The 57,671-nt window shown below is 64.9% G+C and carries 36 protein-coding genes (1 of these 36 running past the window's edge); 4 read left to right on the top strand and 32 right to left on the bottom strand.

What is annotated here, in order from left to right; all coding sequences use genetic code 11:
* From ABWP89_RS12560 to ABWP89_RS12480, 17 genes are all read right to left on the bottom strand, one after another.
* Window positions 1-442, bottom strand: the 5' portion of a protein-coding gene (locus ABWP89_RS12560) for a hypothetical protein (RefSeq protein WP_353229658.1). It extends 113 nt beyond the left edge of the window; 442 of the gene's 555 nt are visible here — the first part of the coding sequence; the start codon lies at window positions 440-442; its stop codon lies beyond the left edge, outside the window.
* Between the two features lie 18 nt (window positions 443-460).
* The gene (locus tag ABWP89_RS12555) at window positions 461-1,540 is read right to left on the bottom strand and encodes a pesticin C-terminus-like muramidase (protein ID WP_353229657.1); all 1,080 of its coding nucleotides are present in this window, start codon (window positions 1,538-1,540) and stop codon (window positions 461-463) included.
* A gap of 43 nt (window positions 1,541-1,583) precedes the next feature.
* Entirely contained in the window at window positions 1,584-5,060 is a 3,477-nt protein-coding gene (gene tssM, locus ABWP89_RS12550) for a type VI secretion system membrane subunit TssM (protein ID WP_353229656.1), read from the bottom strand.
* Between the two features lie 10 nt (window positions 5,061-5,070).
* Window positions 5,071-6,471 (bottom strand): type IVB secretion system protein IcmH/DotU, encoded by a 1,401-nt coding sequence (gene icmH, locus ABWP89_RS12545; RefSeq protein ID WP_353229655.1) that lies wholly within the window; start codon window positions 6,469-6,471, stop codon window positions 5,071-5,073.
* Complete coding sequence (gene tssK / locus ABWP89_RS12540; protein ID WP_353229653.1) at window positions 6,468-7,811, bottom strand: type VI secretion system baseplate subunit TssK; 1,344 nt, start codon at window positions 7,809-7,811, stop codon at window positions 6,468-6,470. The genes icmH and tssK overlap by 4 nt, the downstream gene beginning before the upstream one ends.
* A 60-nt stretch (window positions 7,812-7,871) precedes the next feature.
* Window positions 7,872-9,536: a type VI secretion system-associated FHA domain protein TagH gene (tagH, locus tag ABWP89_RS12535; protein WP_353229652.1), complete on the bottom strand. Its 1,665-nt coding sequence runs from the start codon at window positions 9,534-9,536 to the stop codon at window positions 7,872-7,874.
* A gap of 3 nt (window positions 9,537-9,539) precedes the next feature.
* The gene (locus ABWP89_RS12530; RefSeq protein WP_353229650.1) at window positions 9,540-10,148 is read right to left on the bottom strand and encodes a DUF6931 family protein; all 609 of its coding nucleotides are present in this window, start codon (window positions 10,146-10,148) and stop codon (window positions 9,540-9,542) included.
* 9 nt (window positions 10,149-10,157) lie between these two features.
* On the bottom strand, window positions 10,158-12,026 hold the full coding sequence (locus ABWP89_RS12525; RefSeq protein WP_353229649.1) for a type VI secretion system Vgr family protein: 1,869 nt from the start codon (window positions 12,024-12,026) through the stop codon (window positions 10,158-10,160).
* A gap of 177 nt (window positions 12,027-12,203) precedes the next feature.
* Window positions 12,204-12,674 carry an Hcp family type VI secretion system effector gene (locus tag ABWP89_RS12520; RefSeq protein ID WP_353229648.1) on the bottom strand — a complete coding sequence of 157 codons (471 nt, stop codon included), beginning with the start codon at window positions 12,672-12,674 and terminating at the stop codon, window positions 12,204-12,206.
* 158 nt (window positions 12,675-12,832) lie between these two features.
* The gene (gene tssH / locus ABWP89_RS12515; protein WP_353229647.1) at window positions 12,833-15,490 is read right to left on the bottom strand and encodes a type VI secretion system ATPase TssH; all 2,658 of its coding nucleotides are present in this window, start codon (window positions 15,488-15,490) and stop codon (window positions 12,833-12,835) included.
* A gap of 258 nt (window positions 15,491-15,748) precedes the next feature.
* Window positions 15,749-16,834 carry a type VI secretion system baseplate subunit TssG gene (gene tssG / locus ABWP89_RS12510; RefSeq protein WP_353229645.1) on the bottom strand — a complete coding sequence of 362 codons (1,086 nt, stop codon included), beginning with the start codon at window positions 16,832-16,834 and terminating at the stop codon, window positions 15,749-15,751.
* Entirely contained in the window at window positions 16,834-18,648 is a 1,815-nt protein-coding gene (gene tssF / locus ABWP89_RS12505; RefSeq protein ID WP_353229644.1) for a type VI secretion system baseplate subunit TssF, read from the bottom strand. The genes tssG and tssF overlap by 1 nt, the downstream gene beginning before the upstream one ends.
* A 4-nt stretch (window positions 18,649-18,652) precedes the next feature.
* On the bottom strand, window positions 18,653-19,120 hold the full coding sequence (gene tssE, locus ABWP89_RS12500) for a type VI secretion system baseplate subunit TssE (RefSeq protein ID WP_353229642.1): 468 nt from the start codon (window positions 19,118-19,120) through the stop codon (window positions 18,653-18,655).
* A 4-nt stretch (window positions 19,121-19,124) separates the two neighbouring features.
* Window positions 19,125-20,744, bottom strand: a complete 1,620-nt coding sequence (gene tssC, locus ABWP89_RS12495; protein WP_353229640.1) for a type VI secretion system contractile sheath large subunit — start codon at window positions 20,742-20,744, stop codon at window positions 19,125-19,127.
* A gap of 23 nt (window positions 20,745-20,767) precedes the next feature.
* A complete protein-coding gene (gene tssC / locus ABWP89_RS12490; protein ID WP_353229638.1) occupies window positions 20,768-22,267 on the bottom strand; it encodes a type VI secretion system contractile sheath large subunit in 1,500 nt (499 codons plus the stop codon).
* A 4-nt stretch (window positions 22,268-22,271) separates the two neighbouring features.
* On the bottom strand, window positions 22,272-22,787 hold the full coding sequence (gene tssB, locus ABWP89_RS12485; RefSeq protein ID WP_353229636.1) for a type VI secretion system contractile sheath small subunit: 516 nt from the start codon (window positions 22,785-22,787) through the stop codon (window positions 22,272-22,274).
* 80 nt (window positions 22,788-22,867) lie between these two features.
* Window positions 22,868-23,995: a type VI secretion system protein TssA gene (locus ABWP89_RS12480; RefSeq protein ID WP_353229635.1), complete on the bottom strand. Its 1,128-nt coding sequence runs from the start codon at window positions 23,993-23,995 to the stop codon at window positions 22,868-22,870.
* A gap of 276 nt (window positions 23,996-24,271) precedes the next feature.
* Here ABWP89_RS12480 and ABWP89_RS12475 point away from each other — a divergent pair, with 276 nt between their 5' ends.
* Window positions 24,272-24,562: a PAAR domain-containing protein gene (locus tag ABWP89_RS12475; RefSeq protein WP_353229634.1), complete on the top strand. Its 291-nt coding sequence runs from the start codon at window positions 24,272-24,274 to the stop codon at window positions 24,560-24,562.
* Window positions 24,563-24,582: 20 nt separating this feature from the next.
* Here ABWP89_RS12475 and ABWP89_RS12470 read toward each other — a convergent pair whose 3' ends face one another.
* Together ABWP89_RS12470 and ABWP89_RS12465 are read right to left on the bottom strand one after the other, a co-directional pair.
* Complete coding sequence (locus ABWP89_RS12470) at window positions 24,583-25,263, bottom strand: OmpA family protein (RefSeq protein WP_353229633.1); 681 nt, start codon at window positions 25,261-25,263, stop codon at window positions 24,583-24,585.
* A gap of 325 nt (window positions 25,264-25,588) precedes the next feature.
* Window positions 25,589-27,001 carry a methyltransferase domain-containing protein gene (locus ABWP89_RS12465; RefSeq protein WP_353229631.1) on the bottom strand — a complete coding sequence of 471 codons (1,413 nt, stop codon included), beginning with the start codon at window positions 26,999-27,001 and terminating at the stop codon, window positions 25,589-25,591.
* 168 nt (window positions 27,002-27,169) lie between these two features.
* On the opposite strand from ABWP89_RS12465, the gene ABWP89_RS12460 reads away from it, so the two are divergent.
* Window positions 27,170-28,051 (top strand): type VI secretion system-associated FHA domain protein, encoded by an 882-nt coding sequence (locus ABWP89_RS12460; RefSeq protein WP_353229629.1) that lies wholly within the window; start codon window positions 27,170-27,172, stop codon window positions 28,049-28,051.
* A gap of 8 nt (window positions 28,052-28,059) precedes the next feature.
* On the opposite strand, the gene ABWP89_RS12455 is transcribed toward ABWP89_RS12460, so the two are convergent.
* A complete protein-coding gene (locus ABWP89_RS12455) occupies window positions 28,060-30,135 on the bottom strand; it encodes a serine/threonine-protein kinase (protein WP_353229627.1) in 2,076 nt (691 codons plus the stop codon).
* Window positions 30,132-30,977: a PP2C family protein-serine/threonine phosphatase gene (locus tag ABWP89_RS12450; protein ID WP_353229668.1), complete on the bottom strand. Its 846-nt coding sequence runs from the start codon at window positions 30,975-30,977 to the stop codon at window positions 30,132-30,134. The genes ABWP89_RS12455 and ABWP89_RS12450 overlap by 4 nt, the downstream gene beginning before the upstream one ends.
* A gap of 107 nt (window positions 30,978-31,084) precedes the next feature.
* On the opposite strand from ABWP89_RS12450, the gene ABWP89_RS12445 reads away from it, so the two are divergent.
* Window positions 31,085-32,449 (top strand): M23 family metallopeptidase, encoded by a 1,365-nt coding sequence (locus tag ABWP89_RS12445; RefSeq protein WP_353229626.1) that lies wholly within the window; start codon window positions 31,085-31,087, stop codon window positions 32,447-32,449.
* Between the two features lie 256 nt (window positions 32,450-32,705).
* Window positions 32,706-33,203 carry a hypothetical protein gene (locus tag ABWP89_RS12440; protein WP_353229625.1) on the top strand — a complete coding sequence of 166 codons (498 nt, stop codon included), beginning with the start codon at window positions 32,706-32,708 and terminating at the stop codon, window positions 33,201-33,203.
* 26 nt (window positions 33,204-33,229) lie between these two features.
* Here the strand turns inward: ABWP89_RS12440 and ABWP89_RS12435 are convergent, their stop codons facing one another.
* The 11 genes from ABWP89_RS12435 to ABWP89_RS12385 form a co-directional block, all read right to left on the bottom strand.
* Complete coding sequence (locus ABWP89_RS12435; RefSeq protein WP_353229624.1) at window positions 33,230-34,090, bottom strand: CPBP family intramembrane glutamic endopeptidase; 861 nt, start codon at window positions 34,088-34,090, stop codon at window positions 33,230-33,232.
* A 26-nt stretch (window positions 34,091-34,116) separates the two neighbouring features.
* Window positions 34,117-37,230 (bottom strand): CHAT domain-containing protein, encoded by a 3,114-nt coding sequence (locus ABWP89_RS12430; RefSeq protein ID WP_353229623.1) that lies wholly within the window; start codon window positions 37,228-37,230, stop codon window positions 34,117-34,119.
* A complete protein-coding gene (locus tag ABWP89_RS12425; protein ID WP_353229621.1) occupies window positions 37,230-46,859 on the bottom strand; it encodes a filamentous hemagglutinin N-terminal domain-containing protein in 9,630 nt (3,209 codons plus the stop codon). Before ABWP89_RS12425 ends, ABWP89_RS12430 begins: the two co-directional genes overlap by 1 nt.
* A gap of 20 nt (window positions 46,860-46,879) precedes the next feature.
* Window positions 46,880-48,667: a ShlB/FhaC/HecB family hemolysin secretion/activation protein gene (locus tag ABWP89_RS12420; protein WP_353229620.1), complete on the bottom strand. Its 1,788-nt coding sequence runs from the start codon at window positions 48,665-48,667 to the stop codon at window positions 46,880-46,882.
* Window positions 48,668-48,956: 289 nt separating this feature from the next.
* On the bottom strand, window positions 48,957-50,564 hold the full coding sequence (locus tag ABWP89_RS12415; RefSeq protein ID WP_353229619.1) for a trimethylamine N-oxide permease: 1,608 nt from the start codon (window positions 50,562-50,564) through the stop codon (window positions 48,957-48,959).
* A gap of 34 nt (window positions 50,565-50,598) precedes the next feature.
* On the bottom strand, window positions 50,599-52,761 hold the full coding sequence (locus tag ABWP89_RS12410) for a trimethylamine N-oxide demethylase (protein ID WP_353229618.1): 2,163 nt from the start codon (window positions 52,759-52,761) through the stop codon (window positions 50,599-50,601).
* Window positions 52,762-52,787: 26 nt separating this feature from the next.
* Window positions 52,788-54,143 carry a trimethylamine monooxygenase gene (locus ABWP89_RS12405; protein WP_353229616.1) on the bottom strand — a complete coding sequence of 452 codons (1,356 nt, stop codon included), beginning with the start codon at window positions 54,141-54,143 and terminating at the stop codon, window positions 52,788-52,790.
* A gap of 137 nt (window positions 54,144-54,280) precedes the next feature.
* A complete protein-coding gene (locus tag ABWP89_RS12400; RefSeq protein WP_353229614.1) occupies window positions 54,281-54,952 on the bottom strand; it encodes a helix-turn-helix domain-containing protein in 672 nt (223 codons plus the stop codon).
* Between the two features lies 1 nt (window position 54,953).
* Window positions 54,954-56,015: a heme-dependent oxidative N-demethylase family protein gene (locus ABWP89_RS12395; RefSeq protein WP_353229613.1), complete on the bottom strand. Its 1,062-nt coding sequence runs from the start codon at window positions 56,013-56,015 to the stop codon at window positions 54,954-54,956.
* 10 nt (window positions 56,016-56,025) lie between these two features.
* A complete protein-coding gene (locus tag ABWP89_RS12390) occupies window positions 56,026-56,976 on the bottom strand; it encodes a PDR/VanB family oxidoreductase (RefSeq protein WP_353229611.1) in 951 nt (316 codons plus the stop codon).
* Window positions 56,973-57,578, bottom strand: a complete 606-nt coding sequence (locus ABWP89_RS12385; RefSeq protein ID WP_353229609.1) for a dimethylamine monooxygenase subunit DmmA family protein — start codon at window positions 57,576-57,578, stop codon at window positions 56,973-56,975. The genes ABWP89_RS12390 and ABWP89_RS12385 overlap by 4 nt, the downstream gene beginning before the upstream one ends.
* Window positions 57,579-57,671: the final 93 nt, after the last annotated feature.

The following is a 57,671-nucleotide window of genomic DNA, read 5'->3' as shown; positions in this document are numbered from 1 at the left end:
AGCCGGCGCGGTCGTTGAGATAGACGAGGTAATAGGGCCAGTCCGTCGCTACCCCCAATCGCGCCGGCAGATCCTGACGGCCCGGCCCATCGCCCAGCTTTTGCCGTTCAAACCGCACGTCGCTGCATTTGCCATTGGCAAAGCAAATCGCACCGCCGGCTACTGAAAGGCTGCTGCCGGCACGCGGCAGTGGTGGCAATGTGTCCGGCGCACGAAAATCACCGATTGCGGTGATTGCCCCGACCGTCCAGCGCCCCTCAAGTCCGGTGCTGCGTCTGGCCGTCGGCTTCGTGCGATGGTGGCGGTGGGGCCCAAGGTCGGTCCGCGTTGCGGTACGGACCTGACCGTCACCGGCGTGCGCAGCCGTGGCCAGGGTCGCCGACACGGGAACGGCCAGCCCCAACGCGATCATCATCCCGATGCCCAACCGCACGCGCGTCATCCTGTTCCATCCTGCCGGTTATTTCGGCTTGGCATCGTCCACCGTCGGCGGCATTTTCGTTTTCAGAAAATCCGCTTCCTTGCCCACGCGCAATTTGTACCAGTCTTCCTGAACGTCGTACGACCGCAGCGCGTCCACCGCGTCCTGCCATTTACCGGTGGTTGCCGCGGTGTAGAATTTTTTGGCCACCAGCGTATCGGGCATGCCGGTACCCTGGTGAAACGTGCGGGAAAACAGCACGGTCTGCCACGGCGCGGGCAGAGCGGCAAAGGCCGGAACCGCCTTTGCCCGCCGCGCATTCCACGATGCAATGGCCGATGTCAGGTGCTGGCCATGGATGATCAGATCGATGCCATCGGCCTCATCCTTGGTGATCACCGGGACCGGCCCGATCTCCGCCACGCGGGCCAGCACCTCGGCGCGGGTTTTGCCCTTGAACCGCACGTCGGCATAGGGGAGCAAGCGGTCGACCACCGATTGCGCAAACCCCAGCGTGGACATTTCATCCTCTGACTTTTGCCCGATGTCGAACCCGGTAGCGATGGTCATGCCGCTTTTGCCGGCCACTTTGCCGCTGGCCTTGATGATCGGCACATAGCCGTGCAGGTATTGCCCGCCTTCCCATTGCCCCAGATAGGCAAAATCAACCGCAGTGCCATTCTGGCCATTCAGCTTGCGATAGACCGCCGGGTCGGTTTTCTGCGCCGACCATTGCGGGACCGTGGCATTCATAACCCACAGCCGCTGGTCAAACAGCATCTGCCCGACATCGGCGATGGCCTGGGCATCGCCTGACCGGCCTGCGGGCAAGGGCGTGCTGCGGTCCATATCGCGCAACAGCGCGGTGGCATTGCGCCCCACGGTGATCCGCCGCAAAAACGCGGTGGCACTGTCCAGCGTGTTGAATTTTTCGGTCTTGTCCTGCCACGCGGGCGCCAGCACTGTGGTGAGGAAAACCCATTGCCGCTTGCCTTCGCGGATCGACGGTTGCAGGTGCAACCATCGACGTATCGCCTCGTATTCGACATTCTCCGGATCATCGAGGGCATCCATCGATGTCCGCACCTGAGTCAGCGTATCATCGAGCGTTACCGCCATGCCTGCTCTCCCGCGCTGCCGGAGGACGGATCAGGCGGCGCGATCAATGCACCGTCCCCGGCTTGGCCGCACCTGCCGGCATCGCGGTGGGGCAGCTGACCTTTACAAACGGGTCGAGCACGAACGGATTGGCGCCGGTAAAGGTGCGGATGCGAAAATCAAACCGCGCACCGCCCTGGATCAGGCTGCCTTCGCCGATCACCGGGCTGGCGCCGGCGTGGATCGCGGCGACTTTGGCCAGGCGAAAAATGCTCCACGCGCCGGGCCAGGTGCGCGTTTGCGGCGCGGCGCCGGCGGTGGCGGACGTGAATTTCACCGATGCGCCACCCGCGCCGGGCCAGTTGAAGGTGGAGGGGATCGGCGATTTGCCATCGTAGTTCAAGGATTGGCCATCAACCTCCAGACTGACCGAGGCGGCACCCGTCAGCGCCACCGGTTCGATCTGATAGGTCAGCCGTGCGGCATTGGGATCGCTGGCAAAAAACGTGTGCGTGATCGAATCCGCCGCCTGCAATGCGCGCACGCTGGCCTCGGTCAGGCCGACATCGCCCGCGTTCGATTTGGGCTGCCACACCGGACCGGCGCGGTCGATATAGCTGCCCACTTCATCCGTGACGAACTTGGCAAACCGGCCTTGCGGAGAAAAAAAAACCGTGAAGTCCGCAACCGACAGATCGGCCGCCGCCCCCGGTTGCACCGGATAGGCGCGCACCAGCGTCTGCGCGCAGGCATCGCCGAAATTGGCGCTGAGCGCGGCGCCCATCGCCGCCAGCCGTTGCCCGCCCAGTGCCACGCTGGCGTCGCTGGCCACACCCTTTGCCCACAGGCTGGCGGGCGCCGGCAGACTGCCACCGGTCTGGTCCAGTTGCAGGATCAGCGCCTTGGTCTCGGTGCTTTGTTGCGATGCAGCGTCGCCACCACCACCGGGCATCACCGCGATCAGGTTCAGCTTGTCCGCCAGTTGCGCCATCGATTGCAGCAGCGCGTCAATCGGCGCGCCATCGCCATTGCCCACGAACGTGCGCAATCCTGCAAACGCGCTGATCGCTTCTGCGCGGCCGGCAGGGCCCGCCGCCGGTGCACCGGCACCCGCCGCGCCCGCCAGCGTCGCGGCATTGGACAGCGATGTCGGCATCGAAATCATCCCGCTGGCGGCCGAGGCGACCGCGCCCGGCGCGGCGCTGCTGGTCATGTCGGTCGCCTTGGCAATCGCTTTCAACAGCGGCTTGATCGCCGACAGCGGCCCCGATGCATCGCGCAACCGTTGCACGTTTTCGCCCAGCGAATGCACCTCTTTCAGCTGGATCGATGACAGATAGGCCTGCCAGCGATTGAGGAATTCGGCGAAGTACAACCGTTCCAGATCACCCTTCAGCGACAGCATTTCGGATGGCGACAGTTGCGCGGCTCCGCTGTCGCCAACCACCCATTTTTCTTCCTGCAACAGCTCCGGCCCTTTGGCCAACGTAGGCACGAACTGTTTGTCATAACCGGCACGGGTGAACAGCGCCGGGATACCCGCGCCCGGCGCAAACGCACCGGTGGCGGCAAACACCATTTCCGGCGCGGGGCCGGAATTGTCGCGCGCCGCCCACAACCCTTGCGCCTCTGCCATCACATGGGATTTGATCCGGCCATAGACGCGCACCGCCGCCGGCTGGCTGCGCAGCACGGTACGGGCGGCATCCACCCGCCCGGTGTCGATGGTGATCGGTTTGAAATTGCCCGCAAACAGTGCCGAGGTGTGCTGCGCCAGTTGGCCGGCCTGCACATCGGCACCAGGGCCGCCACGCGCGGCCCAGGCCGGTTGCACCCAGGCCACCACCTGTTCGCCCGATTGCGGCCCGCGCCCGCCCAGGATCAGATAGGATTTAAGATCATCGTACAGCGATGCCGGTGCCGCGGTGTCGGACGTCAACCGCTGTTCGGCCAGACTGGCCAGCAGCGGCGTCAGCCGTTTTTGCAGGTCGCGGCCATAAATGCCCTTCAGATCGCCGGTCAACCGGCCACCCTGGCCCAGCCCCAGCCCGAAATCACTGGCCTTGTCCATGGTCGCCACCGATTTGCCCAGCACGTCGAGCAAGGCCATGTCGCGATCGACGCCTTCACCCTGCCCGGACGCCTGCGCGTATTCGGATGCGGTCTGGTACACGCTGTCGATCAGCGCGGAATTGCGGAAATAGCCCCAGGTCCACACCCCGGTAGCCAGCACCAATGCCGCCGCCGCCGCCACGCACGCGACGATATAGCGTTGGCGCGCGGCCTTTTCGGCGACCGGGTTGCGCCCGGCCATGCCCTGTTCGGGAATGATCAGATCGGCAAAGAACCGCCGCAGAAAATAGCTGCGACCCTGGCCCACGGCATGCGCCGATGCACTGGCCGCCGCGCCGACATCCAGCAGGATGCGATCGACCGGATTGCCGGTCTGGATGGCCGACGCGAGATAGACCCCGCGCAGGCGTGCGGGTTGATCAAACCGGCTTTTCTGCGCCAGCGCTGCCATCAACGTGGCGATCGGTTCGCGCAAAGACACCAACTGCCCGGGGAACGCCGCGATCCGCCCGCGCAGATGCATCTGCGGTTCGTTCTGCATGCGATCGACCACGCGCGCGGCGATGCTGGTGACCAGATCGTCGAACCCGGTCAGCACCGCGTCGTTGTCAATCTGCACGCCGGGCGCGGTCGAACCGAACACCTGGTCGGATTCGGCATCGGTGCTGCGCGCGAAATATTCGCGAAAACCGGCCAGCAGATCGACCTTGGTCACCAGCAGATAGACCGGCAGTTCCTGGCCCAGCGTACCGCCGACCTCGGCCAGCCGCGCGCGGATGTTTTCGGTATGCCCGGCCATTTTGCGCGCATCGGCAAAATCGGGCGCAGGGATGGCGACGATGATACCGTTCAGCGGTTGCAGCGGGCGGTGTTTGCGCAGCAGTTCCAGAAACGCCTTCCACCCTTCGGCGTCGGCGCTGGCGTTGTCATCCTGCGTGACATAGCGCCCGGCGGTATCGATCAGCACCGCTTCGTCGGTGAACCACCAGTCGCAATTGGGGGTTTTCGGTTGCCCACGCAGCGCGCGGTATTCACCCGCCACCGCGGTCGGGAAATTCAGCCCGCAATTGAGCAGCGCGGTGGTCTTGCCCGCCCCAGACGGGCCGATAATCACATACCACGGCAATTGATAGGCATAGGCGCCGCGCGCACCCAGCTTGGTCGCCTTCAGCATGGTCAGCGCTTCGGTCAGCTTGCCCGACATTTCGTCGCGTTCGGCCGCCACCGCATCCGGCTTCAGCGCATCGAGCATCGCATCGTTGCGCGCCTTTTCACGCCGGCGCGACCACAGCCACCAGCCCAGCAGCACCAGTGGCGGCAGCAGCGCGAAAAACAGCGTGACCGGCCACCAGCCGAGCGGGCGCCAGCCGGCAATCGCGATCAGCGGCCCGACAAACCAGATCACCAGCGCCAGCGCGATCACACCCAGCACGCGCCAGAACCACGGATTTTTGAACAGAGCTTTCACCGTGGGCCCCCTATTGCCAGGCAATGTCGTTGGCGACGCGCAATTCGACACGCCGGTTTTCGCGGCGGCCATCCTCGCTGCCGTTGTCGCCGATCGGACGGGTCGAACCAAACCCGGCCGGTACCAGCCGGTTGCGATCGGTCAGCCCCGCGCCGCCCAGCGTATCGGCCACCGATTTGGCACGCGCCTCTGACAGTTGCTGGTTCGATGGAAAGGCCAGCGACCGGATCGGCTGGTTGTCGGTATGGCCTTCGACATGGATCGGGCCTTTGGTGAGGTTGCCCGCCTCTGCCAGCCGGCCAAAGGTATCGCTCCACGATCCCGACACATCCGCCTGCGCCGATGCGAACAGGCCCTGATTGTGCAGGCGCAGCACGATTTCATTGCCTTCGCGCAGCACTTCCAGCCGGCCGCTGTCGATGTCGGGTTTCAGGATATCGCGAATGCGCGCAAACGTCGGCGTCGCGCTTTGCGGCGGGGGTGCCGGCGCCGCCACCACCTGGTGCCCGACGGCCTGGTCCAGCGCCTCGATCGCGGCATCGGACCGGCTGGTCAGGCGGAACAGCAGCGCCGCAAACAGGATCAGCCCGATCAGCGCGATGCCTGCCAATACCGCCCACAGCGGCACTTGCGGGGCATAGCGCGTGGCGCCGATGGTCTGCCCGCGCCAGTGCGGCGACAGATCTGCCGGTTGCGCGGCGCGCTGGCGCTGGATCAGCGCGGCCAGCCCGGCACGGCGGTTGTGCAACAGCGATTGCCCGCGCGGATCGAGCGCGGCGCGGCCTTCGAACCCCAGCGACAGGCACTGGTACAGCAATTCGACCAGCCTGGGCTCACGTTGGGGATCGCGCTCCATCTGTTCGGCAAAGTGGAACATGCGGTCGCCACCCTGCGTATCGTTGTGATAGGCGACCAGCAGGCTTTGCCGCGACCACGGGCTGCTGGCGCCCCACGGCGTCGACATCACCGCATCATCCAGAAACGCGCAGAGAATGTAATGCGCCAGCTGCACCGATTTGGGTTCCAGCCCCAGCGCGCGGGCGCGGCGGGCAAAGCCTTCCAGTTCCTGCACCGCCAGCCGCCGCAACGGTTCCAGCGCCGGGCCGACCGCCAGCGTGCGGATATGGCTGGACAGGTGGATCAGCCGGCTGGCCGCCGCCACCAGCGGTTCGGGGCCGTGCAGCGCCGGTTCGGCACCGGCAAAGTTGATTTCCATCGGCGCCGCGCCGGCCGGTTCGGCCTGCTGCGTGCGCGGCATCGGCGGGACATAGCCGCCCTGCTGCGGCGGAGGTGCAGCAGCGGGATAGCCGGGCGCGGGTGGCGGTGGTGCCGCAGGGGTTGCCGGTGGGCGTGGGGCACCGCCCCCGCCACCTGGCCGGAACACGGTGGCTTCGTCGTTGTCGTCGCTCATGCCTGTGCACCCCGAATAGCCCAAAGCTCCAGTTCCAGCCCGGGAATGTCGCCGGCCACGTGCAGCGCAACCGCGCCCGATGTGCGCACGGTCTGCCACTGGTCATGGCGGGTGTTGATGGTAAAATACACGGTATTGGCGCGGAACGGGATCTGCCGCGGTTCCGACGGCATCGGAAAAACCTCTGCCCCCGGCAGCTGGCGCATCACCAGGTCGCGGATATGTTCGACCGATCCGATCTTGATGCGGCGCGGCAGATTGGCGCGCAGCTGTTCGGTATCCGCGCCCGACCGCGCCGCCAGCACGAATTGCGCGGTGGTGAACAGCGACCGGTCCTGAATCTGGCCGACCGAAATGCCATAGGCGCGCGGCACCAGCGGGATCGGCACTGCGGTCTGTTCAAACACTTTGCTCAGCGATCGGCGCAGATCGGCCATCACCGCATCAAAACACACCCGCTGTTCGCGGTGGGCATAGACCGGCATTGGCTGCGGACGGTTTGACGTGGCGGTGAACGTCGACAGTTCGCCCGCCAGGCTGCACAACATGCCATACAGATCGGCCGGGTGCACCGTCGGCATCGCGATCAGATGGCGGATCAGCGCTTCGGACCGGTTGATCGTCATCAGCATCAGGAAATCGGTGATATCGGCCACCGCTTTGCCCCCGGGCGTGCCCAGCCGCCCGGCGATCGCTTCACCGCGCTGGTGCAGCATGCCTTCCAGTTCGGTCAGGAAACCGGACAGGATCGGGCTGGCCGCGGCCGCCACCGCGCACGGAATGAACGCGGGATCGAGCGAAACCGAATCATCGGCGCGCTGTTCCAGCACCCGCGCGACCGGCAGGCTGAGATAGCCATCCAGCCCGTCGGCCGTGGTGCGCAGGGACAATTGCAGCCGCCCGACATTGATCGGCATGCGCGTCGCCGAACCATAGACGGTATCGACCGCTTCGAATTCATCGGCACGGAACCGCGTTTCGGTCCGCGCGGTGGGGTCCAGCGTGACATCGGCAACGCCGGCGCGGTTTTGCGGGATGCACAGATGCACCACGGCATCGCGGGTGTTGCGCGTTACTTCCAGCGGCAGCGGCGCGGCCGCCTCTTCGGGAATGCGGAACGGCGTGCCATCTTCAAACACCCCGGCGGCGCGGGCGATCACCAGTTTGCCGGTCTGCAAGGGCCCCGGCGCAATCTGCAATTCGGCCAGGCCATAGCTGTGCGCCACCAACGGGCGCACCCGGCCTTCCAGTTGCGCGCCGACAAAGCGCTCAAACTGCTGGAAGTGCTGCGGCCGCAGGAACATCCCTTCGGACCAGACTGGCTTGTTCTCCCAGGTCAACTTCGCCTTGCCCCCTCTATTGGCAATTACCGTATTCGTTTGCGGCGCGCGCCCGTTCGGTCAGCGCACCGATTTCATGAAGGTCTCATATCCTTCGCGAAAGGCAACGCTCATCACGCCATTGGCATTGCCGGTCGCATCGCGGCGCAGCGCTTCAAACACCGTCATGTACACCGCCCAGCGATCGGGTTCGCGCCGCCCGAGCAGGCCGCGCTTCTGATTTTCGACTTTCCCCGCGAACCGTTCGATTTCAGCGGGCGCGAGCCGGTCAAACACCACCAGCAGCGCGTTTTGCACCCCTGCCAGCATCGCCAGCTGGTGCTTTTTCAGGTCTTCGAGCGAGGTGCGCAGCGATTCTTCCATGTCCATGAACCCGGGCAGCGGTTTGCCCAGCAGCACTTTGGCCACTTCGATCGCCGGCAGATGTTTCAACGGGTTGTTGCGGCCAATGCTCAGCTGGGTGCGCTCCACCCGGAATTCGTCTTTAAACGCGGCGCGGTCCTGCAGGATGTCGCACATTCCCAGCACCATCTGGCGGTACATCTGCCCCAGTTTGAACAGCGCATCGGGCGCCAGCGGCAGATCCTGCGGATTAAGGCCCGCGCCTTCGTAAAACTGTGCCCAGTCGACTGCGGCGGTGCCGGCGACGAGCGATGCGGCGGCCGGCAGCGGCTGCGGCGGTGACGGTGACGGTGACAGCATTGGCGGCTGATAAGGCGCGGATTGCACCGGTTCAGGCTGCACCGGATAAGGGATGGGCGCCGCCGGGGTGTCGCCAAACATGGGTCCGGTATCGGCGAACGGATCAAACGCTCCGCCAAACCCGCCATCCGTGCCGCCGCCGCCAAACAGATCGTGGTCGGCCAATGGTGGAAACGGATCGCCGGCGGGTGGCACAGGCGCGCGGGGCGCTTCGTAGTGCGGTGCGGGCGGCGGTGGCGGTGGCGGTGGCGCAAAATTGCCCCCCCCGGGGGCGCCCAGATCGCTCAACCAGTCTTCGGGAATGCCCATATCGGCCGATGGGGCGGGCGGTGCGGCCATGATCGGGCGCGAAAACGCCTCTCCCATCCCGTCGGCGAACCCGAAATTGGCGGGATGTTGCGGCATGTCCTGACTATGCGCAGGCGCATCGAAAAACGCGTTGCCGCCGCTTAAAAAATCATGGACCAGCCCATCATCAGCGCCGCCGCCACCGCCAAAGATGTCCTGGCCGCCGCCGCCCATCATGCCGCCGGCACCAGTGCCAGCGCCCATACCGGCGCCAGCACCCATGCCGCCACCGGCCGGCTGCCAGAACGGGTCGGGCGCGCCGGCACCCCACACATCGCTCAACGCGGCCGCACCGGCATCGGGGATATCGGGCACGGCGGGGCCGGCCACGCTCAACCCGGCGCTCGCGCCCTCGGCAGCGGTCACCACGGTAATGACAAACGCGTGCACGATCAGCCGGTCACGTACACGGATCGGCACCGGCTGGTTGGGCACGATCCGTGCCGCCGGATCGTTGAGCGCCACCCCGTTGGTGCTGCTGTCGGTCACGAACAGGTCAAAGCCGACCGCGCTGATCGTGCAATGCGTGCGCGAAATCAGCCCGTCATCGTTGGGCAACACGATGTCACAGGTCTTCGCACTGCGCCCGATGCTGATGGAACCGCCGTCAAACTGGCGACGGTCAAAATAGACGCCGGGCGGGTCGGTCAGCCGGGAAATCAGCAATGCCCACACTGGTCAGGCCCCGGCCAGTTGCTGGCGCAGCGCGGCCAGCGCATTGGTGCCGGTATCACCATGCATCAGCGCGGCGCCGATTTCCAGCCAGTCGGCAAACCCCACCCGACCGGTCAGCGACGGTTCGATCTGCAGCAGGATCAGCGCGGTGCGCGTGGCCAGCCCGGGCAGAAACGGTTGCGGCGGCACTTGCGCCTGCCCGCGCGGCGCCAGCGATGGCCCGGCCCACGCCGCCGCGGTGGCCACCCAGGCCGGCCCGCGTTCGCGGTTGGCCTGCGCCGCCGCATCACCCGCCAGTTCGGATTCCGCGTTTTGCGGATTTTGAACCCAGCGTTCGGCCGCGATCACCGCGGCCAGATCGGCCGGTCGCCGGTCTAGATCGGGCAATGCGCGCGCGGCCATGCAGCCCCACCACACCACCTGGCGATGCGGCAGCATCAGCGCCAGCGCATGCACCGCATCGCGCACCAGGCCGGCCCCGCGCAAGGCCGCGATCAGGTTGGCGGGATGCGGATTTTGCGCAAGGATCTGCCGCGCCGGGTCGGACAGTTCCGCCTTGTTTTCCAGTTCTGCGCGTTGGAACCGCAGTGCGATAAGGGGTTTGCTTGCCATGGCCGCGCTCTAGTTGATCATGACCATGCCACCTTTGACGATGGTCACGCCGTCGGCGTTGATTTCGAGCATCGGCGCCTTGAGCGTGCCCTGGCCACCAGCCTTCATGTCGAGCGTGGCATCGGCGTTGATCTTGATCTGCGGCGCCTTGATCTCGATACCACTCATGGTCAGCTTTATGCTGCACGGGCCGACCACGAATTCGATTTCCTGTTTGGATTCAAGCTTGCTTTTCTGATCGACGGTCACGGTCTGGGTCTGGGTGATGTCAACCGTAACCTTGCCCTTGATCGTGTCGCTCTGGTCGCGTTCAACCGTCAGTGTCTGGTCGCGCTTGATTGTCGCCCATTCGTCCTGGTCAATTTCGCGCCGGTAATCGCGACCGGTGTGCAGATAGATCTCTTCGGACCCGTCCTTGTCTTCAAACCGGAATTCCTGCTTGATCGCGCCATGGCCCTCGGTGATCGACCGCCACCCCGATTGCGTCGGGGTCTGCCTGGGGTCGAACGGATAGGGCTGCGACGGGGTATAGACCGTGCCCGACACAAACGGCAGATCGGGATTGCCATACAGGAAATCGACGATCACCCGCGCGCCGATGCGCGGGAAAAATTGCGCGCCATGGGTGCTGTGCGCCCATTGCTGCTGCACCGGCAGCCACACGAATTTGGGCAGAGCGCCGTTGCTGTATTCGTGCGCGCCCAGAATCTTGACCGGAACGCGCGACTTGTCATCGATCTTGGGCTTGCCGTCGGCGGTTTCGCCATCATAGATCACCCCGACCACCGGACCGGGCGCCACCCGGCGCGGTTCGCCCACACGCGGCCGCCAGATCTGCGTCGCCTCGATCGCGGTGAAGCTGTTGGAATAGCGCGCGGTGTCGGCGGAATGCAGCATCCATGGGTCATAGGCCATGTGCGTCACGCTGGTCAGCACCAGCTTGCCCGACACCAGCGCCGGCGCATCGGCAATTTCCAGCCGCCCGCCCGCAAACAACGTGTGTTCACCCGATGTGCCGGTGTAAATGCCTGAGGCCTGCGCCAGGTTTTGATCGGACGCGGTCTGGCGCGCGCCCAGATCGCCTTCCTCGTTGGCCTCGTAGCCAATCGTTTCGTCGTCGTGGGGATAGACCGCACCCCAGTTCAGCGCCGATTTGCCGGTTTTCAGGAACGGGGTGTCAAGCTTATCGGGATTGACCGACATATGCGCGTGCGACCGCGGCGCCGCGCGCAGATGCCGCTCGATCGCGGTGATCGATCCGAACGGTGCATTGGCAAAGAATTGCACCGGGTTGTTTGGCACGTCGACATAATCGGCCGTCTTGGTGCTGACGATCATGCGGTGGCGATAGATGCCGCCGCCCTGATCATAGACAAAGAAATAGAAAATACCGTCCTGCGCCAGCAACCGCGCCAGAAAATCAAGCTCGCTTTCATCATAGCGCACGACATAGCCGCGCTTCTGGGGTGTCGGCGAAACATTGACGGTCTTGGTAAAACCGGGAATTTCCGCGGTCATCGCCTGAAAGATGTCGGTGCTGGTCTGGTCCTGGATAAAATGGGTCGCACGGGCATAGGACAGCGCCAGATAGGCCGGACCGATATGCACCTCGACCCGCAGGCGCCCGTCGGTGATCGAGCCATAGACGCCATAGATCCGCCCCGCGAACTGGCGAGCCTGCTCCGAACCTGGCGCAACGGTAAATTCGGCCTGCTTGCCGATCCAGTCGGTCAGCACCGGCTGCTTGTCGGTAATGACCTCGATCGTGTAATCAAACGGTTCCGAGATCGCCTCACGCCCGCGAAAACTCAGCAGCGCATAGTCGTCCACCTGCTCGCCAGCCAACGCTGTCAGATTGAGGAGATGGGGATCGGACATAGAACTGTACCTGGCCTTTTCGCCTTGAGCCGGCTGGCCGTTTCAATCCGGCGTGGGCCCGGTTTGGATTACGCCCATACCGTGATTGCCCATACCGTCGTTGCCCACGCTGCCATTGCCTGCGCCGTGGCGCCCGCAACTGGCTGCCATGTGGCAACCAGTTGCGGGCCGGACGGGTTAACCGATCTTGTTTTTCGAAAGGTCGTAGATGAGGTGGGTCGGGCTGCCCGACTGCGTGGCATCGCGGCCGGTAAAGCTCCAGTCGAACTTGGTGAAGTTCAGCGAGATCGATTCACTCGGAATGTCACCGCCCGACGACATGCTGAAGCCGGAGATGATCACATCGCTGAGTTCCAGCGAGGCATAGGCAACCGATTCGCCCTTGCTGGCGGCGGTGAACGAAATCACGGCCTTGCCGATGTTTTCCCCGAGCAGCAGATATTTGAACAGCATCTCGCTGGATTTGTCAGTCTGCTTGGAGCAGGTGATTTCCGACACGCTGGGTTCGCTGCTGGTACGGTCACCCCCGCGCGGGGAACCGACGCCAATCCCGGCGCCAAACTGAAAGCTGTTGACTTCGACCTGGTCCTTGAACTTGTCGTCGGTCGAACTGCCGGGAAATTTGTCGAACTTGATGTAGATGGCCATTTTACACCTCCTGTGGGTTGGCAATCGCAATCTGCACGGGATCTCTGCGCAGATCTGAATGCCACATTGAACGAACGATCAAAACATTAAGCAGACTGGCAAGACAGGTTGTTTTGCCTGGCGGTCGAAAACCTGCGCCAGGGACAAGCAACCTTGTATCAGGCGATTTCAAACTCGTAATCGGCATTCTCTCCCGCGGTGACACGCACATGCGCGACGTCGCGGCCATCGGCCCGCATTTCCAGCAGTTGTCCGGCAAGATCGGCGAGCAGACCCCGCTTCAGAATATTTTCAATATTGCGCGCCCCGCTTTCCACTTCAGTACACCGCGCAACCAGACGGTCAAGCAGGGTTTCGTCCCAGTCAAACGCTGCGCCGTAATTGCCGACCACCCGTTTGCGGATGCGTTCCAGATTGATAACCACGATTTCGCGCAGAATTTCGGGGCGAAGCGGGAAATAGGGCACTGTCACCACCCGGCCCAGGAATGCCGGTTTGAAATATTCCAGCAAGGATGGACGCAATTCCTTGGCCAGTTCGTCGGGTTCGGGCAGCACCTCGGCATTGCGGCACAGCGCCTCGATCGTGTCGGTGCCGGCGTTCGACGTCATGATGATCAACGTGTTCTTGAAATCGATGTCGCGGCCCTGCCCGTCCTTCAGCATGCCCTTGTCAAACACCTGATAAAACACGTCCTGCACCCCGGGATGGGCCTTTTCCATTTCGTCGAGCAGGATCACCGAATAGGGTTTGCGCCGCACCGCCTCGGTCAGCACCCCGCCTTCGCCATAGCCGACATAGCCAGGCGCCGCGCCGACCAGCGTCGACACTTTGTGTTCTTCCTTGAATTCGCTCATGTTGATGGTGGTCAGGTTCTGTTCGCCGCCATACAGCAGGTCGGCCAGCGCCAGCGCGGTTTCGGTCTTGCCCGTGCCGGACGTGCCGCAGAACAGAAAAATGCCCAGCGGCTTGCGCGGATCGGCCAGGCCGGCGCGCGCGGTGCGCACGGTCTGTGCAATCACGTCAAGCGCATAGTCCTGCCCCTTGATCCGTGCGCCCAGCTGGTTGGCCACGCTCAAAACCGCGCGGATTTCATCGTTGACCATCCGCCCGACCGGCACCCCGGTCCACCCGGCCAGCACCTCGGCCACGACATTGCGATCGACCACGTCATAGATCATCGGCGTTTCGCCCTGCATCGTGGCAAGTTCGGCCTGGGCATCGCGCAGGGCGGTAATCACCGCCTCCTTTGCGGCATCATCGCCTTCATGCTTTTCAACCACTTCGCGCGCCGATTTGACCTTTTGCACCGCCGCCAGTTCGCTTTGCCAGCGTTCGGTCTGGGTGGCCTTGTCCGCCTCCAGCACGGCGCGGGCAGTGGCCTTGTCGGCCAGCGCGGTTGTCACATCGGCGCCGCCGCGTGCCTCCCGCTCCAGCATGGCCACTTCGGAATCGAGCAGACCCAGCTGGCGATCCAGATCCTCCACCGCCGACGGTGTTGCCACCTGGCTGATATTGACGCGCGCGCAGGCGGTATCGAGCAGGGAAATCGCCTTGTCCGGCAATTGCCGCCCGGCGATATAGCGATGCGACAGCCCGGCGGCCGCCTCCAGCGCTTCGCCCAGGATGCGCACGTCGTGGTGTTTTTCCAGCACCGGCACCAGCCCGCGCAGCATCGCCACGGCCAGACTTTCGGCCGGCTCCTCAATCTTGACGACCTGGAAACGGCGGGTCAGCGCCGGGTCTTTTTCAAAGTATTTCTTGTATTCGGCCCAGGTGGTGGCCGCGATCGTGCGCATTTCGCCACGCGCCAGCGCCGGTTTCAGCAGGTTGGCGGCATCGTTCTGCCCCTCTGCCCCGCCCGCACCGATCAGCGTATGCGCCTCGTCGATGAACATGATGATCGGTATCGGAGATTTCTTTACCTCGTCGATCACCGATTTCAGACGGTTTTCAAATTCGCCCTTGATCCCCGCGCCGGCCTGCAACAGCCCGAGATCGAGCGACAGCAGCCGGATGTTGCGCAGACTTTCAGGCACGTCACCCTGCACGATGCGCAACGCAAAACCTTCGACCACGGCGGTCTTGCCCACCCCGGCCTCACCCGTCAGGATCGGGTTGTTCTGCCGCCGCCGCGTCAGGATATCGACAATCTGGCGGATTTCCGGATCGCGGCCATAGATCGGGTCGATCTTGCCATTGCGCGCCTGTTCGGTCAGGTCGATGGTGAATTTGGCCAGCGACCCGCCCGCACCCGCCGCAGGTGGGCCACCGGCGCCGGCGCCCGCACCGCCGCCATCGCCGCCCGCCGCCGGCGCCGCGCTGGTTGAACCGGCTTCTTCCGACCCGCTGGTCAGTTGCACCAGCGATGTGCGCAGTGCCTCAACCGGAATCTTGGCAAATTGCGAACTGGCATCACGCGCCACCCGCGACAATTCCTCACCCGTCAGCAGCGCGATCAGCAGATGGCCCGACCGCACTTCGCCCGCGCCATATTCCAGTGAAGCCACCAGCCATGCTTCACGCAACAGGCGCACGACATTGGGTGCGATCGCCGGGGCGCGCCCATTGCCGGTCTTGAAGCTGTCGATCTGGCGGTTCAGATCCTGCCCCAACCGCCCGGTATCGACCCCGAAATTGCCGAGAATCAGCGCAATATCCGACGATGAGCGATCAATCAGCTTCAACAGCCAATGTTCAACCTCGATATCGTAATTGGTCCGTGACAGCGCCAGCCCCGCCGCCGATTCCAGCAAGGAACGACAGGTATCGTCCAGTCTCGCGATCAGATTTTTCAGATTGATCTGCACGGCCATTCCCGGATCCCCCAACGTTCAGCAGGCAAAATATCGTCACCGCCGGCGTTTATCGCCAGCCATGTTGGTTATGCATTTGCGACATGTATTTGCGGCGTTCTTGCGCGCCTTTCATCCTTCAAAAACCGATCATCGTGTTAACAATGCGCCTCGGTTACAGGAATGGCTGTTTAATCAGCAACAATCCACACCAACAGCACCGGTCCGCGACAATCGTCAAAGCTTATCGTGCGAATTCTGTACCCTCAAACGATTCTTTCATGCCAGCGCGCCAACCGTGATCGGAATGGTGCAATCGCGCGCCAGCCCGTCGGTGGTTTCGGGCGGCCCCAGCCAGGTCGTGCGCCCCAGCATGCCACCCGCCGTTTCGCCACCCAACCGCAGCGGCGGGATCGCCGCCACCGCCACCAGCAGACGCAGCACCGGGCGCTGTTCGATCCCGGCGGCCAGCACAGCAATCCGCGTGATGGTGGTGCGCGATTCGGCACTGGCGCAAAAGCGGTGGAGCTGATCAAAGGTCAACGGCCCGATTTCAATGACATAGTGGTGCTGCACATCCAGCACAGCGCCGCCGATCATCGCCGCGCCGCCCAGCCGCAGCGCCGCCCCCGGCGGCGCATCGCCCAGAAACCCGTGGCACGCGCCCAGCCGGCTTTGTTCGATCGCCGGCACCGCCATCCATACCGGCCAGGCTTCGACCACGCGCAACGGATAACCGGTCAGCAACCGCAGTGTCGCCTCTACCGTGCGCGCACTGCGTCGCTGGTCGGCCAGTCGCGCCGCCTGTGGCGCCAGCAAGGCATCGCCAATCCCCAGCCGGTCGCGCGCGCCCGGCACCGCCAGCCCCGACAGTGTGACCAGAAATTCGCGGACCGGGTCACCCGCCTGCGCACTGTCGCCCGCGGCGGCGCGTTCGGCCAGCATCGGCCAGCGGTATTTGCGCGTGATGCGGTAAAAAAACGACAGCGCGCGGTGGTCGAACACATTCAGAAACCGGCTGAACGCGTAATCGCGCGCGCGCCGCCGTTGCAACTGCAATTCGCTATAGGCCGGCGGCAGCGCCGGGGTTGCGCCGGCCAGCCCGATCACGTTGGCGACAATCCGCACCTGCTGGTGCGCGGTATCGACCTCGGCCACGTCGCTGGCGACCAGATGCAGCCGTTCAGACGCGGCAAACCGGATCGGTTCTTCGGCGGGGACCATGTCGCGGCCCACTTCGTGGCGACGGCCATCGCGCCAGGCCAGCTGTTCCACCAGCCGCGCCGCCTGCGCCAGCGTCGCACGACCAAGCCACTGCGCCAGCCGGGCAGGTGACAACGCCAGCCTGGTCGGTGGCAATGCCATTATACGAGCGGCCGTGTGCCCATGCGCGGCGCCCAGGTTTTCCACGCCGCGGTGTCCTGCTGCAGGCGCGCCGTCACGCGCACAAAACTGTTCAGCGCGCAGGCCGTGGCCAGAAACCGTTCAATCACCGCGCACAGCAGAAAACTGCCCGACCCCGACAGGCGTTCGTCATCGATTTCCAGCGTGATATCAACGCCCGATGCCAGCGCCGCATGGCCCCGCAGCCGCACCCGCGCCACCCCGGGTTCGGCGGTGATGCCCACCAGCCGATCGCGCAGATGCACGCTTTCGACCGTTTCGACGGTGTCATACAACGCCAGGATTTCACGCAAGGCGCGCGCGCCGGTCGGCCCGCCGACCAGGCTGAGATAGTTGAGCGACAATTGCCCGACCAGTTTCCAGCTGGCCGCGCGCCGTCGCGCCGGGCGCCGGGTGGGCGTCGGTTTGGTCAGCGCGGAAAGCCCCGCCACGCCGTTGATCGATCCGTTCAGCGTCAGGTGCGGCCGCCCACCGCCAAACGGCAGGCGCATCGGCAGATCGCGGTTGTTGGCCAGGATGCGCACCTGCACCACGGTCTCGTCATCGACCAGCAGATCACCCTTCAGATCGGCGATCGCCACAAACACGTCGTCACCGCCGCCCGGGCTGAAACTGGCGCGGCGCGCGGCGGCATGGAAATATGTGCCCAGCGATGGCGATCCATGATCCAGCGCATACAGCGATGGCGCGGAAATCCGTTCGCCCGACGCCGATTGCAGCACGACTTCGCGAATCGACTGAACCTCGATCACATCTTCGCGCGTCGTGCTGGGGATCACCCGGTATTCCAGCTGCGAATGGTCGAGATTGATCGGTTCGGCATCGATTTCGAACAGATTGACTGCCGCCGCCGCATGCAGGTCAAAATCATCGGGGCGGACCATCCGTTCCAGTTCGGGCGACAGCTGATCAAAAAACAGGAACAGTTCCACCCGCGGCCCAGTCAGGTTGATCGCGCGGCGGTCGATGCCCGCAATTTCAAAGAACAGGTGCTTTTGCGGATAGGCAAAATGTTCCTGCAACAGCGCATAGGGCTGGCGCGCGGCAGCCTCGGCCGGCAACAGCAAATCGTCCTCTTCCAGCCCGATCAGGCGGATACACGATGGGTCCAGCAGCACCGCGCCGGCATCGGCGGTGCCATCGGCCACCGCCACCCCCAACAGGTTTACCCCCAGATGTTCCAGCAGGATTTGCGCACGGCGGACATCGGCACGCAGGAACAGCCGCAGCCGCGAAAGATCGAGCGAGGCGATCTCTATTTCAGGGCGGGTGGTTTCCAGCGTCAGCCGCAGCAGCCCGCGCGCGCCGGAAATGCCCACCGGCGGCGCATCGATCGGCGGGCCCGACATCGCCGCCGCGGCAATTCGCAAAGGTTGCAGCATGACATCGTGGCACAGCCGGTAACGACAGGCTTCGCCATCGACCGGTTCGGTGGAAAACCCGGTGCCGGCGGGGACCAGCGTCGATTTTTCCAGATCGGGCGATGGTTCGATGCGGGTGATGATCAGCGATGGCAGCGGTTGCAGAAGATGCGGGTACAGCGTCTGCAGCAGCGCGTCGGACAATTCGGAATAATCATCGTCCAGCTTGTGCCGCAGCCGCGCATTCAAAAACGCCACCGCCTCTATCAGGCGGCCGACATGCGGATCTTCCAGCGATTCGCGCGTAACGCGCAGGCGCGACGCGATTTTGGGATGCGCATCGGCAAACGCCCCGGCGTTGTTGCGCAGGAACGCCAGTTCGCGTTGATAATATTCGATCAGATCGTCGATCATGGGGTCAGTCGCCCAGGCTGACGCTGATGGTGCGGTCACCCGGACGCACCAGCGCCTCGTACACCACGTCATCGCGCGCGCGGCTGAGCGTCAATTGCGCCGACACGCGCAGGCGCACCCCGCTGGAGGTCAGCCGGTCGTCGATTTCCACCTCGATCCGGGTCAGGCGGGTTTCGTGCTGGCGGATTGCCTGGGTGACCATCCGCCGCACGCGGTCGCGCGCGCCGGCTGCCGAAAAATCCTCTGTGCTGATATCGCGCAGGCCAAACCCGACAATCGTCGTTTCCAGCTCCGGATAGCGGTCCAGCCCGGTCAGATCGGGCCGTTTGGCGTTCAGCAGGCTTTCCAGATCCTGGCGCAGGCTGATCTTGTAATGGTTCAGCGCGGCCTCATCGTCTTCGATCGGTTCAATCGCCTGTTCGGGATTGTGATCGGTCAGCCGATCGAGCAGCGAATGGATGATCGTACTCATGCGCTCAATTTCCCTGTCCGGCGTCGAGAACGGTGGTCAGACGAAATTCCGACGCAATCTGATCGAGTTGGTAATGCGGGCGGATCGCCACTTCGCAGGCAAAGCTGCCCGGACGTTCGGGGATTTCGGTCACGATCACCTGCCCTTCGCGCAAGGGGTAGCGCAGCCGCATTTCGGGCGAAGCATCATCGTTGCCGGTGACATAGGTGTGCAGCCAGCGTTGCAACAGGTTCTGGCATTGGTCAGCGGTCTGGTACTTGCCCACCCAGTCACGCGCCATGACTTTGATATAATGCGCAAATCGGGCCACACACAGGATATAGTTCAACATCGCGCCCATCTTGGCATTCATCCGCGCAGCATCGGTGCTGTACCGTGGCGGTTTGTGCAGCGACGGCAGATTGAGCAAGGCCGCCATCCCGGTCAGGTGCATCTGGCGGATGACGATCATCCCGGCATCGTTCAACGCCACCTCCTGCTCTTCGGACAGTGCGTTTTCGATGGCGAACCGTGCGACCAGCCCGACCTGGTCGCTGGGCAGGAATTGCCGCGCCGGCCCGTCGATCACCCCGCCTTCGCCGCGCGGCACGGTGCCGCGGATTGCGGCGGGCCAGCGGTGCCGGTTCATCGCGCGCGCGGTAACATGGCCCAGCGCAAACGCGCCGTTGATCCACAGCAGATCATCACCCGATGCCGCCGCTTCATCATAGACAAAGCCCAGCCGCGGATGATCCCGCCCGCGATGCAGCGGCCGCGCCAGCAGGCGTGGCAGCACGACCCCCAGAAACCGGCTGTCCGGCCGCGACCGCATGCGGTTCCAGCGCGCAAAGGCCGTATCGCTCAACGTTGAATCGAGGTCCTGGCGCAAATCCACCTCGGCAAAACTGTCGAGCGCCAGCATCGCCGGATCGGCACCGACCACAAACGGGCAGAATGATGCCGCGGCGACATCGGCCAGCCCCTCCAGCACCGCTACATCATCGGTTTTGACAGTCTTGCCCGCAACATCCTTGCCCAACCGGTGCGTGACCGCGTGGTCGATGATCATCATGCCATAGGGTTCGCCGCCGGGCATGCCGAATTCGCGGTTGTAAACCAGATCGAACAGCGCCGATTGGTCAAAATCGAGCGCGCGTTCAAAATCGCGCGCGATCTCGGTCCAGCGCACGTCCAGCATGCGCACCTTGACCATGGGATCATCGGTTGCCGACACCAGCCACGCCAGCCCGCGCCAGCGCGCTTCCATCGCCTGAAACGCGGGATGGTGCAGGATGGTATCGAGCGAATGGGCCAAGATCCGGTCGATTTCGGCCACCAACCGGTGCACGCGGGCGCGAAAGACCGCCGCCCGTTCTGCGCAGGCCACCGCATCGTCGGGCACAGCTGCCACCAGGCTGGCCGCAGCCAAAGCCTGATCGACGCTTGCGCGTTCAGCAATGATTGTGTCGATCAAACCGCCCTGATCCGGCGCAGTTTCATCCAGCACAGTTTCATCGGGTGCACTATCGCCCGGTGCACCATGATCCAGAGCATCGTCACCCATGACGACGGCCGGGGTTTCGTCCGAAACCCCGGCCGCATCATCAACCGTGTGCCAATCGCCCTGGTCAGGCATGGACAGCATGCCCCGCCCGCGCGGTCAGGTCGTCACGACTGCGCGGTCGGAATGCGCGCCACCAGCCGCATCGAGGTGGTCAGTTCCTCAAACTGCAGCCACGGGCGCAAATGCGCGACGGCCGAATAGGAACCGGGCGATCCCGCCACTTCCTTCACTTCGATCCGCGCTTCGCGCAACGGCCGCTTGGCACGTGCTTCCTGGCCGGCACCTTCGGTCGCGTCGACATAGTTGGTGATCCACCGGTTCAACCAGGTTTCACAATCCGATGCCTCCATGAACGAACCGATCTTGTCGCGCGCCATCACTTTCAGATAGTGCGCAAACCGGCTGGTCGCCATGATATAGGGCAGACGTGCCGAAATCGCCGCGTTGGCGGTGGCTTCGGGACGGTCGTACTTCTTGGGCTTTTGCGTGGTCTGCGCACCAAAGAACACCGAATAGTCGGTATTCTTGTAATGGCACAGTGGCAGGAAGCCGAGATCGGACAGTTCCTTTTCGCGCCGGTCGGTGATGCCGATTTCGGTCGGGCATTTGGCATCAAGATCGCCATCGTCCGATGAGAACACGTGGGTCGGCAGGTTTGATACCATGCCGCCGCCTTCGGCCCCGCGAATCGCCGTGCACCAGCCATATTGGGCAAAGGCATCGGTCATCCGCCCGGCCATGGCATAGGATGCATTCATCCAGCAATAATCGTCGTGATCCATCGCCTTGGGGGCGCCGTTTTCGTCGAACGGCGCTTCTTCAAAGTCGAACGCGTCGACCGGCTTGGTATCCTTGCCATAGGGCACGCGGGCCAGCACGCGCGGCATGGTCAGCGTGACAAAGCGCGAATCCTCGCTTTGGCGGTAGGAATTCCACTTGATGTAATCGGCGGTTTCAAACTGCTGTTTCAGGTCCATCGGGTTGGACAGTTCGCCAAAGCTGTCCATGCCGAACAATTTGGGATCGGCCGCAGAAATGAACGGGGTGAAACCGGCCGCTGCCACATTGGAAATGTTCTGCAGCAGTTCAATATCGTCGGCGCTTTTGGAAAAATAGAAATCGCCGACAAGCGTGCCGAACGGCATGCCGCCGGCGGTACCGAACTGGTCTTCATAGACTTTCTTGAACAGCTGGCTTTGGTCGAAATCGACCGCTTTGGCCAGATCGTTGGCGACCTCTTTCTTGGTCACGTTCAGCATCTGCACCTTCAGCGTTTCGCCAATCTCGGTGTTTTTGACGAGATAGTGCAGCCCGCGCCATGATCCTTCGATCTGCTTGAACCGGTCGTTGTGCATGATCGCGGACAACTGTTCGGAAATCTGCGCGTCGATCTTGGCAATCGCATCGCGCAGCGTGACCGTCAGGTTCTTGTTGAACTGCACGGTCCCGCTGGTGGCTTCCTGCGCCAGCGTGCGCATCAGTTCTTCAACGCGCGAAGGCTCGGTCTGCTTGGTCACACTGATCGCAGCGTCCAGCAGGCTGAGCGGTGCGTCGGTGGTGGTCGTCTGGGCGCCACCAGTGGCCTGGGTTTCGTTTGCTGACATTGTCTTACTCCGCCGAAGGCTTGTCGCTGATGCCGAGCTGCTGTTGCAGCGTCCCCAGCGTTTCCTGATCCGCCAGAATCTTTTCCAGCAGGCTTTCCAACTGTTCCGAACCGTCGGCCTTGGCCATCAGGTCGCGCAGCCGATTGCGCGTTTCCATCAGTTTGCGCAGCGGTTCGACCTGTTCGACCACCTTTTCCGGTTCGAAATCTTCCATCGAGCGGAACTTGAGCTTGACCTCGAACTCCTTGCCGTTCTTGTCGATGGTGTTGTCGACCTTCATTTTCACGCCGGGTTCGATCCGCGACATGACCTGGTCGAACTTGTCTTTTTTCAGATCGACGAACTTGCGTTCTTTCATCGATTTCTTGGCGATTTCACTATCGCCCGAAAAGTCGCCCATGACCCCGACGACGAACGGCAGTTCCTTGACCACCTGCGCGCCTTCGGTTTCGACGTCATAGGTGATGTGCACCCGCGGTTTACGCACGCGCTTCAGCTTGTCGTGTACAGAATCAGCCATGTTGAAACCCCTCCCAAGCGGCATTTGCAGAACGCACAATAACGCCCCGCAAACAGCAAAACCAATCGGCAATCAGATTGTCAGGCCTTTTCGGGCGGCTTGATGCCCGATCTCCAGTAAAACTCCTTACGCGAAGAATCGTCGGGAATTAGCTCTACCAACAAGTCATCCATCGTCATCCTAGCGCGCCGGTCAACTTCGCGCAATGTCGCACCAAGTGGCGACAGCGGTTCGAATATCAGAAAGAAATTGGCCGCCGCCTCGATCGCCTTCAACGCATCCTCGCGCCGGGTGATGCGCCCCGCGACGAAGCCGCCCTGCGGCGCGGCGCTCTCTGCGCCCGTTGCACCGCCGCTGTCGACGGCGGCTGCGCCATCGTCGGCGCCAGCCTCTGGCGCGGCTGCCGGCGCAAACCCGGCAAGCCATTGCGACAACAGGCGCAGATCATCGGTAAGCCGCGATGCCGCCGGATAGCGCGGCTTGGTCCGTTCGGAAATCGCCGCAATCGCGCGCCGCCATGCCGCTTCCATCCGTGCGGCCGTGGCCGCCGCCGCAGTCAGCACCGATGCCGGGGTGGTGCGCGCAACGGTCTGCACCGCTTCCAGCAGGCTTTCCGCCTCTTTGACTTTGGCGCTGCGGGCACTGTCGGTCAGCGATTGCGCCGCCTCCATCAGCACATCGGCGCGTACTTTGTCGATCAGGCGCAATCCGCTGGGAGCGATCCGCACGCGCCGCAGCGGCCCGATCAGCGCGCCTTCTTTTTCCTGGCTGCCGCCGCTCAACCCCGACAGCGGCTGAAACCGTGCGGCCACGCCGTCATCGTCATCCTCTGCCGGGTACATCCCCTGGTCCCAGAAGGCGTCGACCAGATCGGCCAGCAATTCCAGCGCGGAGGCAATATCGCCAAGGCCATCGCTGCGCGCAGTGGCCTCGATCAGGATCGCCATCGCCTCAAGGTCTTTGCCATAGCGAGTCAGGTATTCGATCGCGCTTTCGCCGATCCGTTCCCAATCCCACGCCCCTTCGGGCAGGGAAATGCCATCATCGGCCATCGCTGCGGCCTGCTCCAGCCGCACCAGCGCCTTTCGCTGCGAACGCAGTTCGCGCAGCAAATCTGCAGCATCGCCTTCATCTTCACGCCCATCGATCCCGACCGAACCGTCGATGGGTTCCAGGATCGCAGCGCAGATCTCTTCGTCAAGCAGCAAGAGGCCCCCCAGATGTCACAAGCAGGTCCATTGAACCTGCACCCTTCAACGCCACCGATATCAATCCACCGAAACGCGTGACGCACCACCAAAACCCGCACTGCGCACCATCGGCGATCGATGCTGCGCGCGCCTGCGGTAATGCCCGTGCGCCGCGGCCGGCCACGAATAGGTACGCCATGCTACAGGGTTACGGCGCCACCTCCACTATTTTTTTGCGCCGACTCCCCCATCCGGCGCAAATCTGATACCATTTCGCAAGGAGGACGCCCGATCATGCCACCAGCATCCCGCATTTCCGATATGCACGTGTGCCCGATGGTCACCGGCGTGGTGCCGCACGTCGGCGGCCCGATCCTGCCACCAGGCAAACCGAACGTACTGATCGGGATGCTGCCCGCTGCGCGCGCGACCGACATGTGCACCTGTGTCGGCCCGCCGGATTCGATCATGATGGGCAGCACCACGGTGCTGACCGGCAGCATGCCGCAAGCACGCATTGGCGATCCCACCGTCCATGGCGGCTCAATCGTGCTGGGGTGTTTTACCGTGATGGTCGGCGGGTAAACCGCGCGGCGCGCGTGCCGTCAGGGCAGCGCGACCACCTCAACCCGGCGGTTTTCCGGCGACGACGCCGCGGTGCCGGCCATCGGACTGTCAAAGCCAAAGCCCTTGGCATCAAACTGCGTGCGGTTGGCGCCCTGTGACACCAGATAATCCACCACCGCCTGTGCGCGCCGTTCGGACAGGTCCTGGTTATAGGGACGCGATCCGACCGCACTGGTATGACCACCGATCATGAACCGCTTTGACGCCAGGGCGGGCGATTGCAAGGCCTTGGCAAACTGGTCGGCGGTGACCTTGCCCGCGCTGGTCAGTGTTGCCGAACCCGACAGGAAAGCGATGGCCAGATTGGCATGGCCGACCTCACCGCGCGGGGCGCGCGCGCGTCCTGGCTGAGCCGCTGGCGCGCCGGTCGGCACCATGCGCGCCGCGGTACGCCGTTCGGGGCGCGCCGCCGCCGGCGCCGCGGCAGCAGCCGGTTGTTGCGCCGATCCGACATGGACGATGCTGAAACCGCGCGTTTCCGGCTTGTCCTGGGTGGGTGCGGCAGGGGTGTCGCCGCAATCGCCGGTCAGATCGCAGACCAGCTGATCGCTGGACACTTGCGGTGGCGCGGCAGCAGCAGGCGCGGCCAGCGCCGCAACCGGCACCAACAGCGCCGAGGCCACAAGCGCCGATGCGAAAACAGGGCTGCGGATTGTCATGGCATCAAATCCCTATAAATCTGCGGTCTGCCGCAAGGCGTTTTCAACGGTGGAGCGCTATCAACAGCAAACAAGACCGATCACAAGCCATGATCGAAGATCACACCAAATTGACGGCGCAATAAAACTGCCGCAGCCGAATCACCGGCAAGATCTGGTGCATTCCACGCGCCATTCCAACGCCCGATGGCGCCAGAATAAAACTGTTGCCGGGCAAGCGCAAATGATTCCTGTGCGCGGCGTGCCACAGCGGGGCAACCGATGCCACCCCAGCCCGTCGCCAAAACACGCGCCCCAAAAACCGGCCCCAAATACCCGTGTGGCGTCAGGCCAGCAGCATGCCCCCGCGCGCGACCTGGTCCACCGCCGTTGCGGCATCGATCACGGTGCCCCACGGGCTGGCGGCCCAATCGCGCGCCAGGGCTGCGTGATCGCGCGTGCCGTCCAGCAGGCCGACAAAATGGCGCACCGCGGGTTCGCCAAGTGCGATCGTGGTCAGGTCGATCGCAAACACCCGCGTGCTGCCCAGTGCCAGCTGGGCGCGCACCAGCGCGCTTGCCTGCGGCCGTTCACCCGCATGTTGCACCGCCGGCAATTGAGCGGCGTGCAGCACGACCACGTCGCGGCGCACCAGTTCGATCAGCGCGTCACAATGTTCGGGCGAATCGGCCAGGCTGTCGAGCGGCAGGCGCCACGGCGCCAGCCGGCCCATCAGTGTCAGGATTTCGCACAAGCGCGGATCGCCGATCTCCACCGTTGCCTCACCGGCCGAAAACCGCCCCGGGCCGGCGGGCCGCAGCGTGGTGGTGGCCAGCATTCCGCAAAAATTGCCCGCCACCACCCCGCGCGCAGGCGTGCGCCCCGGTCGCACGAACAGCGTTTGATGAAAAAACGCCAGCACTGCAAAATCATCGGCCTGCGCAATATCGACCACCGCCGATTCCGCAACATCCAGCCCCGGCAGCCCGTCGCGAATCATGCTGGGCGTGGCATCGTTAAGAAACGCCAGGCCGTGCGCGGCCGCCGCCGCGACCACTTCGGTCAGCAATTGCGGCGCGTAAGCATCAGCCAGTTCATCATGAAACAGCACGCCAGCGGGCTTTGCCAGCATCGGTTTTGCCACCTGGCGCAGGCCGGCCAGCGCGGCGCTGTCGCCCGGGCGGGACACCACAAATTCACCCAGCCGTGCGCGCGCCTGTGCGACACGGCGGTCGGGATCGGCCTCATCGCGCACATGGTGCAGCACCATCGCGCGCACCGCCTGGCGCAGATAGCCGCCGGGCAGCGCGTTATAGCTGATAAATGCAACGCCGGTATCCGCCAGCACCCGGTCGATCAGCCGCAGCGTGGCATCGCGCACCGGCGCCGGCACCCAGGCATACAGGCCATGGGCGATCACATAGTCGAACTGCCCGGTCGCCTGTGCCGCCCAGTCCAGCACGTCCCCCACGACAATTTCGACATTGTCCAGCCCGGCGGCCAGCGCCAGCGCCCGTCCGCGCTCCACCGCGCTGGACGCCAGGTCAAAACTGACAAACTGTGCGCGCGGCCAGGCCGCCGCCATCGCCACCATATTGATCCCATCGCCACCCGCGATTTCCAGCACCCGCGCGGTCGCCGGGTCGGGCGCGGTCAGCCCGTGCAACCGCGCCAGCGCGGCCAGCCGCGACGGATCGCTGACGGCATAGACCTCCGCCGGATAAAGCACCTGGTCATAACCGGTCGTTTCGCGCGTCATGGTTGGTATTCCCTTGCGGTGATCCGCATATGCTTGTGAAAGGGTGCAGTCAGCCGCATAGAGATGCAACCACGCAGTGGGGTCAAAATGCTTGGTCTAGAAGTACGTCAGACAACGGGCAGTCCGGTACAGTCATCCGGCCAGACCCGCATCGATGCGGGAACCCTGGTGATCGGGCGCGGTGAAGACGCCGGCCTGCGCATCAACAATCCGTTCGTATCGCGCAAACATTGCGTGGTGTCGGGCCAGGGGGTGGATTGGCAGATCGTCGATCACAGCACCACCGGCACGCTGCTCAATGGCCAGCGGCTGAGCGGGCCGCACGTGCTGCGCCATGGCGATGTGATCGCACTGGGCGATATCCAGATCGGCGTGCGGATCGACGCGGCAAGCGGCGCACCGCTGCCCGGTGCAGCCGTCACGGCCGCCGCAGCAGCCAGCGGCGCACGGATAAATCTCGATTCGTGGGGTCAGCCCGCTGCGGGCACCGCCAGCGCCGCAACGGCCATGCCGTTTGCCGCCAGCCCGGCCAGTGCCCCCGCCGACCGCGCGATCGACGCGCTGTTGCAGGCCGCCGGCCTGCCGCGCGACACCATCGCGCTGGATGATGCGGCGCTCGCGCGCACATTGGGTATGATCGTGCGCGCCGCGCTGACCGGCCTCGGCAGTGTGGCGCAGGAACGCCACAACGCGCATCGCGATCTGAAATTGCCTGACGCCAGCGCGACCAATCCGGTGCTGGCGGGCGGACCGCCCGAAGCGGTGCTGGCGCGGTTGCTGGCACAGCCCGGCACCGGCGCGGTGGACAGCATTGCCGCCGCTGCCGCCGCGATCAATGCGCACCAGCGTGCGGCACTGGCCGCGTGGCAGGGCACGTTTGCGGCCACGCTCGACCATTTCGCCCCTGACGCGATCAGCCAGCGCGTGTCGGGCGATGCCGCGGCATGGCAGGCCTATGCCCGTGCGTTTGCCGGGCGCGATGGCTTTGTCGAAACCTTTGCCCAGGAATTTGCCCGCCATTACAAGGCTGTGGCGGACAAACAGGGTTAGCCCGATCGCTATTTGGCCCCGGGCGGCGGCGCCACGTCCGGTTCCTGGTTCACGAATTTGTACCACGCGATCTGAAATTTCCAGCCGTTGGCCTTGGCCGCCGCTTCAAACCGCGTGCGCCCCGGGTCGGTGCCCAGGTCCTTCAGCATGTCGGGGGTAAATCCGCCATTGCCCGACACCATCACGATCCCCGCCCAGCCCGGATTGACCGTGCCATTCAGATCGAGCCGATGGCGATCGTTGCCCGGCAGGGCTTCGCTGTTCTTGATAAAATCGGCGCGCGACAGCGCGATCGGGGTGATCGTGGTCGAATTTTCGATGCCGAACACCGCCATGTCACCGGGATATTCGCCCAGATCGAAATCCACGTTGATTTCGGCGCCCAGCTTGCCCGCGTCAGACCCCTTGGTCAGATAGCCGATTTCGTATTGCTGGCTGGATGACACCAGATGGCGCGGACCATCGGCGCGGAATTTCTGCAATTCGTTGAGCACGCCGCAATAGTTCGATTCGATCGGCGCGACCTTGGAGAAATCCGAACTGGCGACCGTCGCGCCCGACTGGCGCACCGCGCCAAACAGGCCGCTTTCCACCTTTTCCGGCTGATTGGCGACGCCGCTGCCGATCAGGTTGAAACTGCTGCCGGCCGCACTGGCGGTGACATCGACCCACGAACAGGGGATCGCCGGCAGCGCCGCCGTCACCGCGCCTTGCACCGATTCCAGCGACACCGCGGCAGCGCCCGGCGTCGGTGCGGTCACCGGTGGCGGCGCGGCCTTGCCCCCCAGCGCCAGCCACGCGGCGCCGGCCAGCACCAGCACCCCGCCGGCAATCCCGCCGCCGATCAGCACCGGGCGCGGCAATCCGCCAGGCCCGGTGTCGGTCCCACCACCCGCCGATGGCGAAACCGCGGCGCCCGCGCCCTTTTTGCGGACATCCGACAGTTTCATGCGGTCGAGCGCGGCCAGCACTTCATCCATCGAACGCATGCGCTTGGCCGGGTCGGCCACCAGCATGCGATCGATCACCCCGCGCAAGGGTTGCGGCACCGCGCTGGTATCGACGCCGTTGCGGCGCTTTTTCATTGCTTCGCCCGGCAACCCGCCCAGCTCGGCCGGCTTGCCCTGGGCCAGCGCGACAATCACCAGCCCCAGGCTGTAGACATCGGACCACGCGCCCACCCCGGCATCGAAATCGCCCAGCTGTTCGGGCGCGACAAAACGCATTTTGCCGGCGAAACCATCATCGATAATGGTGTGCGCATCGGGGTTGGTATCCTTCACAATGCCGAAATCGATCACCCGCGCGCGGTCCAGCCGCTTGCCTTCCAACAGCACGTTGTCGGGCGAAATGTCGCGATGGACCACGCCCAGATCGTGCGCACATTTCAGGCCGGAGGCGATGCGCCGGGTCAGCGCGACCAGATCGGTGATCCCCGGCTGCAGGCTTGACAACCCGTCCGACAGGTTCATCCCGTCGATGAACCCGGTGACGATATATTCGCAGCCCAAAACCGGTTCCTGCGCCTGCACAACATAACGCACCAGCGCCTCATGCTGCAGTTTCAGCAGCGCCTGCGCCTCTTTGCGGAACATCGCCACGACTTTGGGATCGGCGGCCAGCGCGGGCAGGATCACCTTGATGGCGACCTTTTCGTCGCTCATGATGTTGCGGCCTTCGAACACTTCGCCCATGCCGCCACGCGCGATGAACCGCGTGACTTCGAACATGTGGTTAAGCACCGATCCGACCTCGATGCGGCCGGCCTTGCCCCCGGTGGCAGGCTGACCCGGGGCGAAGGTTTGCTGCGGAGCGAACGTCTGTTGCGGGGCAAAGGTCTGCTGCGGCGCATAAGTCTGTTGCGGGGGCGGCGGGGGCGCACTGGCCCAGTCCGCCGCAATGCCGGGGCCTTGGCCAGGGCCGGGCGCGGTACCGGGTGCACCGGCTGATGGTTCGAAAATGGTTGCGCCGTCATCGCCCGCATCGGGCGCGGCCGATGGTGGTGCGGGGTGCGCCGCCGGGCCGGCAGGGTCACCCGCCGGGCGGAACACGGTAGCGTCGTCGCGATCGTCGTCTTCTGTCACGGTTGAATTCCTGCGTCGGGCGCCAGCCCGGATTCCTGGGTATCGGTGTCCTGGGTATCGGCTTCCCGGCTGCCTGATCCACCGGGGCCTGCACCCCCGGAGCCTGCACCGTTCCCCGGCAGCACCAGCGTGACCTCTTCGGCGGTCACCGTCACCAGCGTGATATTGTCGGGCGCGCCGCGACCGTGGCAGCGCGCGATCAGGATCTGCGCCGCCTCTGCCAGCGGGGCACGCGCCAGCACTTCGGCCATTTCACCTTCACCCAGCACGCCATGCAGCCCGTCGCTGCACAGCAGCAGCAGGTCATCACCGGCCAGATCATCAACGATGGTATCCACCGCCAGATCGGGCAGCACGCCGACCGCGCGCGTCAGCACGTTGCGCATGCGATGGGTTTCCGCCTCTGCCGCGGTGATGATGCCGTTATCGACCATTTCCTGCACCTGGCTGTGATCGCGGCTAAGCCGGTGCAGCTGGCGGTGCCGGTACAGATAGGCGCGGCTGTCACCCACCCAGGCCACGCCAAACCGCCCGTCGCGCACCACCAGCACCACCGCGGTCGTGCCCATGCGCGCGCCGTGCGCCTCGGATTCGGTCAGGATCGCGGTATTGGCCTGGACCAGCGCGGCCACCACCGATTCGATCGTCGCTTCCAGATCGGGCTGCCAGCGCAGCGCGTTCAAACAGGCGACCACCTGGGCAGAGGCCCAGTCGCCGCGCGCCATGCCGCCCATGCCATCGGCAACCGCCCACACCCCCAGTTCTTCAGAGGTGAAGAAGCTGTCTTCGTTGATCCGGCGCACCGCGCCAACGTCGGTGGCCGCGTGCCATTCATACCGCATTGAAGTCACGGTTTATACCCCTCCGCCACCAGGCACCGTGATCTATTCACCACGCGCCCATCTTCAATCATGACAGCAATACACATTCGATGTTAGCATGGCCATGTATGGCATCCACATCGGCACAGAATTCGCTGCGTGACGGCACCGTGGATTCCTACGATCCACGCGTATGGGCACAACAATGGTCGCCGCGACCCGTTTCCGCCCGCCGGCTGGACCGGATCGGTCCGGTCCAGCGCAGCGGATTGGCGATCGGCGCGGCAATCGGCATCCTGGGGCTGGGCGCGCTGGCGGCGATTTCCATGCGCCCGGCGCTGTCGGGCGCAGGCGCGGCTGGTGGTATCGGGCCACTGGCGCAGGCCACCCCGGCCGAACCAGCCGAAGTGCGCCACACGCTGATCCTGACGCGCGCCGCCGATCTGGCCGGCATGCTGACCGGGCATGGCGTCGATGCCGACACCGCCCGCCGCGTGACCGACAGCGCGCTGCCCGCGCTGAAACCCGATGGCCAGGTCCGCGCGGTGCTGGTGTTCCGCCACGATGGCGACAAACTGGCGTTTGTGCGGCTGGAGGCATCGAACGGTGACAGTTCGGGCGTGGTGGTGCGGCGCGGAGCCGATGGCGCGCTGGCCACCGCGCGGGTCGCCGCGCAGGTATCGGTGCGCTCGTTCGTGGTGCATGGCACGATGGATGGTGACAGCTTTTACACCTCGGCCGTGGCGGTGGGGATGCCCAACAGCCTGATTTCGGTGTTTGCCCGCGCGCTGTCGTTCGATTTCAACTTTCAGACCGAAGTCAGCGCGGGCGACGCGTTCGAAGCCGCCTATACCCAGCCGGTCAACGCCTCTGGCGAAGTGGTCGGCGTGCCGGTGCTGCTTTACGCCTCGCTGACCACGGCGACCAAATCGGCGGCGGTCTATCGCTTTGACCAGAACGGGCAGGAGGCCTGGTTTGATGCATCGGGCCGCAGCACCGTTCACAGCCTGATGCGCACGCCGGTCGATGGTGCGCGCATCACATCGAAATTCGGCATGCGGTTTCACCCGGTGCTGCACTTTATGAAACTGCACGGCGGGATCGACTTTGCTGCGCCGATCGGCACGCCGATCTATGCATCGGGGGAGGCGCTGATCGAATTTGCCGGCCCCAAGGGCCCCAACGGCAATTTCGTCAAGCTGAAGCACACCAATGGCTGGGAAACGCTGTACTTGCACATGAACCGCTTTGCCGACGGCATTGTCGAAGGCGGGCACGTCAACCAGGGGCAGCAGATCGGCGAAATCGGCACCACCGGCCGATCAACCGGGCCGCACCTGCATTATGAAGTGCACATCAACGGCGAACAGGTCGACCCGCTGGAGGTGCCGACCGACAACAACGCGACCAAGTCGCTGGACAGCAAAGACCTGCTCGCGTTTGAAGCGGTGCGCGACCGCGTCGATGTCAGCCGCGCGCAGCAGAGCCAGTAACAGTCTGTCACATCGGTCAAAAAAGTCCGCTCGAATTTCGCCTATGGTTTTGGACCTATGCTGCAGAAATGCTTGGATGTCCTGCGTTCGATGTGGCATTCCACGCCAATAAAGATTCCAATGGTTGGGGGACCCTGTCATGCCGCTGCTGAATCAAACCGCCGCTTTTTCGCAAGTGGATGTTATGTCTGGCGCCGCGAATGCTGCGGCAACCGCCGGTGCTTGCCATAACTTTTCGCTCCAATGGATCGCCGCCATGTATGCGGATTCCGATCCGGCGAAGGCCGCTGCACGCATGACCGCCCTGGCAAAGAACAAGGGCGGGGCGGCCATGGTCACGCAGGCGATCTTTGGCAACGAATGGGACCGGCAGGGCGCCGAAGCCGCAGACAAGGGTGTCGCGGCATGGCGCGGCCTGGCATTTGTGCGCGATCTGGTTCCCTATTCAGCCTGGTCGAACAGCACCTTTCTGCAGGGCCTGTGCAAAGCCGATGTGAGCGGGATCATCTTCAGCTTCTGGTTTCAGGGAAGTGCCGTCGGCGCCGAAGGCGGCGCGCACACGATCGCATTTTTCAGAAAGATGCGAAGCGCGCGCGGATCGACCGGTCCGGCGGACAACCTGGTGTTCGCCTTCGATCCGAATTTCGGCGAATGCCTGGTCGTAGAAGGCCAGTTGTCCGCGTGGGTTACCGATATGCTCAGCAATTATGGCCCGTGCGATGACCAATGGATGCGCGGGTTCAAAAAGGCCTGAGGAGGCGGAAGCAGAATCGGACCGGATCAAACCGCTGTTCGAGCAGCGGTGCGGGCCAGCCCCGGCGCCAGCACACAGACCGCGATCAGCGCCGCCAGCGCGAACAGTGATGACAGGCTGGTGTCCAGGCCATCGGGACCGCCGCCCCACAACACGCTGCCCGCCAGATCATAATCGTACAGCGATCCGAAATTGCCGACCCCCGGGTTGGGCGCGGCGCCCCACAGCAGGCCTTCGCCCCAGTTCCAGCCGAAATGCGCGGCGATCGGCAGCACCAGCCCGCGCGACCGGCTGGCCAGCACGCCAAACCACAGCCCGGCCAGGATCAGCACCGGCAGGGCCTGTGGATCGCGGATGGCAGAGGCGAAATGCACCAGCGCAAACACCCCCGCCGTGGCCAGGATGCCCGGCCACACCCCCCACGACCGTTGCAGCACGGGTTGCAGCCAACCGCGAAAATAGACCTCTTCGGCCCCGGTCTGAAACAGCATCACCAGCGTGCCGCCGGCAAACGCTGCCACGCTGAACGGCGCGCCGCCGCCCGGCTGGACCACGCCGGCCAGCCCCGACAGCACCAGCGCCATGCCCACCCCGCCCAGCCCGGCGGCGACCCCGGCCGGCATGGCCAGCACGGGCGCCAGCCCGGCCATGATCCGCCCGCCGGTCAGCCGCGCCGCCACCAGCGCCGCGATGATCAGCGCGCCAAAAATGATCAGGTTGAACGCGCCTTCGATCAGCGCGGGATCGCGCGCCGCCACCATCGGCAGCGCCAGCGTCAAGGCCAGCCCCATCGGCCCGACATAGGCGATCAGCGTGGCCACGATCAGCGCGGCGACCAGCACCAGCCAGGGTCGCGCGCCGGCCGGGTCTGCCGTCTGCCCATTCACGACCGGACCGTTCACCACGGCGCCGATCAAGGCCGTGCCGCGTCTGCCGTCTGCAGGCCCAGCTGCGATCGTGCCGCGCCGCTGACCAGGGATTTGTGCGAATCGCCGACGATGAAGAACGCGCCCCAATAAAACGGATGCGAACTGGCCGGTTGCGCCAGGATCGCGGTCTGGGCCTTGCGCAGCGCATCGCCGATCGTGCCGGTCCGCGCCGAGCGATAGAAATCGGCCATCAGGTCCTCGCTTTCGCCCGCGTTCGAAATCGGCCAATAGGTTGACAGCACCGCGCGGGCGTTGGCGGCCAGAAACGCGCGCACCAGTCCTTCGAGCGACGCGCCGGCCTCTTCCTGCCCGGTGGCGCGGGCCAGCCCGATGCTGACCCCGGCAGATGTGTCGCACGCCGACAGCACCACCAGATTGGCATCAAGTTTCAGCCGCGCGATCTTGTCAAACGACAGGATTGCGGCCGATTGCGCGCCATCCATGCTGGTCACCAGGCCGGGCGGCGACGTGCTGCACCCCCATTGCCCCTCGGTCAGGCCATGCGTGGCAAAATGCAGCACCTGAAACTGGTTGAGGTCGGTCATCTGCAGCACGGCAGTGTCGGTAAACGCCGCGCCGGTCAGCGCCGGCACATGCGACAGGCCCAGCGCCGCGCCCGCACGATCCAGCTCCTTGGCGCTGATCGGCTGCAACGCGCGGGTCAGTGCGGCAATTTCCCTGCGTTCCGCCTTGCAATTGCTGCCGACCGAAACCAGCCCGGCGGCGACCTGCATGGTCAGCGGCACTGGCGCATGCTGGGCAAAGCCCATGAACGGCTGCGGCGCTGCCGATGGTGCCAACCCGCGCGCCACGATCAGCGATCGAGGCGACAGCGCGACCGAAACCGGCATGTGCCGGGCCAGGAAATCGACCTTGCTGTAATCATAGGGCGCAGTCTTGCGCGACACGGCATAGGCCGCCACGCTCGCCTTGTCGGACACCAGCACCCCGACCGGGATACGTTGCAACGGACCGCCGCCATCGACGATCAGCGCCTGCGCCGCCAGCAGCCGCGGCGCCACCGGCCCGGACACCAGCTGAAACAGCGCATTGGCCGCGCCGACGTCAAAGAAATTGAGCTTTGCCCCGCCGCCATCGATCGATTCGCGCAGCCGCGCGGCCACCTTTTCAACCACCTTTTCCGACTGGGCGACGCGGTAGATGACCGGGCCATCGTGGTCGATCAGCACGCCGAACAGGCTGTCGCGCACCGCGGTCAGTTTGAAAAACACCTCACCCGGCAGCAGCACTTTTTGCACATCGGCAATCGATGCTGCGGAATCGTTGACCGCGCCATACGACGGATCGCGCTGCAGTTCGCCCTGCAGCTGAAACAGTCGTTCTTCGGCGGTATCGCCCTGCGCGGCCAGTGCCTTGGCCTTGGCCGGGTCGGTGGCCTGCACCTCTGCCGCTTCGAACCGCAGCCGCGAAATTTCGCGTTCGAGATCCTGTTCGTCCTGCTTTTTCGACGCCAGCGCGGGGCTGGACGCGACCAGCGATTGCAATTCGATAAACTGCCGCGCGATGGCCGGATCGGCGATCACCTGGGTCGCCTTGAAAAACCGGTCGGCGGCGGTCCCCGCGGGATTGGCACGGGCATCGGCGATCAGCAGGTCAAAATAATCGCCCACAGACGCCGGCGGCACCAGCCCCTGGACATTGGCCGCGACCAGTTCGTTGATCGCCGTGCCGAATTGCGCGATCGCCGCGTCCTTGCCGCCAGGGTCGCGCGCGATGATCGCGGCGCGTTCAAACTGTGCCTCGGCCAGCACCGGGCCGATTTCACCGTTCAGCTGCGCACGGCGCAAGCCCGTGATCGCGCGGTCGATCGCCGCCAGTGCCGCCGCCGGATTGCCAGTGGCCAGCAACAGCCGCGCGCGCTGGCGTTCCACCCGCGCGATAAGCCACAGGATCTGTTGTTGCGACACCCGTTCGCTGACCAGCAGTGCGATATCGACATCCGCACCGCCCAGCACGGTCAAGGCCTCGGCCGGCTTGCCCTGCGCCAGCAGCACGATGCTGCGCGCCCAATTGGCCTGCGCATCGATCACCAGTTGCGACAGCGTGTCGGCATCGGGCGTGGTCGCCAGCCCGTCGACTGCGCGCGCGCCTTTGCGGCGCGGCGCCTGGTTGAGCGCTACCAGCACGGTCGGATCAAGCAGCGGATGGCTGCTGTCCGATGTGCGCGTCAGCCGGTTGAGCGACCCCATCGCATTGTCGAAATCCTGCCGATTCAACAGGTCGAGCGCCACATAAGCCAGCCGTTTGCGATCGAGGATGGCGGCGCCAGATACCGTCGCATTGGCCTGCAGCAGCGCCTCTGCCTGTTTGAAGCGTGCCTCGGCCGAATCGAAATAGCTGAGGTTGGATTCCGCCAGCCCCGCCAGCAGCAACAGTTCCAGCCGGGTTTCCACCGGCGATGCGCTGTCCAGCCGGCTTAGTGCCTCGCTCAGCACGCGCGAAGCATCGTGGCACAATCCGGCGCGAATAAAGCGCAGCGCCTGATCGAGCGAATCCGTTGCCGGGGTGCTGGCCTCTGCCACCGCAGCCTGTCCCTGCGGTGCCTCCAGCGTGTCGGCCTGCACCGTCGCGCGCAGCGCCCGCCCTGCTTCGGCCATGGCCAGCGGCGCGCCGGCCAGCAACCGCAATGCCTGTTCGCCCGGCCCCTGGTCGATCGCCACCGCGCTGACCGACAGCACAAAGCCGCCGCGGTTTACCCGCGTTTCAATCGTGCCAAGCCCCAGCAGGCTGTCATAACAGCGCCGCGCCTGCACCTGGCCCACCCCGGGCAGATCAAATTCACGCCCCGCGCCGCATTGCAGCAGCTTTTCAAATTCTGCGGCCTGATCGGCACGCACCCGGCGCGCGACGGCCAGATGCCGCCCGGCGGTGGTACCGCGGCAGGTTACCGCCAGGCTGACCGCAAACGGATCGCTGACGCCCGGATCGTTCCAGTACCGGTCTGCGACGCAGGCATCGCCCTTGCCATTGGGGCCAAGGTCGGCGTGGTCGGCCACCATATCGGGTCTGGCCCAGGCCGGATGCGCCACCATTCCCAGCGCGGTCGCGCACAGCATGGCAAGGACGGTCTTGTTCATCAGTGCGCACCCTTCTGGTGTTCCGGGCAAGTCTTGTCATCGGGTTTGCAGGCCGGTGCCGGTTCGCGCACATCGCCCACGCCCAGGCTGCCGAAATCGTCGAACAGCGCTTCGTTGTTGGTGCCCACCAGCGGATCGAACGCGACGACATAATCGGTGTTGGCGTAAAACAGCGTGACCCGCGACGGATCGACCGCCTGCAACGTGGTCGACAGCGCGGCGGCGGTGATGCACCCCGCGCTCGACCCGATTACGCACCCGTTGATGCGCGACACCGGCACCGAAATGTTGGTGGCGGTGATCACCGCGCCACCCAGCAGCGCGGTCGGAATGCCGCCGACCCCGTTGATCGTGCCGAACACCGCAAACGGATCGGTGTTGGTCGTCCCGCCGCCGAACACCGTCAGCGCCGGGGTTGACGGTAGCAGGCTGGTTGACAGCGTGATCCCCGAATTCTGCCCCTGCACCGCAGTATTCTGGAACAGCGCAAAATTGGTGAACCGCACCGCCATGCTCTTGGCCACGATGATATCGGTGGCGACATAGCGCGCTCCGCCGCCCACTATCGATGAATAGAGCGAGCTGGCGGGGTTGTTGATCATCCCTTGCGCCTGCACCGACGAAATCGTGCCACCCGGTTTCATCCCCAGCAGGCTGAGGAAACCCAGGTCCTGGCCCACCGCGATGGCATCTGCCTTTAGCGACAGCGCCGCGCTGGGCGTGGCAATCGCGCCGCCGTTGATCGTCGGCACCCCGCCGACCAGTGTGCCAGGGGTGGCGATCACGGTCAGCTGTTTGGCCACGCTGGCCGCGGTGCCATCGCCGCCGATTTCCAGCCCGGTCAGGCCAGTGCCGATGGCGTCGATCTTGCCCCACACGAACATGCTGTTCAGGCCATAGATGTCCATGGTCTTGACCGATCCGGCAATCGTGAAATTGCCGGTGATCACATTGGGTTTGTTGACCTGCGATGCGTCAAGCGTCAGCGCGCCGGTTGCTTGCAGGTTGGCGATGGCGGCCTTTGACAGCACAAAATCGCTGGCCGCCGGCGTTCCCGCTGCGCCAAACGGCGACAGATCGCCCAGCCACAGGCTTGATCCCGCCGCGCCTGAATCGATCAGGCTGATCGCGCCGGCGTTGATCGCGGCATTGATGCCCGCGCCGGTCGCGGTCACCGACAGGCTGGTCAGCGGGGTGGCCCCGCCGACCACGCCGTTGAAATTGGCTTTGCCCGCTGCGGCCTTGATGGTCAGCGCCTGGGCGCCATCGATGGTCGAGCCAAACGTGGCATCGTTGCCGGTGGTCAGCGTGCTGGCCGACCCCAGCGTGACCGCGCCCTGCCAGTTTTGTGCGCCAGTGGTGGTCACGCCAGTGGTGTTGATCTGGCCGGTGCCGGTTACCGTCAGCGCGCCCAGCGCACTGGTCCCGCCAACCACGCCGCCAAACACCCCGTTGCCCTGCACGGTCAGGCCGAATGCGCCGTCAAGCGTCGACCCGAACGTCATCGTCGATCCGGTCAGCGTCGCTGCGGTCACCAGCGTGGTCGCACCCTGGTAATTTTGCGCCCCGGTGGTGGAAATGCCCGCGGTGTTGATCTTGCTGGCGCCCGTCACCGTCAGCGCTGCCAGTTTGGTGCCGCCGCCAACGGTGCCGCCAAACGTGGTCAGCCCGGTGCCCGCCTTGGCCGTCAGCGCAAAGCCGCCGTCGATGGTGCTGCCAAAGCCGATGTCGCCATTGCCCGCGCTGCTGTCCAGCGTGGTGGCAGCGCCCAGCGTGACCGGGCCCTGATAGCTTTGTGCGCCGGTGGTCGCCACGCTGCCGCCGTTGATTGCGCTCGCGCCCGTCACCGTCAGCGTGGTCAGTTTGGTCAGGCCGCCGACCGCGCCGCCAAACGTGGTCAGCCCGGTGCCCGCGTTCACGGTCAGAACGTGCGCGCCATCCAGCGTCTGGGCAAAGGTGACCGCGCCGTTGCCGGCGCTGCTGTTGATGGTGGTGGTCGCACCCAGTGTGACCGCGCCCTGATAATCCTGCGCACCGGTGGTCGCCACGCTGCCGCCATTGATCGCGGATGTGCCAGTCACGGTCAGTGCCGACAGTTTGGTGCCAGCGCCAACCGCGCCGCCAAACGTGGTCAGCCCGGTGCCCGCCTTGGTGGTCAGGCCAAACCCGCCATCGAGCGCCTGATCAAAGCTGATCGCGCCATTGCCCGCGCTGCTGTCGAGCGTGGCGGTCACGCCCAGCGTGACCGCGCCCTGGTAATCCTGCGCCCCGGTGGTGGTGATCGCCGCGGTGTTGATCGCGCTGCTGCCCGTCACCGTCAGCGACGCCAGCTTGGTGCCGCTGCCAACCGCGCCGCCAAACGTGGTCAGCCCGGTGCCCGCCTTGGCGGTCAGCGCAAAGGCGCCGTCGATGGTGCTGTCAAAGCCGATCGTGCCGTTGCCCGTGCTGCTGTCCAGCGTGGTGGCCGCACCCAGCGTGACCGCGCCCTGGTAGCTTTGCGCGCCGGTGGTCACCACGCCGCCGCCGTTGATCGCGCTCGCGCCGGTCACGGTCAGCGCGGCCAGCCGCGTGGTCGCGCCGACGCCGCCGCCAAACGTGGTCAACCCGGTCCCCGCCTTTGCGGTCAGCCCGCCAGGCCCATCCAGCGTCTGGGCAAAGCTGATCGCAGAATTGCCCGCGCTGCTGTCCAGCGTGGTGGTCACGCCCAGCATGACCGCGCCCTGGTAATCCTGCGCCCCGGTGGTGGAAATTGCGGCTGTGCCGATCGAGGCCGGGCCGTTCACCGTCAGCGAGGCCAGTTTCGTTGCGCCGCCGACCACGCCGTTGAACGTGGCCAGGCTGGTGCCGGTTTTGACCACCAGCGCATTGGCGCCATCGACCGTGCCCAGCGTGACCGCGCGGTTGCCCACCGCGCCGTCCAGCGTGGTGTCCGACCCCAGCGTCATGGCACCAAACGTGGTCGCCTGGCCCAGCGTCAGCGTGCCATTGGTGGTCGCCGCACCAAACGTATAGGCCGCGCCGCCATCGACATCATAGGTCCCGGCGTTGAGCGTCAACAGGCCGTTGGCCAAAGTCAGCGCGCTGGTCCCGGTTACCCCGTTCAGCGTGATTGCGCCGGTCCCGGCGTTGACCGACAGCGCGTTGCCCGCGCCGGTGACCGCGCCCAGCACAGTCGCAAAATTGCCCGCGCTGCTGTCGAGCGTGGTCGCCGAACCCAGCGTAGCCGCGCCAAACGTGGTCGCCTGGCCCAAGGTCAGCGTGCCATTGGTGGTCGCCGCCCCGAACGTATAGGCCGCGCCGCCATCGACGTTGTAAATACCGGTATCGAGCGTCAGCGCGCCATCGGTCAGCACCAGCGAACTGGTGCCGTTCACGCCGTTCAGCGTGACCGCGCCGGTGCCGGCATTGACCGTCAGCGCGTTGCCGGCGCCGGTGACCGCGCCCAGTGTTTGCGCAAAGTTGCCGGCACTGCTGTTCAGCGTGGTGTCCGACCCCAGCGTCATGGCGCCAAACGTGGTCGCCTGGCCCAGGGTCAGCGTGCCATTGGTGGTCGCCGCCCCGAACGTATAGGCCGCCCCGCCCGCCGGGGTATACGTGCCGGCGTTGAGCGTCAGCAGGCCATTCGCCAAAGTCAGCGCGCTGGTGCCGGTCACCCCGTTCAGCGTGATCGCGCCCGTCCCGGCCTTGACCGTCAGTGCGTTGCCGGCGCCCGTAACCGCACCCAGCACAGCTGCAAAATTGCCGGCGCTGCTGTCGAGCGTGGTCGCCGAACCCAGCGTCAGCGCGCCAAACGTGGTCGCCTGGCCCAAGGTCAGCGTGCCATTGGTGGTCGCCGCCCCGAACGTATAGGGCGCGCCGCCATCGACGTTGTAGATGCCGGTATCAAGCGTCAGCGCGCCATCGGTCAGCACAAGCGAACTGGTGCCGTTTACCCCGTTCAGCGTGACCGCGCCGGACCCGGCGTTGACCGTCAGGCCGAACCCGCCCCCGGTGACCGCGCCCAGCGTTTGCGCAAAATTGCCCGCGCTGCTGTTCAGCGTGGTCGCCGAACCCAGCGTCAGCGGCCCGAACGTGGTCGCCTGGCCCAAAGCCAGCGTGCCATTGGTGGTCGCCGCCCCGAACGTATAGGCCGCCCCGCCCGCCGGGGTATACGTCCCGGCATTGAGCGTCAGCAGGCCGTCCGCCAAAATGAGCGCGCTGGTGCCAGTTACCCCGTTCAGCGTGATCGCGCCCGTTCCGGCCTTGACCGTCAGTCCAAAACCGGCCCCGGTCACCGGGCTGAGCGTGACGGTGCCATTGCCCGCGCTGCTGTCGAGCGCAGTGGTGGCGCCCAGCGTGACCGCGCCCTGATAATTTTGCGCGCCAGTGGTGTTGATGCCGCTGGTTTTGACCAGCGAAGTCCCCGTGACCGTCAGCGAGGACAACCTGGTGCCGCCGCCGACCACCCCGCCAAAGGTGGTCTGCCCGGTCCCCGCCGTTACCGTCAGGTCAAACGCGCCATCCAGCGCCTGTTCAAAGCTGATTGCACCATTGCCGGTGGTGCTGTCGAGCGTGGTGGCCGACCCAAGCGTGACTGCGCCCTTGTAATCCTGAGCGCCGCTGGTCTTGATCGATGCCGTATTGATCGCCGCCGGGCCAGCCACCGTCAGCGCGGTCAGCCTGGTCGTCCCGCCGACGGCACCACCAAACGTGGCCGTCGCGGTGCCCGTCTTCACGGTCAGGTCAGCCGCGCCATCGACGGTGCCCAGCGTGACCGCGCGGTTGCCCACCGTACCATCCAGCGTGGTCGCCGAACCCAGCGTCAGCGGTCCGAACGTGGTCGCCTGGCCCAGCACCAGCGTGCCGTTGGTGGTGGCCGCGCCAAAGGTATAGCCCGCGCCGCTATCGACGTCATAAGTCCCGGCGTTGAGCGTCAGCGGGCCATTGGTCAGCGTCAGCGAGGCTGTCCCGGCCACGCCGTTCAGCGTCAGCGCGCCGGTGCCGGTGGTCACCGTCAGCGCATTGCCGCCCCCGGTAACGGTGCCCAGGGTTTGCGCAAAATTGCCCGCCGCCGAATTCAGCGTGGTGGCCGACCCGAGTGTCAGCGCGCCAAACGTGGTCGCCTGACCCAAAGTCAGCGTGCCATTGGTGGTCGCCGCGCCGAACGTATAGGCTGTGCCGCCGGTCGGGGTATACGTGCCACCATTCAGCGTCAGCGCGCCATTGGTCAGCGTCAGCGCGCTGGTTCCGGTCACCCCGTTCAGGGTCAGCGCGCCGGTGCCAGCGTTAACTGTCAGGCCGTTGCCAGCCCCGGTTACCGCGCCCAGTGTTTGCGCAAAATTGCCGGCACTGCTGTCCAGCGTGGTGCCCGACCCGAGCGTCAACGCGCCAAACGTGGTCGCCTGCCCCAGTGTCAGCGTGCCATTGGTGGTGGCCGCGCCAAAGGTATAGGCCGCGCCGCCGGTCGGCGTATAAGTGCCGCCATTCAGCGTCAAAGCGCCATCGGTCAGCGCCAGTGCGGTGGTGCCGGTCACCCCGTTCAGCGTGACTGCGCCAGTGCCCGCGTTTACGGTCAGGCCGTTGCCGGCGCCGGTAACCGCGCCCAGCGCGATGGCCGCATTGCCCGCGCTGCTGTCGAGCGTGGTGGTCGCCCCCAGCGTCACTGCGCCGCTATAGGTCTGCGTGCCGCTGGTGGTGATCGCGGTGGTGTTGATCTGGCTGGGCCCGGTCACCGACAGCGAGGTCAGTTTCGCCAGGTTGCCGACCAGGCCGCCAAACGTCGCGGTCGCGGTGCCGGTCTTGACCGTCAGGCCGAACAGGCCGTCGACCGTGCCCAGCGTCACCGCGCGGTTGCCGCTGCTGCCATCGAGCGTGGTGGCGGACCCCAGCGTCATCGCGCCAAACGTGGTCGCCTGGCCCAAAGTCAGCGTACCATTGGTGGTCGCCGCACCAAAGGTATAGGCCGCGCCGCCATCGACATTGTACGTCCCGCCATTCAGCGTGAGCGCGCCATCGGTCAGCCCGAGTGCACTGGTGCCGTTCACGCCATTCAGCGTGAGCGCGCCGGTTCCCGCATTCAGCACCAGCGCATGGCTGGCGCCGGTAACCGCGCCAAGCGTTTGCGCAAAATTGCCCGCGGCCGAGGTGATGGTGGTGTCCGAACCCAGCGTCAGCGTACCAAACGTGGTGGCCTGGCCCAGGGTCAGCGTGCCGTTGGTGGTCGCCGGCCCAAAGGTATAGGCGCTGCCGCCCGCCGGGGTATACGTCCCGGTGTTGAGCGTCAGCCCGCCATCGGTCAGCGCCAGCGCGGTGGTGCCGGTCACGCCGTGCAGCGCAAGCGTGCCCGTGCCGGCATTGACCGTCAGCCCGAACGCGGCGCCGGTAACCGCGCCCAGATCGATCGGGCCATCGCCCGCGCTGCTGTCGAGCGTGGTGGTCGCCCCCAGGGTAACCGCGCCGGTATAGGTCTGCGCGCCGCTGGTGGTAATTTCGGTGGTGTTGATCAGGCTGGGCCCGGTCACCGACAGCGACGCCAGTTTGGCCGATCCGCCCACCGCATTGCCAAATGTCGCAGTGGCCGTGCCAGTCTTCACCGTCAGGCCAAACGCGCCATCGACGGTATCCAGCGTAACCGCGCGGTTGCCCACCGCACCATCCAGCGTGGTCGCCGAACCAAGCGTCAGCGCACCAAAGGTGGTCGCCTGGCCCAAAGTCAGCGTGCCGTTGGTGGTGGCCGCGCCAAAGGTATAGGGCGCCGCGCCGATCGTGTAATTGCCGGCGTTCAGCGTCAGCGTATTGCTGTTGGTCAGCGTCAGCGATCCCGCATCGACCCCCGCAAGCGTGATTTTTCCGCCGGTCAGGCTGACCGCGCCATAGGGGTTGGCGATTGTGCCAATCTGTCCGCCGGCGCTAATCGCGCCGGTTCCGGCCTTTACGGTCAACAGTGGCGTGGCGATCGAGGCCAGCAGCACCGAACTGAAACCGATGTCGCCATTGCCCGCGCTGCTGTCGAGCGTGGTGTTGGCACCAACATTGAACTGGCCGGTGTAGGTCTGCACCCCTTGCGTAAACACCGACCCGCCATTCAGCTGGGTCGTTCCGGTCAGTTTCAACGAGGTCAGCGGCGTGCCGACCGTGCCCACATGCCCGCCGATCACGATCAGCGCGGCGCCAAAGGCATTGACGGCAAAGGCATGCGCACCGTCGATGGAGCTGTAGATCGTACCAAACCCGGAAGGATCGGCAATCGTGGTATCAGATCCGAGCGTGATGGCTCCGAACGTCGTTTTCTGTTTCAGCGTCAGCGTGCCGTTGGTGGTGGCTGCGCCAAAATTGAACGCGGCGCCGCCGTCGACATCATAGGTGCCGGTATTCAGCGTCAACAGGTTGCGCGTCAGCGTTAGCGCGCTGGTGCCGTTCACGCCATTCAGCGCGATCGCCCCGGTGCCCGCATTCACCACCAGCGCATGGCTGGCGCCGGTAACCGCGCCCAGAATCTGGTTGAAATTGCCCGCAGACGAATTGATCGTGGTGTCCGAACCGAGCGTCAGCGCGCCGAACGCGGTGATCTGGCCCAGGGTCAGCGTGCCATTGGTGGTGGCCGCGCCAAACGTGAACGGCGAACCGGCGTTGATCGTGTACGTTCCGGTGTTGAGCGTCAGGCTGGTATTGGCCAGCGTCAGCGCGGTGGTTCCGGTCACGCCGTTGAGCGCGATCGCGCCGGTGGAGCCCGTCTGCACATCCAGCGACTTGCCCGCGCCAGCGACCGCGCCCACCGTGATCGTGCCATTGGCGGTGCTGGACAGCGTGGCGTTTGCGCCCAGCGTCACCGCGCCGGTATACGTCTGATTGCCGGTGGTCTTGATCGTGGTGGTGTTGATCGCGCTTGGCCCGGTCACGTCGAGCAAGGCCAGCTTGTTCGTGCCTCCGACCGCGCCGCCCAGTGTCGCCAGCGCGGTGCCAGTCTTGACCGTCAGGCCGGACGCGCCGTCAACCGCAGCATCCACCGCTGCCAGCGTAATCTTTTTGTTGCCGGTGCTGCCATCCAGCGTGGTCGCCGATGCCAGGGTCAGCGCGCCGAACGATGTGTCCTGCCCCAGTGTCAGCGTGCCATTGGTGGTGGCCGCGCCAAAGGTATAGGGCACCGCGCCGATCGTGTAATTGCCCGCGCCCAGCGTCAGCACGCCGCTGTTGGTCAATGTGAGTGCCGAGGAATCGACGCCAGCCAGCGAAATCGCGCCACCCGTCAGGCTGACTGCGCCCAGCGGTTGCGCGGTGGTGCCGACCTGCCCGGTTACGTTGACCGCGCCAGTGCCCGCGGCGACGGTCAGCGTCTTGCCGGAACCGGTGACCCCGCCCAAACCAACCGCGCCGTTGCCGGTGCTGGTCAGCGTGGTGTTGGCGGTGAGCGTCACCGCGCCGGTATAGGTCTGCGCGCCCGTCGTGGTGATCGCGGTGGTGGCGATCTTGGTCTTGCCCGACACGTCGGTCGAGGTCAGCGCGGTGGCGCCGCCCACCACCCCGTCAAATTCTGCATCGCCGGTCACGGTCAGCGTTTTGCCGCCATCGATCGTGCCGGCAAAGGTGGTGGCGCCGGTTCCGCTGCTGATCAGTGTGGTGTTGCCGGTCAGCACGGCCGGGCCGAACACGTCGATCGATCCGTTGGTGCCGGTGGTCTGCGCCGCGGTACCGCCGGCAAAATTGATCTGGTCAAACGCGCTGCGCGCCTGGCCGGTGCCATCGTGCGTGGCCGACGCGTTGTTGTCGGTCGAAATCGTCACTTTGCCGCCGTCGACGGTCGCGGTCAGGCTGCCGGTGCTGGCGATCTGCAGCAGTGCGGTGTTGGCGACCGAGGGCGACATCGCCCCGATCACCACCGAGCTGCCCTTGATCGCACCACTGACGGTCAGTTGGTTGGCGGCGACGGCCGTGCCGCTTTTGATCAGATAGGACAGCGGGCTGCCCGGGCCCGAAGGAAAGGCCACGTCCGACGCGGCGATCATCACCACCGGATTTGAAGCCGGCGTACTGCCGCCGGTCGCGGCGATCCGGTCACCCGCGCCAGCACCCACGCTAACGGTTTTGCCGACCAGCAGCACTGACCCGGTCGAAGTGATCGTGCCATTCATCGCCAGCAGGCCGTTGGCGGTGGTAAATTCGCTCGCCGCGGTGCCATTCAACTGCGCCAACGTCGTGACGTTGTCCTGCAGCGTCGACAGCACCAGGCTACCGCCGTTGAACTTGCCCGTGCTGCTGAAGGTAATGCCGGCCCCGTTGACCAGCCACACGTTGACGCCGTTCGCGGTGATCGTGCCATCGATGGTGGACGCGGCCGCAGTGGTGACGCGGTTCAGCACGGTGCAGCTGACGCAACCAGAGAAGGTAAAGGTATTGCCGGTGGGAACGTCGAACGTGGTCCAGGTGACAACCCCGCCCGCCGCCGTGGTAACGCCGGTAAAGGTGCCGCCGCCGCCCGGTGTGAGCGTTCCGGCTCCCACCGCAAAGGCCCCGCCCGTTGGCATGGTAGAGGCCGATGCCGCCGTCGCGGCCAGCATGCCGGCCAGCGCCGTGCCGATGCGCAGGGCGCTGCGCCCCTTGGTACGGGACGCGGTGCTGGGCGAACCGGGATGCGATGTTGCAGAGGCAGTCATGCGGGGGACCCCAATCGCCATCAGAATTTGAAACCAAACGGAACGAGCTGCGCGGTCAGCGACACCATCAGCCGGTTGGGCGAACGCTGCACATTGGTGCCGGTCAGCAGTGGCGGATCAAGCGGATGGGCATAGGTCACATCCAGCTTCAGCCCGTTGATCACGGTCAGCCGCGCGCCGCCACCGACCGACCGCAAAATCCGGTTTCTTTCGGTGGAGGACGGATCGCGGTTCCACAAATGGATCCAGTCGTAAAAGCCATAAATCTGCCCGCGCACGCGCGGCCCCAGCGGCAGGTTGAACCGTGCCTCGCTCGCCGCGGCAAACGCCTTGTCAGCGGTGTTGGCACCCGGATCATAGCCGCGCCCGACGGTCAGGTTGCCGATCGCAAATTGATCATAATTCAGCAGCTCGCGGTCGGCCCATTGCCCCTGCACCGTGCTGGCCAGTTCGAACAGCGGGCCAAGATTGACCACCCCGCTAAGGTGGCCGCGCACGATGAACGGTGTGCCGCTGCCGTTAAACCGCGACGGGCTGGACGTGCCGACAATGACGCCGGGCTTGGTCGCGCCAAGAATGCCGATACCCTTGCGCAGTTCCAGCCCGCCGGACACTTCTGCCTTCTGGCTGCCGTCCAGCCCGAGCAGGCGCTTGTCCGCGTCCACCCGCACATACAGCGTGGAAATGCGATCGAGGCCGATACCCTGCCCTTTTTTATCGCCGGCAAAATAGACCTTGGTGCGCTGTTCGGCATATTCGAACCCGCCGGTGGCAATTACCGACGCGGTGGTCGTGCGCACAAAGGTATGATCGTACGACAGATTTTCGATCAATGAGACCGTGCGCAAATCCAGCCCGGTCAACGCCGGGCGCGATTGGGCAAACGTGCTGACAAACGCCAGGTGGTCGTTGTGGCTGTTCAGCGTGATCGCTTCGCCAAACTGAATGGTACGCTGTTTGCGGAAATCGAACGTGGTCGATCCCGCGATATACGCGCGATCGTCCAGGTTGAGCAGATCATAGGCCTCTGCCCGCAGATAGACCGTTTCACGCCCCAAAGCGGTACTGTTGTAATTCTGCACATTGCCGACCAGCGCAAACCGGCGATAGGATACGGTGATATCGCCGATCAGATCGCCCGGCTTGCCCGTGGCAGTATCGGGCGACAGCCCCATCTGCATGGTCAGGCCGGGGATATCGTTGGCCTGCAACAGCACCTTTTCGGCCTCAGCCGCGTTGAGCGGGGTCAGTTTTTTCAACTGTTCGATGCGTGCGCGCACTTTGCCTTCAAACGGGCCGGCATCGCCGTGAACATGCACCTCGACAATGCGGCCGGTCACCACTTCCAGCCGCAGCACGCCCTGGTCGATGGTCTGCGGCGGGATCTGCACCGCCGCGACATAACGCGCGTGCTGCAGGCGGAAATTGGCCTCATCACGCAAAGTGCAGACCGCGCTGATCGACTGCGCATCGCTGCCGGTGGTTATCCCCTGCACCACGCGCAGGATTTCGGGGTCAAGCGCGGCGCCGCCTGGGCCGGTGAAGGTGATGCTGCGGATCGCGACTTTCACATCGCTTTGCGCCAGCGGGCACGGCCCGGCGCGAAATGCGCCCTGTTCGCGGACCTTGACCGTACTTTTGGGCGGGGCTGCGTCGGGCGCAGCGGGATTGACCTCTTGCGCGGTCGGCAGGCTGCCTTGCGGAAGCGACGGAGGCGGTGCCGGCACCGATTGCGCAGCCACGACGGGCGCAAAGCCCGCCAGCACGGCCCCCAGGCCGACGGCTGCGATTGCTTGCGATCGTCCCATATTCCCCCGCAGCTTGAATCACACAAGTTATAAGACCGGCGAGGAAGGATTCCTCACCAGCCCGTTCGGCGCTTGATTTGCGCGATTCTTTTGTTTTTTTAACGCCCTTGCCCCAATGGTGCATCCGCCGGGACAGAGTGTCAACGACCAATGGTTCGGGCACCCAAGAACATGGCAAGGTCCGGGCTATGTAATCACACTGTCATTATTGCGCGATGCCGTTGCGCACGGGACCAATATCTGCCGCCCTTCGGCCCTGGCGCCAGTCAAACCCGCGCATCAGGCGCGATCAGGGCAATACCGCCAGCCAGTGGCTGACCGCGATGACCACCACGCCCGCCACCACGGTCAGGTGCGGCAGGTATCCTGCGCCGGTGCGGACCCCGGGTTCGGGGCGCAAGTGCAGGTCTTCGCTCATGTCGTCGGGAAACTGCCCCTTGTCGGTCACATAGTGCCGCCATGCGAACACCGGCACGATCATCGCCACGCATACCAGCCCGGTGTACAACGTGCCCTTGCCCAGCATGTCCGCGCCCACGCCCATCAGCGCCAGATTGACGAATGACAGCACTGTCCCCGCCCCCAGCAGGACGGTCGGCGCACGATAGGGGCGTTCCCAGCCCGGACGATCCATCCGGTGAATCCACGCCGCATTGAGATTGAGGAAGTTGAACAGGATATAGCAGACGTTCGACACGCCCAGCACGAACACATAGTCCGACATCGACAGCAGCACGAGATTGAAGCCGAGGTCGGTCCACATCGCCGCCGTCGGCGCGCCGGCATGGTTCACGCGGCTGAGGTATTTCGGCAGCCAGCCATCCACCGATGCCTGGTACAGCGTGCGTGATGACCCGGCCATCGACATGATGATCGCCAGCAGCAGCGCCAGGATCATCATCACCACGATCACGTTGCCGACCACCGGCCCGGCCTTGATCATCCCGGCCATCGCCTGGCCCACGCCCATGTTGTTGGCGATGCCGGGCGACAGCATGCCATCCAGCCCCAGGACACCCTGAAAGCTGATCGGGACCAGCGTGAACACGACGATGCACAACAGCCCCGACGACAGGATCGCCTTGAACGTGTCGCGTTTGGGATCACGAAATTCACGCGTGTAACAAACCGCTGTTTCAAAGGCATACGTCGACCACGCGGCGACAAACAGCCCGCCCATAAAGATCGAAATGCCCCCTGCATCCCAATGGCCATTGATCGGGTGGCCGGCGGCGTCGTGGCTTAACGGCACGATCGGCCACAGATTGTGGCGCGGCAGATCGCCGGTCAGCAACGGCACCAGCCCGATCAGCATCAGCGGCACCAATGCGACCACCCCCAGCACGATTTGCGCGCGCGCGGTCGAACTGATCCCGCGATGCTGGATGGCAAACGCCACCAGCAGGAAACCCGCACCGATGATCGACGTGGCATTGATGCGCAAAGCCAGACCGGTTTTCAAAAACGACAGATCGACCAGCGTCCATTGCCAGGTGTTGATCGCGGCATCGGCGCCAAACAGGATCGACAGCGAAAATCCCGCCGCCAGCCCCGACCCGATGGTCAGCACCGGGGACCACGCCAGCCAGTTGCACCACACCGAAACCGGCGCAAACACTTTGGAATACCGCGCCCACGCGACCGCGCCATAAATCGATGCGCCGCCCGATTTGTTGGGGAACAGCCCGGCGATTTCGGCATAGCTGAACGCCTGGATAAACCCGAACAGGATCGACACCGTCCACACCAGCCACGACGCCGTACCCACCGATGCGGCAATCGTGCCGATCGTGAACAGCACCAGCGCCGGCACCCCGCTGGCGATCCAGAACGCGCCGGTCCAGCTGATCCCGCGCTGCAGCCCGGGATTGTCGGCTTGCGCTGCTACAGTGGCCATGGTCTGTCCTTCGCCGGGGTCGGCTGCTGGGGGTTCATGAACGGACCCGGGTCTTGTCGGGATCGTAATGGGGGAAACGCACGACCGTGGCGCCGATGCGCTTTTGCTGCCCGTCCAGCTTGCCGATGGTCAGCGCGGTGCCCAACGCGGCATAGGCCACATCGATCCGCGCCAGCGCAATGGTCTGGCCCAGGATGGGCGATCGCGTCGCGCTGGTCACCACCCCGGCCTGCACCCGGCCGGCATAGACCGGATCACCATGGCCCACAGGTTCCGCGCCTTCGACCGCCAGCCCGGCCAGCACGCGTTGCGGGTGTTCGCGGCGGCGGGCGAGCGCCTCTGCCCCCACAAACGCGCTGCGCTTTGACTTGGGTGCGGCAAACCCGATCCCGGCCTCGAACGGGTCGGTCTGGTCGCTGAATTCATAGCCGGCAAAAATCAGCCCGGCCTCTATGCGCAACATGTCGAGCGCGTCCAGCCCGGCGGGCAGCACTCCGTGCGGCGCGCCAGCCGCCATCAGCACATCCCACAATTCAGGCGCGCGGGTCGGATGGCACCACACTTCATAGCCGAGCTCGCCCGAATAGCCGGTGCGCGACACCACCACCGGCAGATCACCCGCCGCAACCGCGATGCGCCCGGTGGTGAACCGGAACCAGCCCAGTTCGGCCACCGTCGGCCGGTGCGCCGGCGTGGCGACCAGCGGCGCCAGGATTTCGCGCGACAATGGCCCCTGCAGCGCGACATTGGACAGCTGATCGGTGGATGACTTTACCCAGGCCTGCAGGCCGCGGTCCGCCGCCAGCTGGCGCAGCCACACCCCGCACCAGTCTTCGCCGCACACCCAGCGGAAATTGGTCTGGCCCAGCCGGAACACCGTGCCATCGTCGATCATCCCGCCGTTGTCGTGGCACATCGCGGTATAGACGATCTGCCCCACCGCCAGCTTGGTCATGTCGCGCGTGACCGCCAGGTCCATCAGCGCCTCTGCATCCGGGCCGGTCACCTCGAACTTGCGCAACGGCGACAGGTCGATCAGCGCGGCGTGGTTGCGGCAGGCCCAGTATTCGGCGATCGCGCCGTGGTTGGTATAGGCAGACGGCAGCCAGAAGCCGCGATAATCCACCATCTGCCGGGTCAGGGCGGCGGTGCGGGGGTGAAATCCGGTCTGGCGGGTCAGCTTGGCGGGGGCGTCTGGGGTCATGCGATGGGCATTGCCGGGCAGAACCACGGCACTCCTGTCATATGTGCGAACATGGATGTCGGTGGGATTCCAGCCATTGGCCGGGTCGATATCGTCGGGGCACGACGATGATGCACACACCAGGTCGGTCAGCGCACGCAGCAGGACATAATCGCCAGGGCGCGACCACGGTTCATCCATGCCGATCGTTTCATCGTGGCCGACAAAGGTGTTGTAGAAAAAATTGATCGCCGGCCAGCCGCTGCGCGGCGCCACGCCATGCGGCGCCAGCGCGTTGTTGAAATTTTCGGTGCAGTTGGCGTGGCCGGGATAGCCCTGATCCTCGTAATAGCGCGCGCTGCAGGCCAGCAGAAAGGTGTCGTGGCGACCCACAGTATCGCGCACCACTTCGACCAGGGGGCGCATGGTTGCATCAAAATAGCGCGCGTGCAGCCCGGGGCTGGAAAAGCTGCGCCCCATCAGCGTACGGGTGACGGTGGGGTCCAGCCCGCGTTCATGGCCCAGTTCCAGCGCGGCGGCATCGAACGCGACAAAATCCGAACATTGCCGCCCGGCGACATCGATGATCTGGATATAGTCGCCCGCCCGCACGCGATAGGCGCGCGCGGTGGCCGCGGACACGCGCAGATCCAGCACCGGCACACCCAGCGGCGGCGGCAGATCATCGGCGGGATCGGCGCGTGCAATCCGCACGTGCAGTTCGGTGGCGGCATCCTGCGCATCCGGCTCCATCGGCGCACCGGGCGCGCGCACAGTGACCGCCAGGGCCACGGTGGTGTCAAAGCCATGTTCGGCACCGGCCGGCGAATCCGCACCGAACAGCGCGATCGTTTCGTCGCCATCAGCACCGTGCAGCACCAGCGAACCCGGCTGCAATCCTTCGGGATCGATGATCCGCACGCGGTCGCCCGGGCCCAGGTCAAAGCGGACTTCGCCGCCACCGGGGACGATGACCACCGTATCGGCCGGGTGCGGGATAGCGGCAGAAGCCATCGTTGCTGTGCCCCTGCCCCCTGCCGTCAGACCGTAGTGTCGCTGGTGGCCAGAAACGCCTCAAGCGAATCGTCGAGCGCGTCCATCCAGCGGGTGTGATGGCGCGGGCTCATCGTGCCGGTCAGCACCGAGCGATAGGACTGGTTGCGATAACCCATGATGTCGTGTTCCTTGTCGTGTTCCCACTGTTTGAACAGCGCGGCCACGGCATCGGTATCGAGCACGGGATAATCGGTCGCTTCCATCAATTGGCGCACATAGGCGGCCTGGAAATCGATTTGCAATTCGGGGTTGCTGGCCGCTTCTTCACGCCCCTGCCAATCGGCAATGCTGGCGGCGCGCACATCGGCATCGGGCACCGCGATGCGCCCCAGGATCAGGTCGCGCACATACCACGCCTGCGCGTCGAACATGTTGAAGGTGAAATACTGGTCCTGCATTCCGACATAAAACAGCGCGGGATTGTCCTGCCACACCACGCCCTGCCACAGATTGCCGGGATAGAGCCGGTTGTGGGTGACCAGCCGCAGATCATCGGGCAGGAACGGGAAATGGTGCAGGTATCCGGTGCACAGCACGATGCCATCGACCACTTTCGATGTGCCATCGATGAAATGGACGGTGTTGCCCTCCACCTTCGTCAGCAGCGGTCGCTGTTCGAACTGTTCGGGCCAGTCGAACCCCAGCGGCCGCGTGCGATAGCTGAACGTGACCGAGCGCGCGCCATATTTGACGCATTGCGTGCCGATATCCTCGGCCGAATAGGAACTGCCGACCATCAGCACATCCTTGCCGGCGAATTCATCGGCAGAGCGGAAATCGTGCGCATGCATCACGCGGCCGGGAAAGGTTTCGATCCCTTCGAACTGCGGCACGTTGGGAGTCGAAAAATGGCCCGACGAGACAATCACATGGTCAAAGGTTTCTTCGTAGGTGGTGTCGGCAACCTGGTCCTTCACCCGCACGGTAAACAGTTGCGTGGCGGCATCCCACGATACCCAGCGCACCGGGCTGTTGAACCGCACATACGGGCGCACCCCGGCGCGTTCGACGCGGCCCATGATATAATCGTGCAACACCGCGCGCGGCGGATACGACGGGATCGGCCGGCCAAAATGTTCTTCAAACGAATAATCGGCGAATTCCAGACATTCCTTTGGCCCGTTCGACCACAGATAGCGGTACATCGATCCATGGACCGGTTCGCCATATTGATCGAGCCCGGTGCGCCAGGTGTATTTCCACAGGCCGCCCCAGTCGTCCTGCTTTTCAAAACAGACAACCTCGGGAACGTCGACCCCTTTTGCCTTGGCGCTCTGGAACGCGCGCAACACGGCAAGTCCGCTTGCGCCGGCACCAATAACTGCAATCCGCTTGGCCATGAAAGTCCTCCACCGTCGGCGTGATTGTTCGCATTCCGGCGCGACCGTCAACGCCCAATTCGTGACCGAGGCGATAACCGCCGGGTCTGGGCGGGTCAACTATCAGGAAAAATTATTTCCTTTAAAGAATGCAGCAGTCATCCGCCCGCCGTGCCTGCACGCGGATAGACGATGATCGACAGATAGCGGATCACGCCCGCGCCCATATCCTCCGGCCCGTGTTGCGCCTGGCTGTCAAACAGCAGCGTGTCGCCCGGTTTCAGGTCATACCGCCGGTCGCCATGGCGATAGCCCAGCTCGCCCTCCAGCATATAGATTAGCTCGGTGCCGCTGTGGGCAAAGCTGGTATAGGGCAGCGCGTCGGCCGCCAGCGTGATCAGATAGGGCTCGATCGCCAGATCGCCGCTGAGCAAATGGCCAAGCAACTGGTAGATATGCCCGGCCTTGGTGCCGCGCCGTTCGATTTTTACGCCCTGGTTGGCGGCGACAAAGGAACAGTCCTGGCGGTCCTCGACCAGCGCGAACAGCGCCGAAATCGGCACGTTGAGCGCCTGCGCCAGCGAATGGACCGAGGTCAGCGACGGCGAAATCTGGCCATTTTCAATCTTTGACAGCATGCCGGTCGACAATCCGGCGGCAGAACTGAGATCGGCCACCGACAGATCCTGCTGGCGCCGCAACTGCCGCACGCGCAGCCCCAGCGCCTTTTCCAGCGCGCGCGGATCGTTGCGCGGCGCGCCCGATCCGGTGGGAAACGGTTCGGCAGTGGTGGCGAGCCCGATCGTGCTGTCGGTGGTGCTGTCCGCCATGTCAGGCCGGCAGCGCGGTCACGTCCGGCGCGATGCCGGGCGTGGTCGGCGCGCCATCGTCAAACGCCGCCAGATGCGCGACCAGCATGTCATGATACCGGGTCAGGCCTTTGTAGGCGGCAATATCGGGATGCAGATCGCGCATCACCCGGTGCAGGCGCCGGCCCCATTTGGGCACGCGGGTCAATTCGTCGATACTGGCCAGATAGGTGCGGATGCCGAACAGCAGGCCGTTGGAACGCGGCAGGCGGAAAAAGGTTTGCAGTTCCACCCGCAGGTACAATTGCGAACCAATGTTTTCGGGCGTCAGGCTGGCGCGGTCCGGCCCCCACATCGGGTAATTTTCGGGCGAGGTATCCAACCGCGGGTTGATCGTCATGGTCCAGTTCATGCGCCGCGCCGGATGGCCATAGCGCACGCGCATCAGGTATTGCAGCGCGCGGTCAAACACCCCGGCCTGGTGCGCCAATGGCACCGGCCCGTGCCATTCGTGAAAGGTCATGCCGACATCGAACGCAATGCTCCAGTCGGCGGGCACGGTGGCAATCCCGCCATCCAGATACAGCGTGCCATCGCGCTGATCCTGCAGGGTAAAATCGCCCTGCGCCTGCCGCGCAATATATTCGAACGGCGGATGCGGCAGTGTCGACGCATCGCCAAAGCGGAACCGCTGGTGCAGCCCCAGCGGGCGGTTGGTCCAGGTCCAGTCGTCACCATCGCGCGCCAGCGTAAACTGGTCGGGATAATCGGTGGACAGGCCTTCCATGATCAGTTCCAGCGTGTCCCATTCCGCCGCGTGCATGTGCGGCAGCACCAGGCAACGGCCCGGCTCATGCGCCAGCACAGTCGCGCGTTCGGCACATTCGGCCACGTAATGTTCATCGACATCGAACGCGACCGCATAGGCACCGGTCGATCCGGCGCGGGTGTGCGGTTCGATATTCACGCCGTACATATAGCTGTCTTCGCCAAACGGCAGCGGAAAGCGCAGGATCGCTTCATCGCTGTTGGCAAAGCGGAAATCATCGCGAAAGGTTTCGTCAGGCTTGAACATCGTGGCCATGGGGTGGTCCTTATATATCCAGGACGAGCAAAGCGCTGCGACTACGTGATACGCACGGCATCACGCAATCGCCAGCGGCGCGTTCGGCCTCGCTCAAAAAATGGTCGCGGTGTTCGGGTGTGCCTTCGCGCACCGGCACTAGGCACACGCCGCAGGCCCCGCCCCGGCACAGCGAATTTGCATCAACGCCCGCCGCCTCGATCGCCTCCAGCATGGTCTGATCGCCCGCCACCGCGATATCGATCCCCGATCTGGCCAGCCGCAGCAGGAACGGTTCGCCGCCAGCCGCGCCGAAATCCTCTCGATGCACGTGCGATGCGGGCCAGCCCAGCGCGGCCGCGGCGGCCTCCACCGCGTCCATCAGCGCGGCCGGGCCACAGGTGAAGACATGCGTGCCCAGTGGTTGCGTTGCCAGCAGCGCAGGAAAATCGCAGGCGGCGCGCCCGGCGTGGATATGGATGTTTTCCCCTTCGCGGGCGGCCAGCAGGCCTGCGAACACCGGCACTTCACCGGCGGTGGCAATCTGGTGCAGTTCAAACCGCGCATGGGCGGCGCGCAGATGCGCGACAAACGCCAGCAACGGGGTCACGCCGATGCCGCCGCCGATCAGCAGATGTTTTTTGGCCTGGCTGTGCAGCGCAAACAGGTTGTGCGGCACCGTCGCCTCGATCGTATCGCCGACAGCCAACCGGTCGTGGATGTGGTGCGATCCGCCCCGTGACCGGTCATTGCGCCGCACGATCAGCGTGTAGCCGTGGTCCGGATCGGCGGACACCAGCGTATAGGAATTGTGCAACAGGCTCCCACCAGCCGGGGGGGGCAGCATGAGCGTAATGTGTGCGCCCGGCGCGGCCGGCGGCAAGCGCGATCCATCGGCAGCCACCAGCCGCACCCGGCGCAAGCCGGGCGCGATCAGGCTGGCATCGGCCACGGTCAGCAGCAGCGTGCGGTTGTCCATCATGCGCCCACATCCTGATCAAGCGGTTCGGTTGGCGGAATGGCGCCGGGGATTTCGGCATCGCATTGCACCCCCAGCCAGGTGTTGTGCACGCGTGAAAAATGGTCCCGCACTTCCAGCAGGGCGCCGCACCCGGCACATTGCACCAGGGTGGTGGTCACCCCCGGGTTCACGGTGCGGCAATGCACGCATGATACCCGGCGCGTCGTGGCGCCGGTGGCGAACAGGCGCAATTCTTCGCGCCCCATGCCCGCCGCGCCGGCCGCGCGCGCAACGTCCCACACAAACGGTTCGCTGCCCACGGCATAAAGCCGCAGACCCATGGTTTCGGCGGCCAGCCGGTGCGCCAACAGCGCGATCAGATGGCTGGCCGAACGAAACTGCTGCACCCCCGGCCCGCCGAACGGCTGCGGCAGCACTTTGGCATGGGCAACCACGCACCAGGTTTCGACAAAATCGGTGGGCGACACCCCGACGGCCAGCGCGACCGGATCGATCACCGCACCATCGGTCACCAGCAGATGCGCGCGTGCAGCGGGCACGGGCGCGAGCGGGGAATAGCGCGGCCGGCTGGTGCCGGATTGCGCCTGCGTTACGGCATTCATGGATCAAACCGCCTTTTTTGAGTGTGCCACTCAAAAGTGCCACCCACCACCCCGCACCCCCGGCCCAACCGCCCACAGGGTACCTTCAATGGG

The sequence above is a fragment of the Novosphingobium sp. genome (assembly GCF_040398825.1).
In the GTDB taxonomy this organism is placed as follows: domain Bacteria; phylum Pseudomonadota; class Alphaproteobacteria; order Sphingomonadales; family Sphingomonadaceae; genus Novosphingobium.
Note: the sequence above shows the minus strand (reverse complement) of the source record. Positions and strands in the feature narration are given on the sequence as shown.

Bases quoted from the DNA above. Each gene is read 5' to 3' on its own strand.
- icmH (WP_353229655.1), bottom strand. From the start codon at position 6,471: ATGAGCGACGACAACGACGAAGCCACCGTGTTCCGGCCAGGTGGCGGG.
- ABWP89_RS12410 (WP_353229618.1), bottom strand. From the start codon at position 52,761: ATGGCTTCTGCCGCTATCCCGCACCCGGCCGATACGGTGGTCATCGTC.
- tssE (WP_353229642.1), bottom strand. From the start codon at position 19,120: ATGAGTACGATCATCCATTCGCTGCTCGATCGGCTGACCGATCACAAT.
- tssG (WP_353229645.1), bottom strand. From the start codon at position 16,834: ATGGCATTGCCACCGACCAGGCTGGCGTTGTCACCTGCCCGGCTGGCG.
- ABWP89_RS12450 (WP_353229668.1), bottom strand. From the start codon at position 30,977: ATGCGGTATGAATGGCACGCGGCCACCGACGTTGGCGCGGTGCGCCGG.
- ABWP89_RS12390 (WP_353229611.1), bottom strand. From the start codon at position 56,976: ATGATGGACAACCGCACGCTGCTGCTGACCGTGGCCGATGCCAGCCTG.
- ABWP89_RS12530 (WP_353229650.1), bottom strand. From the start codon at position 10,148: ATGGCAAGCAAACCCCTTATCGCACTGCGGTTCCAACGCGCAGAACTG.
- ABWP89_RS12425 (WP_353229621.1), bottom strand. From the start codon at position 46,859: ATGACTGCCTCTGCAACATCGCATCCCGGTTCGCCCAGCACCGCGTCC.
- ABWP89_RS12465 (WP_353229631.1), bottom strand. From the start codon at position 27,001: ATGACGCGCGAAACGACCGGTTATGACCAGGTGCTTTATCCGGCGGAG.
- ABWP89_RS12520 (WP_353229648.1), bottom strand. From the start codon at position 12,674: ATGGCCATCTACATCAAGTTCGACAAATTTCCCGGCAGTTCGACCGAC.
- ABWP89_RS12555 (WP_353229657.1), bottom strand. From the start codon at position 1,540: ATGGCGGTAACGCTCGATGATACGCTGACTCAGGTGCGGACATCGATG.
- ABWP89_RS12415 (WP_353229619.1), bottom strand. From the start codon at position 50,564: ATGGCCACTGTAGCAGCGCAAGCCGACAATCCCGGGCTGCAGCGCGGG.
- ABWP89_RS12475 (WP_353229634.1), top strand. From the start codon at position 24,272: ATGCCACCAGCATCCCGCATTTCCGATATGCACGTGTGCCCGATGGTC.
- ABWP89_RS12405 (WP_353229616.1), bottom strand. From the start codon at position 54,143: ATGGCCAAGCGGATTGCAGTTATTGGTGCCGGCGCAAGCGGACTTGCC.
- ABWP89_RS12525 (WP_353229649.1), bottom strand. From the start codon at position 12,026: ATGTCCGATCCCCATCTCCTCAATCTGACAGCGTTGGCTGGCGAGCAG.
- ABWP89_RS12400 (WP_353229614.1), bottom strand. From the start codon at position 54,952: ATGGCGGACAGCACCACCGACAGCACGATCGGGCTCGCCACCACTGCC.
- tssF (WP_353229644.1), bottom strand. From the start codon at position 18,648: ATGATCGACGATCTGATCGAATATTATCAACGCGAACTGGCGTTCCTG.
- ABWP89_RS12445 (WP_353229626.1), top strand. From the start codon at position 31,085: ATGGCATCCACATCGGCACAGAATTCGCTGCGTGACGGCACCGTGGAT.
- tssH (WP_353229647.1), bottom strand. From the start codon at position 15,490: ATGGCCGTGCAGATCAATCTGAAAAATCTGATCGCGAGACTGGACGAT.
- tssC (WP_353229638.1), bottom strand. From the start codon at position 22,267: ATGTCAGCAAACGAAACCCAGGCCACTGGTGGCGCCCAGACGACCACC.
- ABWP89_RS12440 (WP_353229625.1), top strand. From the start codon at position 32,706: ATGTATGCGGATTCCGATCCGGCGAAGGCCGCTGCACGCATGACCGCC.
- tssC (WP_353229640.1), bottom strand. From the start codon at position 20,744: ATGCTGTCCATGCCTGACCAGGGCGATTGGCACACGGTTGATGATGCG.
- ABWP89_RS12430 (WP_353229623.1), bottom strand. From the start codon at position 37,230: ATGAACAAGACCGTCCTTGCCATGCTGTGCGCGACCGCGCTGGGAATG.
- ABWP89_RS12395 (WP_353229613.1), bottom strand. From the start codon at position 56,015: ATGGCCACGATGTTCAAGCCTGACGAAACCTTTCGCGATGATTTCCGC.
- ABWP89_RS12385 (WP_353229609.1), bottom strand. From the start codon at position 57,578: ATGAATGCCGTAACGCAGGCGCAATCCGGCACCAGCCGGCCGCGCTAT.
- tssB (WP_353229636.1), bottom strand. From the start codon at position 22,787: ATGGCTGATTCTGTACACGACAAGCTGAAGCGCGTGCGTAAACCGCGG.
- ABWP89_RS12470 (WP_353229633.1), bottom strand. From the start codon at position 25,263: ATGACAATCCGCAGCCCTGTTTTCGCATCGGCGCTTGTGGCCTCGGCG.
- ABWP89_RS12420 (WP_353229620.1), bottom strand. From the start codon at position 48,667: ATGGGACGATCGCAAGCAATCGCAGCCGTCGGCCTGGGGGCCGTGCTG.